Genomic DNA, 57,671 nt, shown 5'->3' on the forward strand with positions numbered 1-57,671 from the left:
CCTACAGCTATTGTATCACGGGCACCTCAAAGCCTGCTGATACCTGAAACTATTAACTTTGAAACTTATTATACGAGGAGGAATGACAGTGGCAAAACAAAAGGCGGGTGTCTATGACAAGGTGCTGGAGTGTGCCAAGGAGGAGTTTTTGTCCAAGGGGTTTCTGGACGCTTCTCTGCGCACCATAGCTCAGGCGGCGGAAACCAGCACCGGCTCTATCTATACCCGCTTCGGGGATAAGGAGGGGCTGTTCCGGGCCATTGCGGAGCCGGTGGTGGATCAGTTCAAGGCTATGTTCCGCAGGGTGCAGGAGGATTTTCACCAGCTCAGTGAGGAGGAACAGCGTGCGGATATGGGACAGTACACCGCCCGCCACCAGGAGGAGATGCTGGACTACATCTACGACCACTTTGATGTGTTCCGCCTGTTGCTGGACGGGGCCCACGGCACCCGGTTTTCCTGCTTCCTGGACGAGCTGGTGGACATCGAGGTCGAGTACACCTACAAGTACATGGAGGTCATCGGCTGTGAGAGCGTCAAGTCCGGTCTGGTGACGGAGGAGTTCATCCATATCATCGTCACCGCCTACTTCAACGGCATGTTTGAGGTGGTGCGGCACAACATGGACCGTGCCGCCGCCCACCGCTATGTCAAGATGCTCAACCGCTACCACATGGCGGGATTCTCCACCGTGTTTGACCCTCAGCCCTGACAAGAGGCTGTGCCTTTGGGTGCAGCCCTCCCATTTGCGCAAAAGTTAGCGATCACTAACTAAAAAGGAGGAATTTATCATGAAACAACAAAGTCCCATGCTCCGTCTGTGGGAGCTGGGAGAGGGACAACAGGGCGGCCTGAAGCGGGCGGTCCTGTCCGCTGTGGTGGGGGTACTGTTTGGGATGCTCCCCTACTTTGCCGTGGCTCAGATCATTCTCGGCCTATTGTCTGGAAACCAGGAATCCTCGTTCTACCTGACCTGGTGCGCAGTGGCGCTCGTGGGCTTTTTGCTCCGGGCCACCCTGTATTCCCTGGCTCTATCCCAATCCCACAAGGCCACCTTTGCTATCCTGAAATCTATCCGGGAGAAAGTGCTGGAGAAACTGCCAAAGATGCCTCTGGGTACGATTCTGGACACCTCCAGCGGCCAGATGAAGCAGGTCATCGTAGATCAGGTGGAGAGCATGGAGCGGCCTCTGGCCCATCTTCTGCCGGAGATGACCGCCAATGTGCTGGGACCGGTGTGCATCTTGATCTATCTGTTCGTGCTGGACTGGCGGATGGCCCTTTTGAGTCTGGTGTCCATCCCGGTGGGCATGGCTTTCATGATGGCGGTCATGGCCGGCTACGGCAAGCAGTACGAGGGCTCGGTCAAAACCACCCAAGCCATGAACAGCGCCATTGTGGAGTACATCGGCGGCATTGAGGTCATCAAGGCGTTTAACCAGGGCAAGCAGTCCTATGCCCGCTTCTCCGACAGCGTAAAGGCCAACGCCTCCTACTTCTACCACTGGATGAAGAGCTGCCAGATGCCGGTCTCTTTGGCCCGTGCCATCTCGCCCACCACCATGATCACCATTCTGCCGGTGGGCTGGCTCCTCTATACCGGAGGGAGTTTGCCCATCGAGACCTTTATCACCACCATCGTCCTGCCCCTGGGCATTGCCGGGCCCCTGCTGGCCGCCATGGACTTTGTGGACAGTCTCGCCAAGGTGGGCACCATTGTGGGCTCGGTGGACGCCATTTTGAACGGAGCGGAGCAGGACCACGGGGAAACGCCAGCGGAGTTCCAGGGGCGGGGCATCCAGCTCTCCCATGTGTCCTTCGGCTACCACGCGGACAAGGAAGTGCTCCACGATGTATCTCTCACCATCCCCGCCGGGACCATGACCGCCTTTGTGGGGCCCTCCGGATCGGGCAAGTCCACCATCGCCAAGCTGATCGCCGGCTTTTGGGATGTGACCTCCGGCGCCATCACCCTGGGCGGGCAGGACTTGAATCGGGTCCCGCTGAAGCAACTCTACGACCAGGTGGCCTTTGTCTCCCAGGACAACTACCTCTTTGACGAGAGCATCCGGGAGAACATCCGCATGGGCCGCCCGGCGGCCACCGACGCAGAGGTGGAGGCCGTGGCAAAAGCCGCCGGGTGTGACGCCTTTATCCGCAGTCTGGAACACGGCTATGACACGGTGGTGGGCGGAGGCGGCGCCCATCTGTCCGGCGGCGAGCGCCAGCGTATCGCCATCGCCCGGGCCATGCTCAAGGACGCGCCCATTGTGGTGCTGGACGAGGCGACTGCCTACATAGACCCCGAGAACGAGGCCGTGGTCCAGCAGGCCGTGGGCAAGCTGGTGGCGGGAAAGACCGTACTGGTCATCGCCCACCGCCTCAGCACCATCACCGGCGCGGATCAGATCGTGGTAGTCAATGGCGGCCGCAGCCAGGATGTGGGCACCCACGGGGAACTTTTGAAGAACTGCCCGCTGTATCAGGAGATGTGGCGGGCGCATATGGGCGCAAAGGAGGGAGAGCAGGCATGATCGGTGTTTTGAAAAAAATCTGGGACTTTGCCGGAGAGGAGCAGGACAATATCCGGAAGTCCATGATTTTAGGTTTCTTTTACGCGGTGTTCCATATGTTCCAGATCGCGGCCATCTATGTGGTGGTGCTGGCCCTGGTGGGCGGCTCCACAGACTCCGCCCCGGCCTGGCAGGCGCTGGGGCTTCTGCTGGCCAGCATTCTGGGCCGGGCGGTCCTCAACCGCTTCAGCCAGCTCCAGCAGACCCACGCCGGCTACTTCATGGTGGCGAACAAGCGCATTTCCATTGGCGACAAGCTCAAGCGGGTCCCCATGGGCTATTTCAACGACCAGAGCTTGGGAGAACTCACCGGCATCACCACCACCGTTCTGGACGAGGTGGAGAGTACCGGCCCCATGGTGCTGGTCGGTATCCTGGGCGGCCTGATCAATTCCGCCGTCATGCTGCTGTGCGTCCTGTTCTGGGACTGGCGGATCGGCCTGCTGGCCCTGGCGGGGATGCTGGTGTATCTGGCCCTCCTCTCCGGAATGGAGAAGCAGTCCGCCAAGATTGCCCCCAAGCGCCAGCGGGACGAGGCCCGGCTGGTGGAGGCAGTGCTGGAGCAGCTCCAGGGCATGAGCGTCATCAAGTCCTTTAACCTGACCGGAAAGGGCGACAAGCGGGTGCGGCAGGCGCTGGAGGACAGCCGGGCGAACAATCTGGCGGTGGAGAAGCTGTTTACTCCCTATATCTGGGGCCAGGAGATGGTCCTCCACCTGTTCAGCGTTCTAATTCTGGCGGCGTCGGTGGGGCTGTGCCTGACGGGAGCTATGTCCCTCGCCAATGCGCTGATGGCGGTCATCGTCTCTTTCCTGATCTTCTCCCAGATCCAGTCCGCGGGCAGCGGCGTGTCCGCCCTGCGTCTGGTGGGCAGTTCCATCGACCACGCCAACCAGGTAGACGACATCCCGGAGATGGACCAGCGTGGCACGGCCATCCGTCCGGAGAGCCACGAGATTGTATTCGACCATGTGAACTTCTCCTATGGAAGCCGCCCCATCCTCAAGGATGTGTCACTGATCATCCCGGACCGGACCACCACCGCCATTGTGGGGCCCTCCGGCTCCGGCAAGACCACCCTCTGCAACCTGATCGCCCGGTTTTGGGATGTGGACGGCGGCCGTGTGACCATCGGCGGCCGGGATGTGCGGGAGTACACGCTGGAGTCCCTCATGGAGCAGGTGAGCATGGTGTTCCAGCGGGTGTACCTCTTTGCCGACACGGTGGAGAACAACATCAAGTTCGGCTGCCCGGGCGCTACCCATAAGCAGGTGGTGGAGGCCGCTAAAAAGGCGTGCTGCCACGACTTTATCTCCGCCCTGCCGGATGGATATAATACGGTAATTGGCGAGGGAGGAGCCACGCTCTCCGGCGGAGAGAAGCAGCGCATCTCCATCGCCCGGTGTCTCTTGAAGGACGCGCCCATCGTCATCTTCGATGAGGCCACGGCCAATGTGGACCCCGAGAATGAGGACCAGCTCCAAAAGGCTATGGAGGCCCTGACGCGGGAGAAGACCGTGCTGATGATCGCCCACCGGCTCAAGACGGTGCGGGGCGCGGACCAGATCCTGGTGGTGGACCAGGGCCGCGTCGTCCAAAAGGGTACCCACGACGAACTGATCCGGCAGGCGGGCATCTACCGGGATTTCGTCTCCGAGCGGACGGAGTCCAGCCGCTGGACACTCTGAGCGTATAGCAAAATTGAAAACGCGGTGCAGGATCAGAATGTCCGCACCGCGTTTTTGATTGCTGAATGCTCTCTTATTGGGTACACGGGGCGGGCGTTTCTAAAATGACCTGTGCATCTGTAATTTTATACACCTAAAAAGATTGATAGCAGCCACTATATTGACTATGATGTTCTATGCTGCTGCCTAATCAAATCAGATTGAGAAGGTTTGAATTTCCTATTGACATATGTCCGAAAACGGATATAATATATATGAAATCGGATATTAAGGAGGCCGTGATGAACTGCGAAAGTGCAAGAAAATATGCCTATCTGTCTGCGGAGATCACTTCCCTATATCATGAAGCAGCTGTAAAAATAGGCGTTTCTGATACTGTCTTGGATATTCTGTATGTCCTTTGCGAGCAGGAAGGACAATGCCTTCAAAGCGACATATTCAGACTGACAGGGATCAGCCGGCAAACGATCAACTCGGCGATCCGCAAATTGGAGCGGGATGGGCTTGCCTATCTGAAGCAGGGGGAAGGCCGGAATACATTGGTCTGTTTGACCGAAAAGGGGCGGGATTTTTCTGCTCAAAAAGTCCGCCCACTATTCCAGATTGAAAATAAGATATGGAGCGAATGGACAGTCGATGAGCAAGAGCGGTATCTTCTATTCACACAAAAGTACCGGGACTCGTTCAAAAAATACCTGCATGAAGATCTGTAATCGTATCTGTCCTCGCCCATCAAGGAGCAGTTATGAACAGAGAAAATAAGCGCAAGCAGTATGAAAAAGGGTACTATAAAACACATGGGTGCAGCGACAGCTTCACCTGTAAGGTATGCGGCAGATTAGTCGTGCCCACCGGAGCGGGAAGCGACCACCGCAATCATTGCCCAAACTGTCTCAGCAGTCTGCATTTGGACATTGAGCCTGGAGATCGGGAAGCAGACTGCGGAGGGATCATGGACCCGGTGGGCGTTTGGGTCAGAAAAAATGGCGAGTGGGCGATCATCCACCGATGCAGGAGATGCGGGCATTTAAGTTCAAACCGGGTGGCGGCCGACGATAATCCCATGAAGCTGATGTCGATTGCGATGAAACCACTCTCCCAACCACCGTTCCCATTGGAAAAAATCGAGGAAATGACCGCTCTCATGGGCGGAGATGGACAGTTATCTTACGGATAAAAGCGGACACCATAAATCCGAACATATTGCTTGACAATGATTTTGAATATGGTATAATGGGCCACCGTCGGAGGACTTATCATCGTAGGGATAAGGCCGGATAAGATACCGAACAGGCGGTTTGCCGGAGGGTTACTCTTGCGTATGAGAGTGCCGGATAAGAAAACCGTTATGTGCGGCTTTCTTATCCGGCCTTTTTATTTTGCAGGGAGGGAAAGAAATGGACTTATTAACCGGGAAAATCCGACCAATCTACTTCAAGTATCTGTCCGCCGCCTTTGGCAGCGCCATGATCACATCGGTCTACTCTATCGTGGACATGGCGATGGTGGGGCAATATCAGGGACCGGATGGTACGGCCGCTTTAGCTGTTGTCGCTCCGATTTGGAACATCATTTACAGCCTGGGCCTGTTAATGGGGATTGGCGGCTCCGTTATCTTTAGTACCCTTCGGGGGCAAACGGAGCGCAAAGGTAAAGTTGAAAATGAATATTTTACAACGGCGGTGATCGGCGCCGCCGTATTGTCGGTGATAGCGTGGCTGGCAATTTTGTTCTTTGAAAAGCCGATCCTGCTGTTTTTCGGTGCGGACATCAATCTGCTTTCTCTGGCGCAGACCTATCTGGAACCGATTAAAGTCGTTGTGCCGTTTTTCCTGTTCAACCAGATGCTGGCTGCATTTTTGAGAAATGACGGCAATCCCGGGCTGGCAACAGCAGGTGTCTTGGCCGGCGGCCTGTTCAATGTTTTTGGCGACTATATCTTTGTATTTACCTTTGACATGGGGATTTACGGCGCGGGGCTTGCCACGGCGATAGGCTCCGGCATCTCGTTCTTCGTCATGCTGTCCCACTTCTGGTCAAAGAAAAATACACTGGCCTTTCAAAAGCCAGCCAGAATTTTTTCTAAGTTGAAGGAAATATCCGTGACAGGCTTCTCTACCTTCTTCATTGATGTTGCGATGGGAATTTTGACCGTCCTGTTTAACCGGCAGATCATGAAGTATTTAGGCACAAGCGCGCTGGCGATCTATGGCCCGATTGTGAATGTGAGTACCTTTGTCCAGTGCTGCGCGTACAGCGTTGGGCAGGCGTCACAGCCAATTATCTCCATCAATTTTGGCGCAAGGTATGGGCAGAGGATCAAGGATGTCCTGCGGTATGCGCTCTATACGGTCGCGGTATTCAGCGTTTTCTGGACGGCCCTTAGCTTGATTTGTCCGAACCTGTATATTTATATTTTCATGAAGCCGACAACGGAAATATTGGAGATGGCCCCCGCAATCATCCGCTGCTATGGACTTTCCTTTATTTTACTGCCGCTCAACATTTTTTCTACTTATTACTTTCAGGCGCTGATGAAGCCGAAAGCGGCATTTATCGTGTCTGTTGCCAGAGGCTTTATCATCAGCGGTATTCTGATCATGGTCCTCCCCGCCGTAGCGGGAGCCGATTCTATTTGGCTTGCCATGCCGGTTACAGAGCTGGCAGTCGCTGTGTATGCGGCGCATACCATTGTAAAATACACAAAAAAATTATCTTTTGAAAAGGGGCAAAGGTTATGAACACGCTTATTACCATCAGCAGGGAATTTGGAAGCGGCGGGCGGGAGCTTGGACGCAGACTGTCGGAGCTGCTGAATATCGCCTATTATGACCAGGAGATTATTACTGAGATCTCCAGGCGCACCGATCTGGCTGAGCGATATATCGAGCAGGTCATCGAGCAAAAGCCCATTCCCGCCTTCCCCCTCCATATTGGCCGCAGTCTTTATCCATTGTCGAATCCGATTTATGAGCAGAGACAGGCTGTTATGCTGGAGCAGAACAGGATCATCCGTGAAATGGCAAAAAGGTCAAGCTGTGTGATTGTCGGCCGCTGCGGTGACCACATTTTAGAGGATGTTCGACCGTTTCGCATATTTGTCTATGCCGAATTGGAACATAGGATCGCCCGGTGCATGGAGCGGCGCACGGCAGAAGAAGTGTATTCGTTGGAAGAAATGAAGCAAAAGGTGATTTCCGTTGATAAAAACCGGCGGAAATACTACGAATATTATACAGGGAAGAAATGGGGAGACCGGTTAAATTACGATCTCTGCGTCAATACCAGCAGACAAGAGATAAAGGAAATTGCGCTGGCCCTCAGCTCTTTTATTTCGTTGGGATAAATGATACCTCCAAAGAGAGAAGTAAAATGATCCGTGCAGTTGCATTTTCCATGACTTCCCTGCTATAATACCAGCAGGAAAGCGATTGGAGCGCGGCGTGGTTTGGCTCGGAATATCAAATTGGGAGGTATTTCAATGCGTACAGAAGGCTCTCCGGAGCAATCGCTCCGCCGTGTGCTGAAGGCGGCTGGCTACAGGATGCGGAAGTCCCGTGCGCCCATCAGCTCGGACAACCTTGGCGGCTATATGATCGTGGATATGTCCGGGAATGCGGTTGCGGCAGGCGGCCGCTTCGAGCTGACTTTGGAAGAGGTCCGGGAGTGGGTGCGAGACATGTGCTGACCGCGGCTGCGGCTGGGGGGCGTTCCTCCCTCAGCTGCTTTGCCTTGAGCATTCACCGCTGTGGTAAGCTGCCGATGCGGTTATCATGTAAAGAGTGCTTATCCAAATCAATAGAAAGAGAAAGGAATTTGCTTTATGAACAAGGGAGAACTGATTGCTGGTATGGCCGAGGAGAGCGGAGTCTCCAAAGCGGATACGGAGAAAGTCTTGAACGCATTTCTCTCCCAGGTTGAGAAAGCGTTGTGCGCGGGAGATAAGGTCCAGCTCACTGGCTTCGGCAGCTTTGAAGTGAAAGAGCGCGCCGAGCGTACCGGCCGGAATCCCAAGACCAACGAGCCCATTGTGATCCCAGCCGGGAAGATGCCAGTCTTTAAGGCTGGCAAGGTATTGAAGGACGCAATTAAATAAAGAAGCAGACGCCACAATGCAGCACCAACCTGAATATAAGTGTGAAGCACAAAACCGCCCCTCCGAGCATTTGCTCAGAGGGGCGGTTTTCATTCGCTGGCGCTTGTATTTCGTAGAAAACTTTCAAAGTATGGTAGAGTAGACCGGCCATAGCGTCGCTGCCACTCCCTTGGGTGAAGTTTGCGGACCTCATTCAGATCATCCCTGTAATCCGAAATATACGAAAAAACCTCCTGTACGATACGCGGCAAGTTGACCATCGTTTCTTTATATTCGTCCTGATCGACGGGTGCCGGTACAGTGGCATCTATGTACGCATTATCCTTGATTAAAATGGACTTTGTGTAGTCAAGGCCGGACTGGCTGCGCTGAGATCTGGCGGAGCTTTTGAAATGATAAGCATGGGGGTGGCGGATATGGGAACGAAAAGGAATGCAGATGAACAGGTCGTCCATGTATTCGATCAATAGACAGGAGTATGGCCTGTTTTTCTTTACGGCAATCTCCGGATACTGACTGTGGGGGTAATCTGTAAAAAATTTTGCTGATAGGCTGTGGATCTCCGCAATATACTCCATTTTTCGCCCCCATAACAAAAGAAAAGCGGGGAGGGCGATCCCTCCCCGCCGGATGGCTTCTTTCGGTCAATTTTTATTTTACCGTTGAGTCAGTACCGTCACTCAACATCTTCGCTCGGTCAATTTTTATTTTACCGACGAGTCAGAACCGTCACTCGTCTCATGCAGAAACCATCCCTGCTACTATTATTATAATGGCCGTCTGGAAATATGTCAACATGAAGTTTGGAGTGAAAATTTATAGTTCCAAACGACTGTCCCTATTATTTGCTGTTTGTATTTGCCCTCTACACAAAAAGTCCGCATTCATTGATTATCAGAAGGCGGGCCACCGTCATACAGCGCCGATGGCCCGCCTTCGACCCATTCTGGGCAGTTACTTCCTGCCCGCCACATAGCACAAAGGCAGTACACGCCCCCCGAGCAGAGTGTGTTCCGTCACCCAGAAATCGTGAGACGAAAGATAAGCAATGAATTCCCCGGCGTTCCATAAGTGGTAGACGCGAAAGCCGGTCCGCTCCATACCCCAGGTCCGCAGGCTGGCAAGTTTCCCCCCAGCGTGGATAAAAGTAGGAGCGAATAGCCACCCACCCGGCTTTAGGACTCTCCGAGCTTCCCGCAAAACCTTTTCCGGCTCCGGTAAGATATGCAGGGCATTGGCGATTACCACCGCGTCAAAGGTTTCCGAGGCATACGGCAACCGGGAAGCATCCTGTACCGAGAAATGAAGCCGGGAAGATCCGGTCTGTTTCTTCGCCTCCGCAATCATTTTGGAAGAGGCATCGGTGGCCTCCCACAACCGGACATACGGAGACAAGGGAAAGGACAGCTGGCCTGTGCCACAGGCCAGTTCCAATACATTCATATCCCGGGTGAGATGCGGACGAATGTGATTGCAGATTTCCGCATATATCGGTGCGGAGCGCCGCATGAATTTGCTGTAATGTGCGGCCATTCCCTGCCAGAAGTCCAGATCTGATTTCCTCATAGCAATATGCCTCTTTTGGAGTTAGTTCTTGATAACTAAAGAATACTCCAAAAGGCTCCGCGCTACAAGCATTTTTTGCAGAGGAAAGCCGCGTTGTAGACCAAACGGCCCGCAACGCGGCTTCCTTGCTATGTTAAGAGTTCTAACAACTGCCGGATGTTTTTCTTTCCGAAGGATACCTGCGCCCCATCATTGATGACCAGGCAGGGGACGCTCATCACCTGATACCTCTCCCGCAGGTCTGGGAAGTGGTTCAGGTCATAGACCTGGGCGGTGATGTGCGGATTTTCCGCGGCGATCCGCTGGGCCGCCGTCACCAGTTCCGGGCACATGGTACAGGAGAGGGAGACCAGAATCTCTAATTTGATAGGCTTCTGGACCGACTGAATCGCTGCTCTTGTATCTTCGTCCAGAGCCTGCCCCGGCCCGGCGGCATTGTAGAGGCCCAGGACGAAGGAGGTGAACTCGTGGCCGCCGGGGACCCCATGGAAAGCGAGGCCTGTCCAGCTCCCATCCGGCCGGCAGACCCGGACACAGGGCAGGTGCTCCATCTCTTCGGCTGTTCCTATCTCTGCTGTGAGCTTACTGCTCTGCGCCGCCAGTTCCTCCATATACTGCTTCAACTCAGCCGAAAGAGGCGTTTCGTCCAGATACAGCCGCAGGACCAGTGGAGCGGCCATCCGGGCAAATACCGTATGGAGCTGGGCCGGCATGCCCCCCGTAAAAAGTGTGCTGTTTGTTTCGGTGGATACCGCTGTTTCTTCTGCCCGGCTCACCGGAGCTTTGGGATGGATGCCGGTCTTTTCCTGCATGGCGGCGCACAGGTGTTCCAGCTCCGTGGCGGCAAGGGCGCCGTCTCCCACGGCGGTAACCACCTGGCGCAGAGGCTTGACACATACATCACCTGCGGCGTACAGGCCGTCCGCAGTTGTCTTTTGGCTCCGGTCTGTGAGGATATAGCCCTGGTCATTCAATTCAGCCAGGCCGCGCACCAGCTCCGTGGCCGGCTCATAACCGGCAAAAACGAACACGCCGAAGGTCTCTCCGTCCGCCGCATGGTGCTTGGTCACTTGACCGGTTTTGGTATTCCGGTACCGGAGATAGCGGAGAGAAGTGTCGCCGGACACCTCCTCCACCTCTGTGTTGGTGAGAACGGTGATCTTCTCGTGGTTTCTGGCTGCATCCGCTGTTGCCTGGGCGCAGGTGAAGTCGTCTCCCCGGATGAGAATGGTCACCTGGCGGGCGTACTTGGTCAGGAACACGCTCTCCTCCGCCGCAGCAAAGCCGCCGCCCACCACAAAGACATCTTTCCCGGTGAAGAACTCTCCGTCGCAGGTGGCGCAGTAGGCCACGCCCCGCCCACGGAACTGCTCCTCCCCCTGGAAGCCCACCATGCGGGGATGGGCGCCGGTGGCCAGGAGGACACCGAAGCACCTCAAATCGCCCCGGCCGGTGCGTACGGTCTTTATGTCACCGGAGAGCTCCAGCCCGGTGACCTCGGCCAGCAGAAATTCAGCGCCGAAGCCCTCCGCCTGCTTCCGCATGGTCTCGGTAAGCTCCGTCCCACTGGTCCTGCCCACGCCGGGATAGTTCACCACTTCCGAGGTAATGGTGATCTGCCCGCCGAAGTGGTCCTTCTCCACGACCACTACCCGGTAGCGGGCACGGGCCAGGTAGAGGGCGGCAGTGAGTCCCGCTGGACCGCCGCCGATGACCACGACATCGTAGAAATTTGCCGTCTGCTCCATGGCTTAAAGCTGCCCCACCAGATCCAGACTGGGCTTCAGAGTCTCGGCGCCAGGCTGCCACTTCGCAGGGCATACCTCGTCTCCGTGCTCCGCCACGAACTGGCACGCCTGTACCTTCCGCAGCAGTTCGTCGGCGTTCCGGCCCACATTGCCGGCGTTGACCTCATAGGCCACGATTTTCCCCTCGGGGTTGACAATGAAGCTGCCCCGCTCCGCCACGCCGTCGGCTTCGATGTAGACCTCAAAATCCTTTGCCAGACAATGTGTGGGATCAGCCAGCATGGGATACTGGATCTTCTGGATGCGCTCGGAGGCGTCATGCCACGCCTTATGGACAAAGTGGGTATCGCAGGAAACGGAGTAAACTTCGCAGCCGATGGCCTGGAATTTATCGTAGAGGTTTGCCAGGTCCTCCAGCTCCGTGGGGCACACAAAGGTGAAGTCGGCGGGATAGAAGAAAAACACGCTCCACTTTCCCAGTACATCCGCCTTGGTAGCGGTGCGGAAGGCGTTATTCTGATAGCACTGGACGGAGAAATCGGCAATTTCTTTTTGAATCAGGGACATAGGAATACCTCCATTCATAATTTCGCCGGTTAGCGATGACTAACCGCATAAAATTATACAACTTTCAGAGAGATGCGTCAAGCGGCGCTTAAGGTTTTCTGAAACGGATCGTAGCCCCTATGTATTTCAGAGAAGGATAAAGAAACAATCAATACTGGGTGGGCGATGTGGGGCCTGAAACGAAATTTACCATTTTACTTTATCAATATTGCAAGTGGAATGCCCGCAGGACACATCCTAAAGAAGGCCTGCGGGCATTCGCTTTTCTCATATCAGTGTATAAGACGGCAGGGCTTGGCTGCACCTTAGGACATCAGATAATGAGCTGCATCCTGCCACTGGGCCGGGGGATAATCCTCCGCTTTGAGCTGTTTCAGGGCCTGACGAACGCGCTCACGGCTGCACAGCAGTCTCAGATCCGAGAGATAGAGACAGCCTACAAGCTCCTGGAGATCTTCCAGGAGACACTTTTCATCTGCCATTCTACTCACCACTTGGAGAGGATGCGGCCATAGATCAGGCTGCGTTCATAATCAAACTGCTTGATTGCCAGAATGACCGTGTCCCCCACATGGAAATCCAGGTCTGAGTGCAGTGTGGAGTAGTGGCAGAGACATACCGTTTCGTCGGAGAGCGTGCAGAACACGCCGCCGCCGTATTTGCCGGAGATGACCGCCTGCCGGCGGCTTCCGATAGGGTGCCTTCGGAGCGCTCCAAAAAAGGGGTTGTCCACTGTATCCTTTACTGAAACCCAGAACTGCCCCTCTCTGCGGTCGTACTCCTTCAGAACACAGTTCAAAGTCTGCCCGGGATGATACCGCGTCCGGAGATCAGGTGTAGCGATGTAAGTGAGGTCCTTCTGGCTTAGGCTCATATCCCTGCCTCCACACTCCACCAGGCACCGCCTGGGGCCCACAGCCAGAACGCGGCAGGTCAGCTTCTCGCCAATGCTCCGCCCTCCTTTGATGGTATCGAAAAAGTGCCTCTGGGCGGCCAGCGCCATTCGGCGTGAGCCAATGGCCACACCGCCCTCGCGGTCTACATCCAGGATGATATAGTCGGTCTCCGCGCCGCTCATGTTGCGAAGTACATAGGGCGGCCGCTCCTGGCCTGGGTACCACACTTCGGTTTCCGGAATCAGCACCTTGACCCGGTAGTTGATGATAACGGCGCACAGCATCTTGCGCCGCTCGGTTTGCCTTGTCTCCCGGTTGCGGACAGTAAAGGAATGGGTGTCGATGCCCATGATCCGCCCGGTGAGAATGGACTTGGAACGGTAGGATGCATAGATGGCATTCCATTCATTCCGCTCCTCTTCGGACAGGTCCTCGTCCAGCTTGTTCAGATCCAGGGAGAGCAGCGTGGGCTTATCTTTCAACGGCCTGCTGGTAAATTCCTTTTTAGGCCTGTTGGCCGTCTTTGCCGCTGACGCTGTACGCCGCGCCGGCCGTGCCTTGGGAGACGGCGCGGGCTCGGGACCTTCCATTGGGGCGTCTGCCGTATCATCATCACCTGTACCCTCCAATGGGGTGGGCGGCATCTCTTCTCCACCATCACTCAGGACAAAGGCATCCGTCTCCAGATCCTCGTCATCGTCATGCTCCGGCGTATCGCCTCCCTGGGCGCTCAAATCATCCGAGGCGCCGCTGGAGGTATCTTCCTCCTCAGACGCCTGGGCGGCCTCCCCAGCGGCCTCGCCGCCGGATGTATCTTCCGGGGAATCCGCCGCCTTTTTGCGGGAAACCCGCTTGCGTTTTGGCTTTTCTTCGACCGGTGTTTCCGGACCAGCCTCGCCGGTCTGCTCGCTTTCACCGGAAGGCAAGGGAGCTTCAGGCGGGTCCAGCCCGCCTCCCTCCGCCTGGGCTGCGGGGGCGGTCGCCTCCTCCTCGGTGCCAGCCTCCAGGACGGGGGCTATGCCTTCTGTCCTGTCTCCGGCGGGATCTGCCCTCTCCACACCGGGCGCTTCCTGAGAAACGCCCACGGGTGAAGATTCCGCAGCGCCTGAAGCTGTGATACCGTCCAAGCTGCGGCTGTCCATGGTCTCATCATGCTCTGTGTAGCTCATAGTCTGGCTCCTTTCTGATTGGGCTAAGTTGTTCGCTTACTGCGGCTGTCATTGGCTGGCCTCACCTCCCTTAAAGAACCGCAGGCGACCCTCCTTCCGGATGACGAAGTAGTGCCGCTGATTGATATGTAAAAGCCGGTGCTGTTCCAAATCGGACAGGGACAAAAGCACGGTCACATCCTGAGACTGCTGCGCCAAAAGGATGCTGACAAGCTGTTCCCGTCCCGGCTCCACCGGCAGGACCGCGAATGCGTCGATTTTCCCACTCTCCCTTCCCCGCTCCAGCAGGAAGCAGAGCTTATAAGGCGGCCTCCGGCTGGTGAGCTGAAGCGGCGGGCCTACGGCGAGAGACAGCAAAATGTCCAGCGCGCACAGCATCTCGGGGTCTGCCTCCTGCCCCCGGAACTCCGCCAGACATACGAGATCGTCTCCCACGGGGACCAGTTCTCCCGCATAGCGCAGATAGCGCAGTATCGCCTCACAGTGGGACTTGGCTTTGGCTGGATCGCGGAGGCGCATAAGCGGAAGAATCTGATCCAGCCGCATATAGCGGACCTCCCGCAGGATGTCGAGGAGAAACCGCTGGTCATTTGTCAAAAGCATTGATTTTCACCGCCTTTCTCACTCCCTGCCGGGGCTCCGCCTATGCTGTTGAGATAGGGGTCAAGCAGAAGATCGCTTTGCGATTCGCAGATGGCGTTAAAAATGACCGCCATGGTATAGGCGGTCGAGTTCTTGACATTGCGCTGGTTTTGCCGGAGCTTCCCCTCCACGGACTGGAGGATGGTGCTGTCCAGATCCCACAGGCGGGAGCGCACATTGGCCTGGGGCAGGACAGCCTTCCCGATCCGATATTCCTGGGTATAAAACAGCCGCTCAATGGCATTTTCAAACACCTTTGCCGTTTCCGGGTCAAAGACCCACAGGGAACAGTTCTCCAGAATCTGCGCAAGCTGTTCCTGCTCGGACAGGTTTCTCCACCATGGCCCCAGTCCGTCCATCCGGTCTCCGGCGCCGGACGGGCAGGACAGACTGAATTCAGTATGAATCCCATCAGTATGATTTAAGTCAATATAACTGGAGTCCCGCTGGTCAACTTCTGGAAGTTCCGTTTCCGAATCTCTTGAAGTTCCGGATTGAGACTTCAAGAAGTTCGGGCCTGGGACTTCTAAACCGGCCGCAGTGCCTCGCTGCTCCGGCTGAGCGGGGACAAGAAGTTCCGATCCCGCACTTCTTGGGGAGGCGGGAGGGGCCTGTGCCTCGTGCGGCTCCGGTGGAGTACGCCCCTTGCCGGATGGCCCTGTCTCCAAAGCCGACCCACCAGCGGGTACCGGCTGCTCCCCTCCGGCGGCCTCATGTTCCGGAGGTACAAAGGGGGCGCTGCCGCCTGCCGTCTCCCGGTGCTCCACCAGGGCAAGGTAAATCTGATTGGCGTCTCCGCGGCCGCACCGGCGCTCCCAGATCAGGCCGGCGGAGGACAGTTCTTTCATCGCCTCAATGATTTTGTGATAGCTCACCTGCATTTCGCTGGACAGAGAGCGGCGGGTGTAGATGATGAACACCTCTCCGTCGTCATTGAGCCAGCCGTTGAGCCGGGAGAGCTGGAAGCGGTTGAGTAAAAAGGTGTAGGTCACCTTAGCCTCCAGTGAGAGCCCTATGTATCGGGGATCGGTAAACAGCCAGCGGGGCATCTGCAAATGGTAGATATTCTGAATGTCCCCCTGCTTCATCAGTGGGAAAGACGGCTTTTTCGTTATTGGTGCTGCCTTCATTGGGACCATCTCCTTTTTTACACAAGTTTGTTGATTGTCAGCGGCGTAGGGACATGGAACGGCTTATGGCCCGCCCACTTCATCCGGGGATGTTTCGATCAGGTCAAAGGCGCCATAGGGGGCCTCAGTGTCCGGCGACTGGGAGGAGACACGATCCAATTCCGGGTCCAGAAGTCCATAGTCGTATTCCTGCCGGAGGATCTGATCCCGCTCCTTGTGAGGAGCCGTCTCCCCGCCGGCTTCTTTTTGGCCAGGGGTTGCCGGCGCCGTATTTGCCGGCTGAGCGGGCGGAGGACCGGCCTCCGGCGCGGACGGCGCTGGCCGGGACTTGGCCCGGGCCTTCCTTTCGGCCTTGGCCAACTCCTCCTGGCGGCGCCATTCAGGGGTGTAGTCTGATACCTTAACATCGTGCAGACGCTGGAAGCTGGGGTGTTCGTCCGGCGTGATCTTGTAGAGCTTCAGCGGTTTTTGACCTCGGAGAAGTACCAGACTCTCCTGATTGTCCATGCGCATGATTTCATCCGGGAGCATGAGGGCCCGCTGGGTGTTGCTCTTGGTCTGGCTGTATGGACGGGTGGAGCTATAAACCGGAGAAAACAACGGCAAAAGTGGCATTTGGTTGTTCTCCACCTTGATAGTGACCATGCCGCACTTTTTTGAGATGTAGGTCGCCGTGTCCACATCGTTGCATCCAAGGCAGATCTGAATATCCGTACAGCCGATCAGCTCCTCCCACTCCGTTTTGGGGTAGCGGTCCTGGAGCTGGGGAATAGACTGCACAATGAGCTGACAGAAGATCCCGGAGCCGCGGCAGAAGTTGAGCACCCGCTTGAAGTCCGGAAGTTTCCCGATGTTGCAAAACTCCTCCAGGCATACATTGACCGTCATGGGTAGCCGCCCATGCTTGCCGTGACGCCGGCCGTACTCAATGAGACGGGCGAAGAGCTGGGAAAAGAACAGGGAGCTCAAAAACTCCAGAGAGGAGTCCTGCGCGGAGATACAGCAGAAGTAGGCGCAGGGCTTTTGCCCGGGAAGCGTCAGGTCGATCTCGTTGTAGGAGGTGATTTTGTCCACCAAAGGGTTTTGGAACACAGACAGGCGGTTGCCCAATCCAATGGCGATGTTGCCCCAGATCTGCCGGTTGGCCAGCTTGAAAATACCATAGGGCGCCAGCGCCGGGTGACCTTTGGGCAGCGCCTCAAAGCGCCGCTCCAGATCCCCAAAGGACTCGTTGGAGAGCATCCGGTAAATGGCCCCGAGAGACCGCTGCTGAATCGGGAGCAGTTCCGTGGTGCCGGGGATGGTCTGGGTTGCGACATAGTGCATCAGAGCCATGAGCAGATTGAGCTCCGCCTTTTCCCAAAAGTCCTGCCGCTCGTTGGCGTTGGAGGTATTCTTGATGATGACCTCCGCGATGGACTGCACCAGGTCTTTGTCCTTCTCAATCCCGCTCAGGCAGTTCCAGGCATCACTGTTTTCCATGTCCAGAAGGTTGAACATCCGGACCTCATAACCCTGTTCCCGGAGAAAAGAGGACATACTCTCGTAGACCTCTCCCTTCGGATCTACACAGATCAGGCTCTCCTGCGTGCTCCGTTTAGCAGCGCATTGAAGAATAAAGGGCTTCACAAGGCCACGGGTCTTGCCCGCGCCGGTGGCGCCGTACACCATGATGTGCTCCGTCAGGCCGCTATTGGGGCGCAGAGTCACATACTCAGCGTACTTGTCATCATCGTCCGGATCATCCTTCAGCTTGCCGAGAAGCGTCCCGGACAGCTCCGAGATGGGGCCCGTCAGCAAAATCTTCTCCTGTTCTTTCTTGGACATGAAGCCGGAGGTACCGTGTGTGCCATCGGGAAGAATGTCAAAGCCGCGTTTGTCCCGGATAAACTTGTAGCCGGAAAACCAGATGTAGCCCTTTTTGGTGATGAGACAAAAAAGGATAAAGCCGACTGCCGTGACGCCCAGGCCTGTGGGGGTAAAGACGGCCAGCAGATTGCGGAATGGGTTGACGACCCAAATGGAGCCCACCGGATCGCCGGTCGCGTTGAAAGTAGATTTGATCCCCAGGTGGACGGAGTTGATGAGCATTCCGTAAAAGTACCAGCAGAACAGCCCCAGCGGGATATAAAACTTCCACTTTCCCTTGCGGCGGTCGAAAAAACGGTCCAGCTTCTTTCCCCATCGCCCCGAAATGCGGTCCTCCAGGCGGGCCAGTTTATCTGACAGCCTAAACATGGATCAGCCCGCCTTTCCAGCGAAGCGGCTCATTCGGCCAGGGATCGCCTGCGGAAAAGTTTTCTCCGAAAGCCGCCGCAAGCACCTGGGTATTGATACGCAGGGCCCGGACCGGCGCCCTACGCGGAAATTGGTCCAAGAGCAGGCCGGACATCTGGCCCTCCAGGGCGGCCACAAGGATTTCACGCCGTCCCTGTTGGCACGCGTCGCGGCAGACCCGCTCCAAGCGGCGCAGGTCCATGTCCACCGCGATCACCAGGGGATTGCCGTCCACATGGCCGTCCGCTTCCGGGAGGCGGTCGTCCTCCGGCTTCCACCGGGCTCCAAAGGCAGCCTGCGCAATCCGGGTGCGGTAATCCATCTGGCGCATGATCGCCAGCTGCATGGCCCCGGTATCGTCACAGGAAACCAGGGACACCGGAATACCAAGCCGGGGATATGCCTGGCTGTAATCGGTAAAGCCCTTTTTCCCGTTCCGTCCCGATGGGGTCTGGTTGGAGAGCATTTCATAAATGGACCGATAGCTCTCTCCGGCCAAAAGAAGGGCCTGGGGCGTGTCCAGGCGCTCACTGAACACGCTTGCCAGGTTATAGAGATGGGACAGCTCATTGTTCATAAAAAAGCCGGGATTTTGCCGGCTGACATATTGGAGGAGATAAGCGTGGTTTCCCCAGTGGCCGAAGCCGACACAGCTGGCGGCGTTCATCAGATTGCCGTCCCCGCCGCGCAGGGCGAAAGCGGGGAGAAAAACCGGTTGGCGTTTTAAGCGGTCTACTTTGTCATAGGCCGGCTCAATTCCTGCCCCCAGGCAGGTGAGCAGGACGGTCCCCACCTCTAACCGCCGTCGTAGGGCGGAGCTTTGCGCGTAAGGGCGTTTGGTGGGGGCGTGGCAGTCGATTTCCATAGAGGCCAAGAATTGATAACCCTCCGGGGAGGGCATCAGGTATTGATTGCTGCGGGAAAAGCTCAACAGTCCCAGCGTGGACAGAAGCTCCGCCTCACGGTAGAGGTGTTTCAGGGAGGAAAGGGCCCGCAGCGGGGCCAGGGGGAGCCATTGATAGGTCCCGGCCAGACGGAGCAGGCCAAAATCCCTGCGGTCATAGAGCATGGTAGCCCTCCTCTCAGATTTGAGGTCTGTTTGTATCGGTAGGTGGCATAGGACATCTACAAATTTTCAATGTAACGGATGAAGCGCCGTACAAAAAGCCAGAGCAGACGGCAAAAAACTGCCCGGACCATCGGTTACATCCTGCTGTGGGACGCCCCGATGGTCCGGTCTAAAATCGTATGCTGTATGTAACGGGCTAAGGCGGGGATTTGCCCGCCGCTGTAACCGATGTTGTACGCCCGCCGTGCGGTCCGGTGTAGCCGGAGGTCAACGGGAAAAGGGGTATTGGTCGGAGCGCAGGAAGAAAAAGTCTCCCGCGTCCTGAACAGGGAGCACATAGATGTGGCACTCCGCTTCCGACGAGCGTCTGGACAGCAGGCATACCCCCAGGCTGTACTGGTCATCGTCAGCGACGACCCGGCCCTTGAGCGCGTTTGAGATTGCCTTCCACGCTTTATTATCCTGGTCGTAGACCTGCCGGGCGGCGATGTCGCAGTGTTCGTCGATCATCAGCAGGGCCTCCTCCAAAAGAGGCAGCTTGCCGTTTCGCCGCTCCAGTCGGTCCAGGAGCCTGGTTATGGTGTCTGTGATCCACAGGGGGCTTGCAAAGCGGCAGTTGGGAAGCAGCGCGTTCAGTTGGATATGAAGCCAGCCAAATTCGTTACACTCCGCACGGCCGGCGATGTTCAACGGCTCCAGCGCGGGCTTTTGCCCTACCGGAGGAAGCGGCGCCTGATAGCGGGCGCAAAGGTTGCGGAGTTCTATCGCCCCATGCTCTATTTGAGCTGCCACCCGCTCCAGTTCCTCAGACAACTGTTCCGAGGGGCCTGTATTCTGGTCCAGAAGCGCGGCGATCCGGCCGCTGGATTTGTAGGCTTCAAAGGTGATTTCTTGTATCCGCTTTACATGATCTTTTTTCTCAAGCATTGATGCCATCTCCTTTACTTTCTTAGGAAAATGAGTATAATATGAGCAGTAAAATTACATTAGGGAATAAATGCGAACAGGGGATACGATATGAACGAGCCATACACTATCGACATCATAGACGATGAATTCTATTCCACCCATTTTTCACTATCCTCCAAAGCGTTTGAGGAGCGCATTTACTTATACGCCGAGTGTAGTAAAAACCCCGATTTCCGCAAACAGGATGACTATTACTTCCTGGAGTTGTTTTTCTCCGTCGGCAGCTATGGGGCGCGGGAATTTTTGGTCGGGCTCAATTTTGGTCAAGCCAAGATGGATAAAGAAACGCTCGATCATAGAATCCGCTCTTATCTTAAAGCTGAACTTGACAACGACTTTTCCGCCCTTGTTCAGCAGTATTTGAAAAAGGAACAGCTTATGGAGAATTGGCTGAACGAGCAAGGGAGCACTTAAAGCAGTAGAGAAATGCCGGTAAAACGCTATCGTTTTACCGGCATTTTCTTGCCATGAGAGAACTATTCCACCCTTGCTTGTTGCCTTGCTCGCAGGTCAGTGGGCGAGGTGGTAATGGCCTCATATTCCCTGGGGGACACATGGACGGCGATGGGGACATGGTTATGACCAATACAGAGCAGACCTTCCCCCCGGCGGAAGCGGGTAATCATCTTCGTCTCCTCCTCGGTCAGATTGAGGATGTTCTGCACCAGCCTTGCCTCTTGATCTTCCATCTGCATGATGAATTTGATCCGGCAGCTGTCCAAAATACCTTTCCCATACTTGCCTCCGTCCAGCGCCATCATATCGGCCATGCCCTGGGATGTGACGCCCGCAACCCCTCCTTGAGAGCGGATCAACTTTACCATGCGCATGGTGTAGTCGGCGGCCAGAGGATTGGAGTTCGCCCCCAGGAGCTTCCACAGCTCGTCGGAGAGCAGGGCCGTTCCCACATCCCCATTCTGCACGGTGATGTCGGTAGCAAAGCCGGTGGCCGCGTACACAGTCGCCAACTGAAGGTCATCGGGAATATCAGTCAGGTCGATCACAATGTAGGGGTTTTCCGTGTCCACATTGGTATGCCCACCCATGGAGGCGGCCGACCCGGATACATAGCGGGTCAGGATTACTGACAGGTGCTTGGTTTCCTGCTTCTCCCGCAGGATGTCGTACCACTCCTGGATAACGGGCATCTCCTTGATGGTCACGCCGTCCTCCTCAAACAGGCTGGCATTGTCAAAGGTGATCCCCCGGCGGCCGTAGCACTCAATCAGAGAGGCGTCGATGTAGTTCATGTCCTCCTCCGACAAATTGCGCTTCTGGAGAGAATACCATACGGAGAGCCAGGAGACTTTCTCCGCCAGCAGGGACTCCCGGCGCTGGGTACCGCCATTCTGAGCCGCGTAGGGAGAGGCTTTCAGACGGCGAATGTCCATCAGGCCGATACAATCTGGGGAGGACGGCCCCAGCTTGATAAACTGGCCGCCCACCGCCTCGCACAGGGGACGGTACTCATGGCCCTTTTCGGGGACAATGTAGATCACCTTCCGCTGCTGCTCCCGAAGCCGCTTGCCGATGCTCTGAAGCAGGGTGGACTTGCCCGCTCCGCTGTTGCCGAACGCGGCAAAGTTGCCGTTGGTGTATTTGTAGTCATCGTACAAGTCGATGAATACCGGAGAGCGGTTGTAGAGGTTTAGGCCCAGAAAGATACCCTTTTGGTCGCTCAGCTCAAAGGAAGCAAAGGGAAACGAGGCGGCCACACCGGAGGTCAAGGCGTTCCGGCGGCTTTTCCGTTCAATATCCGGGTCTGAGATCAACAGCGGAAGAAACGACAAGAATGCCGCCTCATGCTTGTACTCGCACCGCTTGGCCAGCATATCGGAGGCTACGCACAGGGTCTCTACCGCCGTTACCCGCTGCTCCAGGGTGTCCGGGTCGTCTGCGATGACCTCAATCAAGGTGTGCATATAGTAAAAATCCTGGCCTTCTCTGTTCATTCCCTCCTTCAGGTACAGTCCGGCGCCGATGGCGTCCCCCAGTTCCTCAAAATCCTGACGGGTATCACCCACATCCCTCATCCGGGAGCGGTTGATCATGGTTGTCTGGCCGATGGCGTTGACCGTCTTTTCCCGGGGCTGTTTGACCAAGTAAAAACTCAGGCTGACTCCCTCCCCGGCTTCAATCAGGGGGGTGAGCCAGCCTTTGCCTACAACGGTCGAGTAGCCATAGCCGCTGATGTAGAGATAGGCGTGGCATACCCCGTCGATCAGCAGATAATCGGGATGGTGCGTATCTATGTCGGGCGGCGCGATCAGATCCGGAATGGTGGTGGCTCCGGCCTCCAGACGGGAGAGCGGGGATGCCTCCTTTCGGGAAAACCATTTCCGTTTCTTTTTCCCGGCGCTTTCCGCGGCCGCCGTGTCCAGCGCCTTCAGTGCTTCTTCATCGTAGACGCCATGTACCATCCCCAGCATATCGAATACCCCGTCCGGGAGACGAAGATGCTGGGAGGTGTGTTTATTGATGAGCTTGTAGAACAGTTCCAAAATAAAATTGTCCGCATATTCCGGCTCTAAAACAGCCACTCCGCACCGGTCCAAATATCTCCGGGCTACCTCCGCCTTTTCGTTGAGCACCGCGGCAATGGCCTCCGGTGTGTGATCCGGGGCCTTCATGGACGGGTCATAGGAAAAGGACAGGAAAAAGCGGTGGGTAAGAGCTTCCCGCTCCACCAGCTGAGGAACATAGTCCATGCTCTCCTCCAGCATCAAGCGGCACTGTTCATTGGTCTCCCGCTCCAGATAGCCCCTGAGCAGCTTTAGGTAGCCATCCAGGTCAAAGGGCTGGGTCAGGACATTGATTTGAAGATTGGCTGGCGCGATTTTCAGATAGGCGGCAAAGTCCTCTATGGCGGCGCTCTTATCCATGCTGGACATGGTGTAGAAGTTGACGGGAAGTAGCTCTAATATCTTGACAAAGCGTTTGTCCCGGGTGACGACGACCCCCTGGACAATATCCTTGATGGGGAGCCAGGCCTGGATGCTCCCGTCATAGGCTCCGCTGCGGTCACTGATTCCCGTGACGGAACCACCGAAGATAGCGTTTTTCAAATTCATGGGCATTCACCTCTCCACGATAGGTCAGGACCCGGCGCCGCCGACGCCAGGTCCACCAGGTTTTCAAATAACGGGTCAAGCTGTCGTCCTTCAGGCCAATCAGCGCAAATCCCACGGTCGGCACCAGCAGGCACAGCGTCACAATGATCTTCCATGTGATCGTAAAAGGCAGCAGCGCGGTGCAAAGACCCAGGACCGGCAGGCCCAGGACAACCGACTCGATTGCGTTTCGGATCTCGAAGAGCCCGAACAGCTTTCCCGCATCGGTATAGTTGACTGGGATGTAATAGGTTTCAGAATCCATGCTCGTCGTCCTCCTTGGACATCGAAAATAGCCACGGGGCAGCATCTAACTCGTGCGCCAGCCCGTCAAGCGCCGCCCGCCGGGAAGCGATGACAGCGGAAAAGGCCCGCCGGATCAAGGCCTCATGGCCCTTGCTCTGACTGGCCGTGTCAAGTTCAATCAGGCTGATCAGCTGTCTGGAAACACCGGCCGCATTTGCCAGGTCTGCCTGAGAAATACCGTAACGCAGACGGAGCTGTGTCATTCGGCACATATTTTGTTCTGCCATAAGAGCCACCTAAGCGGACATGACCCAGAAAGGGCCTCCTGAGCCAGCGCGGCGGGACGCCTCATTGAGGATGATTCCAAGCTCCCATTCCTGATTGCTCCGTTTTACGCTGGCCGGATCTGCCACCAGGATCTTTCCACCCTCGGTCACGCCCCGGAGAACGATAAAATGGCCGGAGCTGGTGAAATGACCCTTGGACATAATGGCGATCACGAGCTTTCCATTCTTGAGCGCATCCACCAGTCTTTTACTGTCGTTCCCGACCCCGGTAACGGTCAGCCCATAATGCGCGCCCCCATTTGGAATCAGGCTGTGGTAGCTTCCGTTTCCCTCACAGCGGTACCCATTTTCCACAGACCACTGGGCCACATCGTAGGGCGTCACCTGATTGCTTGTCAGCGAGGCCACGGCAATCGCCAGGGCGGTGGGACCGCAGCCGGCCTCCCCGATGGTGCCGGACTTGCCGTACATCTTATTTCCCCAGCGGGAATCCGTCTGATTATAGTAGACGACCGGTGTTTCCGCGTCAGAAAAGGTGATGTCGCCGTAGTCCGTGTTGTAGTAGCCGTCACCGTCGCTGTCCCCGTAGGACAGGTTTTGATCCTCCGCCAGCATGGAATAGAGCAGCGCCGCCCAGTCCCGCTCCTCCTGGGTAAAATTCAGCTTGTCCATGTACTCCTCGGGCGTCAAATCACGGACAAAGATGTTCAGGATGCGGTCGATCAGAGAGGTAGAGTAGGTCAGGCGGTCATACATCATGTCCTCAATGGCGCTTTCATCCATAGTGTAAAGGTCTTGTTTATACCGGACTGAGCCAATCGCCATCAGCCAGTATTTGTTCATGTACCCCAGGTCCTGATCCACGCCATAATCATCATACAAAGGCTCTCCATCGGACCAGAAGCGCGGGAGAATACTGTTCACCAGGCGCAAAACCGCAGGCTGCTGGTAATTGTCCAGATTTTGATATATCCCGTCAAGCTCCTGAGCAGACGCGGTGAAGTCGATGATTTCCTGGTCGGTAGAGCTGGAGTAGCCGAAAAGAATGTTGGGAAGTGCTGTGAAAACGAGCATAGGAACCAGAAGCACAACGCACAGGAGGATGACGAAAAGCCGGATCAGCTCCGGCAAAAATGATTTGGCGGCCTCCACGGCGGCGCCATAGACGCCGCCTGCGGCCGCTCCCCGTGCAATATTTACAGCGGCGGAAGCCGCCCGGGCCGCTTTCTGGCCCGCCGAAGATTGATTGCTCATGGCTCACTCCTTTTCTTCCTGGTTTTTGGAGACTTTCCCGTTCCGCCCGGTGTCGGCGGCATAGCGCCTTTCATACGCCTGGTGCCGTGGTTTACACCTGGAGGGGCGTCGGCTCTTTGCGGAGCCGTCCCTGCCGTTGCGGCGGGAGGCGTCTGCGCCTTTGCCGGAGTCCTCCCAGTCCCGCCGGGCCTGCGCGTTCCTGCCGTTCCGGACGGAGAAGCGCCGCTTGTAACGGAATGTGCCTCATGCCCGGCAGCGGATACCGTTCCTGCTGTTCCGGGCGGGGGCGCGGCACGGCTACTCCGGGAGCTGCCTGCTGTGGGGCGGGGACTTCCTGCCATATCCGACAAAACACCTTCGCCGCCCGGGGAGGCATGGGGGATGGGGGAGGCGGTATGCCTTCCTGCCATACCGACGAAAGGTGATACCACTCCAGACACGGTACTGCTCCCGGCGGGAGTGCCCGTTCCTGCCATACTGGAGGAAGATACTTCACCACCGTGAGATTGACGACCACCAATAGGCGGCCGTGTTCCTGCCGTTCCGGGGGTGGAAGCGCCGCCCTCACGCGGCCTCTGACTCCCAACCGGGGGACGGGCCGCGGATTTCTCCGTTGTAGCAGATGCGCTACCGCCTACACGAGACACGGTATCTGCACCGTGAGAAGCAGTTCCTGCCGGAGCAACCGGCGGGCGGGGCTCTGATTTTTCACCTCCAGCGACACCAGGAGGCGTCGGGATCTTCGGAGTCCGGTCCTGCTGAAGCGGCGGGCGCTCCCGCATGGTTTCACGAGTGCTGGAGGTGTGCGTCGTGCGTTCAGGACCGGCCACGGCAGCCGTCCCAGGCGTTACGGCCGACCTGCGGGTTACGCCTGCTCTATCGGGCCGCTTACTGTCTCCCTGGTCATACGAGGGAGTGCCGGGCGGCCGGCGCGTCCCATCCTGGGGTCCGGCAGTGCGGCCCAGCGTCCCCTTGGAGGACTCGCCGCTCACCCCGCCTGTCCGGACAGAGGCGGCGGTATAGGGAGTAGAGGCACGGGTCCCCCTTGCCTCCGGGGGAACAGAACTGCGTCGTGCCCCATGTGTATGGATCGTCGGCGTCTTACCGCCCTTGTGTTCAGCGGCCGGTTGTTCAACCCCCGCTGCATGGCTGCCCTCTGGCGGGGCTTCATCCATCTTGGGGGAGACGCCCTGCACAGTCTGTTTGGAAGCATACACTCCGCCTTGAGCAGAAGGAGAACGGGGGTCCGTCTGTGTTCCTGCCTGTTGTCCTGCGCTGGCAGCTCCAGGCGAGGCGCCAGCGCCGCCAGGACTTCCGCCAGACGGAGGCGGCGGGGGTGTGCGCGGATTGGTACGCGGCTCCGAAGAGCTTCCGCCGGAACTGCCGCCTTTCCGACTTTTATTTCCAACGGAATTTCCGGCGGCTTTTGCGATGGAGCTTCCGATCCCCTTGACAACCGCATAAGCCACCATGCCTGGAAGCCCGCGGCCGAGCCCATCGCCGGTGAGGGCGGGGTTAAGCCCCATGCGGGCGATGATGCCGTCTATCTTGCGGGCAACCCTGGCGATACCTACGATCAGAAGCATCCAGGGCAGGACGGCAACCCCGCTTGGTACATACCCCAAAGCCGAAATCAGCAGCTTCAGGAATATGACATTCATAATCATCATCACGCACATGGAGCCGAACATCCGGCACCAGCCCTTGAAAATGTCCTCCGTATTTTTGGACCCGCCCATGCCAAAGGCAAGCGGGGCCATGAGAACGAGAATAGCCGTTACGACATACCGTTCCGCCACCTCGAAGCACAGCTTGACAAACTGCCACATCACGACAATGCCAACAATGATGATCAGGAGCCAAGAAGCTCCAATCGTAAAATTATTTTCATCCGGGATGGTAATGGTGACGCTGGTGGGAACCTGAAGCAACGCAATCACCTGCGATGAGATGCCGAGGCCGATTTCACAAATTTGCTGACTCACCAGAAGCAAAAAGGCAAACACGAAAGTCCGGGTAAACAGCAGTTTGGGGTCCTCACCTTCAAAGCCCAAACCGATGACCATGCTCTTCATCGCTTGAAAGACCAGATTGCCCAGAAGCAGCGCCCACCCAACGGCAATCACGATACTCAAAATATCGTCTGTGACCGGAGCCACCTGACGGAAATAGCTGAGATCCATCTGAAAAACTTCCAGAAGAGAATTTGCGATATACTGGACCATCTCAAGGCACAGGCTGTAAACCCACTGAACAAAGCCCTTAAAAATTCCTTCAAGAATAAAAACCACCTCCCAACCGGCGTATGGCTGAGAGGTTTACTGAATGGTGGCCAGGCCGTCAAAAAGAGGCCGGACATAGGCCAGGAAGGCGCCCATTCCGTTAATGATGGCCCAAGCGATCCAGATACGCTTGAGCCAGTCCCATGCCTGATCGGTTTTATGCTGGTTATTGGAAACTTTGGCTCCAATCACAGCAACGGCAGACATCAGGCCGGCCAGCACGGTGCTGATCCCGGCAATCTTGTTATAGACATCGACGATGATACGGTTTGCGGCCGTCCACATATCCTCTACGGCCAGAGCTGGCGTAATCATATAGGTCACAATCAAAATAAACGCCATTATCTGAACATAATAGCGGGGGGCTTTAGGCCCGAGACGGACCAGAAGATTTTTCATAGGGCATCCCTCCTCGGAGCATAAAAAGGGACTGTGTAAGCGCCCTCGTTCCCGAGGTAATTGCCCACACAGTCCATGATTGACGGTTGTTTTTGATTATTTAGGCGTCCGGCTTAGGGGAGACTCCATTGCGAAGCCCGAGGCCGGGCTGCACTCACTCTCTTGGAACAGCCTTCGATAGAAGCCGGGAATATCTTGCAGGTCCTGTTCATCAATAGGCATCCACCAGAGCGTCAGTAAATTGACTGTGTATTTGTGCATGGTGGCCTGCCGAAGCCGCTTGGTAAAAAGCGGGACCGGATAATCAGCTTTCACCGAAATATATGTGTCTCCTTCGTTCTTCCGATAAAGGAGGACATCTCCTGTATCGGCACATTCAAATTGTCCTCCATACATCTCCGTATAACGATCCGCAGCCGCACGGAGTTCTTTATCATTCAGGTAGGAAGAATAGGTCATCTGTTTACCTCCGTTCAGGGGATAGGGACGGCACACAGAATGCCGCCCCTATCCATCATGTCAATAGCCGGTTTTGGGGAGATTGGGCTGATTGAGCTTGACGATCAGGGTGATCCATGCGGCGCGTCCGGTCTCCCACTGGCTCATATATTGGCCACCCGCGTCGGCCCGGTTGACCACCTGATAGCCATTGGCAAGGTTGGCGCTGGTCTGGATGGTAACGGTAGGCTTTACCACAGAAGCAAAGCCAGCCGGCACCTTGCCGAACTCCAGACGCACATCCGTGACCACCTCGTCCTGCATCAGCGAGATGGCGGAAAGGTCAAAGGCATAATTGTTGGTGCTGAGCAGGTTGGTAGCAAGCACCCGGTAGTCATTGTAATTGGTCTTATAGGTGATCTGGTAGTTGAGACGGGTGTTATAGGTGCCGGTTGTGATGGTCTTGGCTGTGGCGCAGTCGGTGGGGAAGCGGTCGTGGAGGTAGAAGTTCTCCAGCGGCACATTGGAATTGTTCGCCACGGTAAGGTCATAGCGCATGGAATCTCCGGCCAGAAGTTGCTTGTTGCCGGTCTTGGTGACAGTGACCTTCAGATTGGCCGGCTTGTCATAGGCCGCGATTTTGATGATCTGCCCCGCATACTCCAGTGTGACATCGTGGACGGTAGGATCAAGCTGGAAATAGGCAGGCGCGGTGACTTCCCGGATTTTATAGCGTGTCAAAGGCAGGGGTTTGGAGGCCGCAACACCCCGGGCATCGGTAGTGATATAGTCCACCACCCGGCCGCTGCGCTCATTGATGATTTCATAGACTGCTCCCTGGAGGGGAGTCCCGGCCGGAACGCCTGTGACGGAGTTTGCTTCGGCGGCGTATTTGTAGATCTGAATTTGACCTGTGATGGCTTCGTTGACCCACTCAATTTCCGCCGTGCGGCCCGGACGCACATAGACGGTCTTATATTCCTTATCCAAGATGTAGCCCTCGGCCGCCTCCAGCTCTCTCAGATAAAAGCGTCCGCTGGTATTGGCACCATCCGGGAGATCATCAGCGGTGATATAAACATAGCCGTCATCGTCGCTGGTGAACTCACCGATGGGATTGCGGTCCTCGTCGTAGAGTAAGAACTTGACGCCATAGATACCTTCTCCGCTGGTATCCACCTTGTGGATCAGGATTCCAGATGCGGCGGCGTTGGTGACCCGCAGAGTGGTCACTTTCCCGTCTTTAACTTCAAAATAGTGCGGGGTGTCGTCCAGCACGAAATCCGGGTTGGCCTCGATCTCAATCGCGTAATAAGAGCCGTCCTCCAGGGCAAGGTAGGCCCTGCCGTTTTTATCGGTAGTGATGGTATCTACCAAGGCATCATCCATGCGGCGGATCTCAAAAGTGGTATCGGGAATTCTTTCGGAGGTCTTGCTCGCGTTGACCTTGATAATTTCAATTCCGCCTATGGGATTGTTGTAAAAATACAGCTCCTGCGTGTCATTGGGATTGATCACCACGGTTTGGGACTGCGTATTGGGGTCAATCGTATAGCCCGGGATGCTTTCCACCTCCGTTACCACCACTGTGCCTGTGAGGCCGGAAAGAATAATCTGACCTTCCGAGTTGGTCCAGTACAGGCCATTGCTGGAGAGCTGCCCGCTGTCGGCATCCACAAAACTTCCGTCAGAGTATGTGATTTTGAATTGTACCCCTTCAAGCGGCGTTTTCTTGTCATTGCCAGAGAGTTTGTGGATAATGAGTTGTCCTGTGGGTTGATTGCGAAATTCGAGGGTAACCGTTTGCCCGGCTTGGATTTGGGCCGTCTGGGGTGTGTCATCCAGGATGAAACCATCTTTCGCCCGGGTTTCTTTGACCACGAGTGTGGTGCCAGGGTCGATGCCCTCAATGAGGATGGTCCCCGCGGAATCGGTCACGAAGTAGCCGTTGCTGTCGCCCACCACGGTCCCGTCGCTCTCAGTCACAAAGAACTGAACATCAGAAATCGGGGAATTGTCGGCACTGGACACCTTTTTGATAAGCAGCGAGCCCTTGGGGCTGTTGTTAAAATAGACCTGAACAACCTCCTGATCTTTGCCGGAGAGGTACACTGTTTGGGGCGGGGTGTCGATCACATGAGAGCCGTCACTGGAGAGCTCTTCGATAATGTAAGTGCCGGCCTTGCAGCCCGTGACGGTGAAAGAGCCGTTCACCGAAGTTCGGTAAGTGCCGATGACCGTGCCGCCGGTGCCGGAGGTGTTGCCGGAGAGATACCGGACCTGGAACACAGCCCCCTCAATAGCGGCCCCGGTCTCACTGTCATATTTCCATACGGAAATAGCTGAGAGCGGTCTGTTGAGGAAGCGGAATGTATGGCCCTCACCAGCGGCGATAAAGGCCTCCTGTGTGTCCGGGTCCGCCAGAGCAAAGCCCGGTGCAGGCTCCAGCTCCTTTACCCGAAACCAACCGTCACGAAGAGAGAGGTCCGGGTCGGAGAGCACGATACGGCCCTCTTCATCGGTGTAGAAAACGCCCAGGTCGTTGTACTCTCCGGTAGCGGTGTTGTTGGAGGCATACCAGACCTGGAACGGCACATTTTCGATTCGATCATGTGTGATGGAATTTTCCTTGATGATCTCGATGGTCGGGCGCTTATAATTTTGGAAATAGACATCCCGATCCCGGTTGGGGAGCAGCGTCACCATCTGAGACTCCTCGGCCAGCAGGTAGGGCTCCGGGACCGACTTTTCGATGATCTCCACGACGCCGGGCAGCAAGTTCTCCACCACGGCGACGCCGTTCCCGTCCGTCTCCACTTCCGCGATAGAGTGGCCGTCCGCACCTTTCACCAAATAGACCGTATGCTCAATAGGCTCCCCGGTGTCGGCGTCGGTTTTATGGATATAGAGGTTGGGGCGCTTGTCGTTGGTCAGAGTGATCGTACTGGTCTGGCCCGGGAACAGTTCTACATGGTGCTCGGTATCGTCCGGGATGTGGTCCTGCACAGAGGACAATTCGCGGACGGAATAAACGCCAGGCTCCAGATCGGAAATCAGGATCTCGCCATTGGAATTGGTGGTGCGGTCCAGGTAGTGGCTGCCGTCCTCAATCCTGGCGATGCGGAAAGTCACCCCGGCCAGCCGGGAGCCATCGCTGCTCAGTTTGATAAGCTGGAGGGAGGGCTTGACATGGTTGGTAAAAACGAATTGGGCGTCTTCATTTGGCTTCAGCTCAATGATGCGCTGGGCCTCATCGATGATGTAGCCATCACAGGATTTTTCAGTTACCACATAGGAGCCGGCAGGGAGCATAGACAGGTCGATTTCTCCGCTCTGGTCAGTCCGGAACTCCTGGGGGCCATAGGTCCCCTCCACCGATTTGATCTCGAATACAGCGTTGGGGATTACCTTGGAGGGATCGTCGGAATCCACCTTGATGAGCTTTAATCCCGGCTTCATGTCGTTGAAAAACATCAGCTCTTTAATGCCGTCTCCAGCGTGGAGCTCTACCTCCTGGGGGGTGGTGTCCAGAATGTGCCCCTCATCGCCGGTATCTACCTCAAACGCCCGGTAAGTACCTGGCTCTGCATCGGCAATCAAGATTTCACCAAATTGATCCGTCTTGAAATTGCCTAAAAATTCGCCATCCCGATAAACAGCGAAAGTGACATTGGGCATGGCGACCATATTTTTTCGATCATATTTGATGATCCGCAATCCCGGTAACTCCTCGTTGATGATAGGGATTGTGGTGGTCTCACCGGCCACCACCGTGGCGGTGTAGACGGTATCATCCAACTGCCAGCCCACCGGAGCAGTCTTCTCCTGAATCCGGTATGCGCCCAAGGGAATCGCATCGAAAATAGCAACGCCTGCACTTGATGTCGTAGCGGTAAAGGTCTGTCCCGACTCAATATGCTCGACTGTGATGACTGCCCCCGGCAGGTTCATGCCGGTATTGGATTTTTTCTCAATACGCAGAGTACCGTAGGGGTCATTAAAAAATGTCACCTCGGCTACTTCATCGTAGACGACGGTGACATTCTGGGCAGGCTCCTCGCTGATCATATAATGCTGTGGAGCTTCCCGTTCAACTACGGTATAATTCCCGCTCTTTTTAAGCGGAATTTCGATGCGGCCGTCCCCGTTGGTCACAAAAGTACCTACGGAATCACCGTCGGGGCCGATGACCTCGAACAGTGCCCCACTAATTGGAATCTCGGTGCCGGTCTCATACTTGATGATGCGCAATCCGGTTTCATACTCGATGGTCGTACCGTCCGAGTAGTTGCTGTATGCGGACAACTGCGTTGTTGTAGTGGGGTCAGTATCTACCACATAATTCTGGAGTTCGCCATATTCATCTTTCTCTTGACATATCGCAAAAAATACAGCGTACTTATAGACATTTGTGTTGAAAGACAACTGGACGCTGCCGGTCTTGCCCTGCACACTTTCCAGAGGATATAGGATTTTGAATTTGCCGGCATAGCCGTCGCCTGTACCCTCAGTGGTGATCGTGGTAATATCCTGATTATTCATGTCCACGATGCGGGTCCCATCAGGTACATCGTCCGGCACAGAAAACGCGACATTGACGGAGTAATCGCATACCCAGGTTTTAGACCAGAAAGTAAAGACCTGTTGCTTGTACTGCTTTCCGTCAATGGTGACCTCATAGGCGGTATCCCGGTCTGGGGTACAGGTCACTTCAGGGGAGAGCATTTCATTCCAGGCCGTACCACGGGCGTAAATGTCCTTTGCCGCAGCCAAAATCTTCTGTGCTCTTTGAAGTTCTACGCCGGTCAGGTTGGGATTGACCTTGAGGTTGTTGATGTCCCAGTTGCTGAGAAGATAACACCACAGGGCCATTTTAGTTGCGTAGTAGCCCTGATATTTGTTTTCCAGTCCCAGCTCGGCCAGGCTTCGCGTGGGATAGCCGTTGGCCACGATACCGACAACCTTGGGATCGCTGGCTTTTTCATCGGCGAGATATTCAATACTCTCACCGACTCCCACGGTCTGAGGGACCCCCAGCGTGTTCGGGTTGACACAGTAAGCGGGAATCTCCCGAGTGCTCCCGCTCCCGTTATCATAATTGTAATAGGTGTAAATTTGGGATCTGATCCGCCCATTGATGGACAGATAAGACATTTCAACCCCGCCATTGTAAATCTGAACTTCCCCCAAGGCTTCCTCTGGGGTGGACGCAGCAAAAGCGGCGGTTGGCAGGAGCCCCATGACCGCAAGGAGAGCCAGGAGCATCGAAATCAGTCTTTTTTTCATGAGCGACCTCCATAAAAATCGGGAGGACGCCCCTACCCATAGGTGCATCCCCCCTTGATTGGGCTTGATTGAATTGTAGGGAATGCAAAATGGGCAAAAAGAAAGACAGTGTGCCGAGTGGCACGCTGCCTTTCTTTCCAAATCAGTTTATACGAATCTGGTATTCGGTGTGTAGGAATTGACCGTCCTTGTAGACATCCCAGGCCTGCATAGAATAGGTACCAGGTATTCCATTAAACACCTTTATAATCTCACTTTCTCGCCAGGGCCAGAACATTTGGTACGCGAGATCTTCTGAAAAGCCAAGGTTGATGTGAACGAGTTGGTTTCCTTTTGAGGTGAGTTTGGGCGCTCCATTTTCCCAGGTGGTTGAGCTATCCCCAATAGCATTGTAAAGTGTGTAAAGCATCCGCCTGGTTTCATAGAGATTGAGGATACGGAGATGATCGCCAGTCTGGTTTTGGAAATGTCTCACCTCCACTTTCGGTAATTCTGGCTGTTCGAGCAAGCTCCAGTCACAGGTTGGCTCCGGCAAGGGACCGATTGGGCCGGAGGCAAACATGTTCTTGTCCCACCGGCTTACATCAGTGATGGTATAGTTGGTGCCGTCATCGCAGCGGATCACATCGCCCACTTGAGGGATATACTGAGAGCCGTCGGCGGGCGGGTTGATGGAGCCGTCTGCATTCCTGCTCAGGGTTTCCCCCTGATGCTCGCTGGAGGCATCAGTATTACCCAGTGCCCGGTAGAGCATGACCGCCAAATCACCGCGGGTGACTTCAGCTTTAACAGCAACTTCCACCGAAGTCAGCCCAAAGTCCAATGCCGTCTGGCAGGCGGTAGAGTAGTCCCATTCGGTGTCCGGCAGGTCCATATATCTCAGAACAACAGTGCAGGCGGCCGCAGGTGTCACTCCATCGTCGGCGCCAAAGGCCCCGGTATCATAGCCGACCATCAGGCCGTTGGCATAGCAGTAACCAACATAGAGCCTGGCCCACTCCGGCACATCCGGGAATTTACATTGTCCGGTATAGAATGCCTGATCGACCTGCACATGCTCTGGGTTTCCATGCAGGCGGGTCAGGACTGTGGCCAGCTGGGCCCGGGTCAGTCCAGAGTCCAGGTTCATCTCGCCATTGCCGTCACCGACCATGATCCCCTGCTCACGGAGATAGGCTGCGGAGGTTTCCTGCTCGCTGTTGTCTGCGGCGCTTACCTTAACCGGCAGTACAAACAGCAGGCACAGACAAAGGAACAACGGTAAAAGGCGTTTTTGTTTCATTCCATTATGCCCCCTTTCGATATAGCGTCGTGCTGGCGCTCATTTTTAGCCGCCGGCATGTGGGATCATATTCGCAAGTTTCAAAGATATTAAGACCCCACAATTCTAACTGCTCCGCAATCTCTTCAGGGACATCAAAGGTCATGTCCAGACTGACCCGGAGCGCGGAATTGTCCAGCAGCCACTCTTTTCCTTTCGGAAACTCCTTAACCATGACAATCCCCCTTTTCTCGTTGGAGCGTCCTTACAAGACCAAAATAAGGCGAAAATCGGGACTTGTCAAAGGTTTTTTTGAAACGCCTTTACCGATAAAACGAAAGTCAATAAATATGTTCTGCGATTTTGCTATTTTCACATAATTCCCAATGAAAGCGCCAAGGAAATATTCGATAAAAATTTTATGAACTTATTTCGATCCCCTGAACACAAACCCGTTTGGTAGGCTGATTGGCCAAGCAGGTGATAATCGTGATCCGGTTGTCTGAGGTGCTGTTCAAATAGCTCCAGTCAGTCCAGTCTATGATCTTGACCGAACTCACCGCATAGGTCCTTGTCCCCAGGCTGGTCTGATACCGAATGGTATCGCCAATTTCCAGATCCTTGATTGCGCCGATGTTGTGGCTGGAGCCCCGGTTGTGTCCGCACAGACCGATGTTTCCCTCCCAGGCGCTTGTGCTGGGGAAGTGGCCCACACCTTTGCGCATGGAAGCAGAATCAGTACCGTCATAAGCCTTATAGCGAATTCCCAGGCTGGGGATTACCAGAGTACCAATGCTGCCATCGTTCCGCTCTACTTCGCTCACCGCTGTGAACTGGGTCGCTGGAAGCGTGGGAACATCTCCCCACTGGATGGGGTAGCTGCTTCCGGAACTATCGGGGTAAATGCTCCCACTTCCTGAATTGATCCCGTATTCCAGTGAAGAGCCGCTGTTGATGGAGATCCCGGGGGCGCTGTCGGCCAGGGGATCAAGAAAGTCCACCGCGTTTGTGCCACCGTAGTTATACTGAGCCCCGTAGACCTCTTCGTAGGAAGTGCTCCCATAGAAGTCCTTGGGCGCCGGTGTTTCAAAGTTGTAGTCCGCAGCAAGGGCCGGCGTAGTCATCAGCATGAGCCCCGCCAGGGACAGGCAAAGTCCCCTGAGCCTTTTCACGATTCACTTTCCTCCTTTTCCTCCGCATCCTCCTTGATGGCAAACCAGTAACTGTCCTGCCCGTCGTAGGCCTCCACCAGATGGGTGCGGCTCCCGCCATACATCTGGATAGTGATGATCCTGCCGGCGAGCTTATGGGCCAGCTTGCTGGGAAGCTCCACGCTTGCGTCTCCAGCCGGGTATTCCCGGAGCTTCGTCAGATCCAGCTTAGGGGTGCGGGTGGAAATCTTCTGCTTGCCCAATTTCTTATAGGCGACGCCTCGGGCGTTCATAGCATAAATTACTGCGCGGGGCCGTTTCATGATATAAATAATGCCCCCGGTACCTGCAAGCAGCAAAAGCCCTCCCCCGGCGAGGAGCCACATGGGATTGAGGCCAGCCAGGAATCCCACCGGACTTCCAAGGTAGGTCACGGTGTACTTGACTGCTTCAACACCCTCGGCCTTTATTTCGCCGGTATAGCTGGCCGTTGTCACATATCCGGTAGCTACACTTCTGCTCCCCGTAGCGGTATAAGTTGCCGTAGCCGTGTATGAAGTGGGAACCAGCGTATCATCGGCCAGGCCGGTCCCTGTCACGGTCCAGGAAATGTCACTCAGCTTCAAGGTGCTTCCGTTTTTGACAGTAGTAGTAGGGACATAGGAGGGATCGTTTCGGTCCAGGCCTGTAAACTGCTTGGTATCGGTAATCGTATAGTATTTAGTGGTATAGCCTGCGGCTTCGGTTTGGATTGTAGTGTGGTCCAGAGTCAGCACTCCGGAATAGCCATCCTTGTTGTACTCCATGCTGGCATCCAGCTGTTCCAGAATAGCCGCAAGATCATCTACATCTGTTTCCAGCGTGACGACCTCCGTTTGGATTTTAGAATCCTCGAATGTCTGTTCCTCTTTGACCGTTTCAAGATGGTGGTAGGAATAGCCCTCCACCTCGAAAGGCTCCTCTACCAGACCGCTGGGGTCTGCATCAGGGGGAAGCATATAGGTTTTGACGATGAGCTGTCGGCCATCCCGATTTTCGGATATTACATCCTCGGGAATATAGGCGGCGGAGGCAGTGACCGTCAGCATACAAAAAAGCGCCAGCAGGATTGCCACTTTTTTCATACCTTACACCACCAGCCTTTCCAGAGCGCCAGGACCAGTGCGGGGACTCCGATGGCAAGCCCAGCCCAAATGAATTTGTGTTTCGTCATACTGTGATACCTCCGTTGAGAAAGAATTTTATGGACAGCTCTTGCGTAGAGCATGATCCATCTCTGATGTGCGTCAAACAGTCCAGGGAGCGGTCCAGCGCCTGCATGGTGTTCCGCTTATGACGCTTGATAAACGGCGTGAGAAACAGGATGTCCCCGTCATCAGTGAGTGTGAAAATGATGCGGACCAGGTTTTTGCTCTTGGCTCGCAGTTCATAGAGCGCCTGGTAACGCTCGATGCAGAAGTGCTTGACATAGGGCTCGCGCATGACTGCCGCTGGAGATTGTAGGAGAAGGGCAAAAAGCGAAAGCAGCTTTTGCCGTTGCTTTTCATCCAGCAACCCAAAGAACTCCAAAAGGGGAACGCTCCCCTCAGCCGGTACAGCAATCAGCAGTTTCATTGGCAACCATCTCCTTCCCGTTGCTGGCCTGATTTTCCGACAGTTCCAGAAGCCGTTCTACAAAACCCAGACAAAACAGCGACAGGGCTGGTGCGCAGCCGGCCAGCCACCAGATGGGATCAGGGAGCGGTTTCCGAATGGTATCATACTGAAGGGAGATCAGCAGATAAATGTTCTGACAATCTTTGCGGGCGGCCAACTCTGAAAAAGCTGCCGTCACAGCAGACACCTCTCCTTGATCGGAGTAGAAATCGCACAGATCATCAAAAAATAAGCCGCCGAAGATCTGCACAAAAGCCCGCATTACTTCAACATTTACCTCGCCATCCGGGCGCAGAATTCCCATACGCTCCAGCCGCGCACCGGTCGAACTATCAAATGGGTCGGGGACACAGAGATAAAGATTCTTTGACATTGGCAACCGCCTCCTGTAAAAAGTAAAAAGAAAGACCCGGCACTCCCGGTCGATAGGGGTGCCGAGCCTATTTGCTTTACTGGACTATGAAGCATTTCCCATGGTCTTGAAATACAGAGCCAGGGCTTTTTGTATGGTTTCTTCGATTTGCTTTGTGGTGGCCTTGGGCGGGAAGTACGGTGCAAAGGCCGGAGGGAGCGTGACAGAAACGCGCCGCCCCGGTTGCTTTGAGGTAGACAAGCCGCCTCCGCTCAATATGGATTTGATCTGGGAGGCATCCAGTTTGCCGTCTTCAAAAGCGGCGCGGAGCTTTTTCCCTTTTGCCGTGGAAATAGAGGCACTCCCTTCCGAAATAAACTGATAGATGCACTCCTGAAGGCTATGGTCCTCCACGAAGCTGATTTCATACGCAGCCAGTTGTCCCAGTCGTTTTCCGCTATTCATCAGCAGAAGCAGCGGACGGTATAATGTAGCATAGCGGCAATACTTGGATACCTTATCCCTGGTCAGTTCATACTCCTGTGCGATTTTTACATCCGTATGGGACTTTTCCTGAGTGTCAGGAGAAGTTGTTTCAAAAGTCTGGAGATCCGTGCGGCGCCCCTGGCGCTTGAGCATATTGTAGTGGGCCGCAATGCAAAGGACTCTCTGAGAAAACAGCATATCCGCGAGGGACCGCTGCCGGAAGTTCATCTCATAGAACAGGTCTTCCGCGGTTTCCTGAGTTAAGTCTGTCCGGATAACGGCTGGGATTGTAGTCAATCCAGCAATCTTTGAGGCATTGACCCGATTGTGGCCGCTAATTATAATATAGGTGCCCTCAGCAGTTTTCCAGACCAGAATGGGAGACTGAACTCCATGCCGCCTGATGCTCTCCACCATGTCCTCCAGCCGCGCTCCGGTATAGAGAGGGAAATGCTCCTCGTGGTCGGGAAAACCACTCAACTGGGCCAGCGGAAAATCACAAAGCGTTCCACCCTCCATAGGAGAGGGGAGATCATCGCGATTGAAAAAGCATTGGTAGGCTCCCTCCTCCGGCGGGCCATTTGCCATCGCCGCCTCCGCTTCACTTCGTTTCCGTTGCCGGAGTGCGTCCTGCACTTTATTTCTGGCCATAGGATAGCACCTCTTGTGCGACGGCGGAGTAAGCCTTTGCAGCGGGGTTGTTCGGCTCGTATGCAAAGATACTGGCCGCTCCAATGGGATGTTCTGCAACACGGATTGAGAAATCAATGGGGGAGGAAAATACGGTAAATGCGTTGCCGTAGTCGGCTTGGATCTCGTCCTGTATGCCCCGGCACAGATTGGTACGCCCTTGGTACATCGTCAGCAAAATACCACCGACAGCTAATTTGGGGTTAATCCCTTGGCGGATTGTCTGAATGACCTCCAAGGTATCAGCCATGTCTTCCATAGCCAAGTAGTGGGCCTGCACGGGGACAATGGCTTGATGGGCCGCAGCCAGCGCATTGATGGTCAGCAGATCCATACTGTGACCACAGTCAATTAAGATGTAGTCATACTGCGACTGGAAAAGCTCCAGGACACGAGCCATAACCAGCTCACAGGGAGTACCGCCGGTCTCTCCGCCGCGGTAACGGCTGCTCATTTGCAGAGCGACCAGCCGGCTGGACACACCAGCCAGTTTGGAATTTGCCGGGATGTAGTGAATGCCAGCCCCCTCAATGACCGCCCTATTTACAAAGAGTTCAGGCTCGGTATCATCCAGCACTGCATTCATCAGATTTGCAAGCGTGTATTTCAATGATTTAGGGTCAGAGCGCATTACTTTTGTCAGATCGCCTTGGGGATCATTGTCTACCAGAAGAACGGCCTTTCCTGCTGCGGACAAGGCGGCCCCGAGGTTAGCGCAAGTTGTGGTTTTACCGACACCACCTTTGGAGTTTGTGATCGCCAAAATAATCGCCATTCTATGTACCCTCTTTCTTTCGTGAGAATTAAACCCGGAATAGGAAACGCCCACCCTCGGCGTTATGCCTGGAGTGAGCGTTTCCAGCTCGCTCCGACATGACTGCCCCCCTTTTTTATGGAGTATCGAAATGTCGGAGCCAACAAATATGGCGAATATGTTCTGGAATTTGGACAAAATCAGCGAAACAACAGCCATTCATAGTGGTTTCCGACTTTGCCCTATTATATCTCATTCGTCGATGCGCCTGACAATGCCTGTGGCTTTCATATATAAAATTCCTCCTGCACTTCTTTTTCTAACAGTCCTTAGTATCCACAGGATTCTTTTCCCTATGCGGCAGGAAGGGATGGTTTCATTTGGAAGTAAAATATTTAAAATGCGAAAGGGAAAGCTCTGACGGAGGACTTGCCGAGGGGGCCTGTTTGTGCTATCCTGTAGCTCAAAGAAAAGACGGAGAGGCATGAGAACAATGATTCATGAGCTGCGCGCGGCCCTGCTGGGCATTTCTAGCTATCGGGCCCTGATGGAGGAACCCCTGATGGGCTCAGTGCGGAGATTGCTGGATGCGCTGGTAAAAAACCGGGGTGAGGAGGCACTGGAGGCATACACAGATGTGTTCTACCGACTGCGCCGGGAGGGAAATATGGGACTCGGGGAGTGGATTTGGGACAAACTGCGGTATCTGGAGTCCCCTTATCCCACGGCGCTGGGCACGGGTGTGTGCGATCCTGCGCTGGAGTCCGCCGCCCGCCGGGATATCGAGACGCTTGCTCTGCTGGCCGGTCTGGACTGCGACCGGCTGATCTCCTCCATGGCTAAGCGGCTGGCGGAGGAGTTTGCCCCTGTGCTGGCGGGATTGCCCCGGTGGAGGGCGGGAGCGCCCTTCACCTTCCAATCCCTCACCGAGTTTTACCGGGTGCATGGGGCGGGACGCTTCGCCCGTTACCGGGCCTTCCTCTGGTCGGACGGGGCACTGATTCCGGTGGCCGACCCGGACTGTCCCGCCGAGGAGGAGATGCTGGGCTATACCCTTCAGCGGGAGCAGGTGATCGCCAACACCAGGGCCTTTCTGGAAGGGCGAAGAGTCAATGACGTGCTCCTCTACGGCGACAGCGGCACCGGAAAGTCTGCCACGGTAAAAGCGCTGCTGTCCGTACCGGGATTTGACCGCCTACGGCTCATTGAGGTCCAGAAGGATGGACTGCGGGATATGGCGGGGCTGATCCGCAGTCTGGCGGGACGGCAGCAGCGGTTTATTCTCTTCATCGACGACCTGGCCTTCGACCAGGATGACCGCACCTATTCTGTGGTAAAAACCATTTTGGAGGGCGGGCTGGAAAAGCGGCCGGACAATGTGGCCATTTATGCTACCTCCAATCGCCGCCTGCTGGTGCGGCAGACCTTCAGCGACCGGGCCGGGGATGAGGTGGACGCTCAGGAGACCATTCAGGAAAAGACTGCTCTTTCGGACCGCTTCGGACTGAGGATTCCCTATCTGGGCCTTTCCAAGGGGGAGTTTTTGGACTTGGTGGAAAAGCTGGCCCGCCGAAAGGGAATGGATGTGGATGCGGCGGACCTGCGCCGGGAGGCGGTCAAATGGGATATGAAATTCCCGGGTCGCACCCCTCGGGGGGCGCGGCAGTTCCTAGCCAGCCTGAGCGCGAAATAGGCGGCGGAAAATCAAGGAGCGGCGCGGACCCAAAAGGCCGCGCCGCTCCTTGATTTTCCACTGACAAAGAGGACCGCCGGCTATGTCGGAACGGACTTTGCTGCCACTAAACACATAGATAAGTCCTGTATAGGTGCTGACTATGCTGTGCGCCGGCGAGTGAGGGCTATGATGCATCTCAGCTATGCCTTCCGACAGGTCCAGCGGCAGAAGTCCAAGACAAAGGTGCGTTGAGCGTCCCTTTTGAACGCTGTGCAAGGTTAGCCTGCGTCTTTGTTTATGGAGACTATTTCCACATAAAACAGCCCTTTTCCAGCACGATCTGCTTTTTTTCGGGTGCGAGCATACGGAAATATGCCAGACCGTCCTGCACCTTCCAGATGTGTAGCTCAACTTTAGTGTCCGGGAACAGCGGGCTGCGGAACTGCGCCTCCATGGAGGTCATGCGCTCTGGCGCATGGGGAATCAATTCCCTCACCGCCAGTCTGCATGCGTAGCCAAATGAGCACAGACCCTGCATGATAGGCCTGTCAAAGCCCTGCTTATGGGCCTCCTTCTGATCGACATGGAGCCGATTCGTGTCGCCGGACATCCGGTAGAGCAGATTCTGGTTGGGGGCGATATAATCGGGACACACATAATCAGGGGTACGCTCAGGAATCACGGTACTGCTCTTGGGGAAGGGAGGGGAGTCGGGGGCCTGATAGACGGCAAACAGGGTATCTCCGATATTGCTGAATACCTTCTCGCCCTTCTCATCATAAGCGGATAAATCTGTGCGCATGACGCAGCCCTTCCCGGGGCCGCGGTCGTAAAGCTCCACCACGGAATCTTCAAAGGTGAGCTTGCCGCCCATCGGATCGATGGGTTTATGGAGAACGAGCTTGTGGGCCATGTGAAGGCTGCCCTGACGGTCCAGCCCCATAGTGCAGTTAATTGGCGTCGGGATCGCCCGCGGCGGGTTGATGCCAAAGGTTCCCCAATAGGGAACTACGCCAAATGACGGGATGACCTTGAGGCCGTCCTCGTCGAGATATTCCATCTCATCCGGGCCGGCGCCGACCCCAAGGGCATAGATGGCGCAGTCGCGCCATGTATATTCAAAGGTCTGCGGGCCGGTAGTGGTTCCAATTACGCTGCGGTTGAGTTCCTTCATACAAGCCTCCTTGCATACAGCGGCAGGGCGGCTATGCGCGCCTGCCGGAATGGGTGGATCTATCGTCTGGGTGTCGTGTGGGAGTATAGCGATGCGTCGGTATGGCGTTGTGTCAGGCGGAGCCAGCCCTGTGCGCCATGGGGCCGGACAACCCGCCAAAGTGTGCAGCGCCGGAACTGCACACCTTATTGCCGCCGTCTTTTAAAACAGCACAGCTCCGTCGGGGGCGCCCCACCCCAAGCGGCGTGATATAAATTGGATCATCCGGGGGCGCCGGCTTCACGTTCCGGGAAACAGGGAGGATCGATGAGGGGCCTGACACTGCGGCGTATAACGGGAATCAGAGGGCCACCAGCGCAGCGGAAAGGAGCGTCCCCTCCCGGGCCCCTTTCAGGTGACCAAATGCGCAAAAGGACAGACCAAGTGTGTAGATAACGATGCGCTGGGGGAGCTTGGCCGGAAAGTGGAAATGGATCATGGTGAGGACTCTTGGCTGGAGCCGGGAATGGGGCCGCCTCGGCGGATGGGGAGCGGCTCATTCTGATATAGAGCTTGCAGAAGCTGCTTCTCAATTTTTCCGGTGGGGTTTCGGGGGACCGGTCCGAAAAAGACGCGCAGGGGCCGCTCAAAGCGGGGCAGACCCTGGCAGTAGTCCAATACTTCCTCCTCTGTGTAGGAGGCGCCGGGGGCCAGCTCGATCTGTGCCGCCACGGCCTCGCCCAGGCGGCAGTGCCGCAGACCGAAAACCCCCGTGTCCTTCACGCCTGGAAGCTGACGCAGGAAATTTTCAATCCTCTGCGGGTAAATATTTTCCCCGCCGCTTATGATGATCTCCTTCCTGCGGCCTACGATGTAGTAGTACCCGTCTATGTCCCGGCACGCGATGTCGCCGGTGTGGAGCCAGCCTCCGGCCAGAACTTCCTCCGTTGCCGCTTCGCTCTTATAGTAGCGGCTCATCATGTGAGGTCCCTTAAGAAGCAGTTCGCCCGGTGCCTGCGGGGGCGTCTCATTACCTGCGTCATCCACAACCCGGGCCTGCCAACCGGGGGGCGGCAGCCCTACAGAGCCGCTTCGTTCGATGTCCTCCATACGCAGATTCAGCACGCCTGGGCCGCCCGCCTCCGTCAGGCCATAGCTGATGCCCAGCGCAATCTGTGGGAAGTGCTGCCGGAGCTGCTCCACCACGCTGGGAGGGATGGGCTGGGCCCCCGTGTGGATCAGGCGGAGGGAGCACAGCGCATCGGCAACATCGCTGATGCGGCCCGCATCCAGCGCAACCAGGATATCCTGAAGCCATGGGAGCAGCAGGAAAGCGATGGTAACGCGCTCCTGATGGACGACGCGGAAAAAGGCGGGAACAGTAAAGCCCTTGAGCAGCACTGCCCTAGCTCCTACCAGCAGGTTGGCCATCCAATGAAGCTTGGCGCCCACATGGTACAGCGGGGGGATACACAGAAAGCAGTCGCCGTGCACCTGCCCATGGTGGTACCGCTCCCGTTCACAGGCGGAAGCGAGGGTGGCGTGACTGTAGACCACCGCCTTGGGAACGCCGGTAGTACCCGAAGAAAAGTAGATGGCGGCGTCTTCCATCGGCTCCAGGGGCGGGAGGTCCGGCTCGTTTTCAGGCTGGGTCTCCCATACGTCCTGGATCGGAAAGGCAAAGGCAGGACAGTCCTCCCGACTCCCCGTATACAGAAAAGAGCGCAGACCCAAAGTCCGCGTTAAAATCTGCTGGATCACGGAAGAGGCGTCCGCATCAAAAATCAGCGCATCCAGGTCGGCAAATCGGATGCTGTATACTGCGGAATCCGCATCATAGCGAAAATTAAGGGGCACGACGACTGCGCCGGATTTTAGTATGCCGAAGTATATGGGCAGCCATTCGATGCTGTTTTTCATCATAAGGCCCACATGGCTGCCCCGGTGGATGCCGATGGAGAGATAGAAGTGTGCGATCTGATTGGCCTGTCGGTTCATTTCTTCCCAAGTCAGCGACTCCCGGCGCAGCAAATACGACTCAGGACCCGGATCGGTCAAGTCGGCGGCCTCCACGGCTACCAGGGCGGTCTCCCGTGCCCACAGGTGTGCATTTCTGCGCAGCAGATCCGTGACTAACATACATTGCCTCCTGATCATGCAAATCCGAAGCGCCCCAGGCGGCGGCCCGTGCGCCGCCTGGGGCCGGGGGGTATGGAGCGGGCTTACTTGCTGAGCATCGCCCCGAGGACGACCTGCTGGATCTGGTTGGTGCCCTCGAAGATCTCAAAAATTTTCGCGTCGCGCATCAGCTTTTCCACAGGATACTCCCGCATATAACCGTATCCGCCCAGAACCTCCACCGCTTTGGAAGCGACCCAGGAGGCGGTCTGGGAGGCATAGATCTTTGTCGCAGAGCCCATGCCGTTGAGAGGCATGCCGTGATCCAGGAGATGGGCGATATTCATCAGTGCGCCGTGGGACACCATTGTCCGCTCCAGCATCTCGGCCAGCAGGAAGTTCAGCCCCTGCAGGCGGATGATGGGCTGGCCGAACTGGGTGCGCACCTTGGCGTAATTGACAGCCTCATCTACAGCGCGCATGGCGATCCCGGTAGCAAAGTTCATGGACGTGGGGCGGACGACCTCCATATTGCGCATCACGATGCCCCAGCCCCTGCCCTCCGCGCCGATCATGTGGTCGGCAGGTACACGGATGTCGTCAAAGACCACCTCGTTGGTGGGGGAAAGCCGGATACCCATTTTCTCCTCATGCTTGGCAATCTGTACGCCACGCTCTTTCTCTACCAGAAACAGCGTGATCCCCTTGTACTTCAGGCTGCGATCAATCGTGGTCGCAACAACGAAGTAGTCTGCGAGCTCGGCGCCGCTGATGAAGCATTTGTTGCCCTTGATAACGTACGCATCCCCCTCGCGGGTGGCAGTGGTGGCGATGGAGGCGGCGTCAGAGCCGCAGGCCGGCTCGGTCAGACAGAAGGCAAACGTCTTGCCATTGAGCAGCTCGTTGGCCGCGAATTGCTTTTGTGCCTCTGTTCCGCCCATGAAAATACATTCGGCGCCCATACTGCCGGCATGGAAAGTGAAGCCGAACCCGGCATCATAATAACCCAGGGTCTCCGCCAGAAGGAAATTGGTCTCATGGCTGACGCCCATGCCGCCGTATTGTTCCGGAACCTCAAGGGCGTACAGGCCGGCATCAAAGAGCTTCTTTGCCACATCTCGGGGGTAGGTGCCGGTGCGGTCCAGTTCCGGTACCTGCGGAAGCAACTCCTTCTCACAGATTTGACGCGCAATATCCAGAATGTCCTTTTGCTCCTCTGTCGTCTGGATGTAATCGAAAATCATGTTTTCACCTCATCATTTAAAATCTGTAGTAATCTGACTGGAGTACATAAAGATTACTTGCAATCCGGATGCCAAGTTGGCGGGAGGTGAAAAGAAAAAGTGATGGCCGAGCCGCAGAGGAAAGCGGCTCGGCCATCACTTCGGCAGACGATATGTTTTTAGAGATGGTATCGCTCCATCCATCTGTACAGGGTTCTTCTGGATACGCCCAAATACCGGGCGGTATCGGTCCTGTTGAACCGGTTTATCAACAGAGCATGTTCCAGGGCTTCCCTCGTCAGAGACTGCTGCGGAGGCGCTGTCCCAATGGTAGAGGCAGGAGCGTCTGGCGGAGGCGGCAGAACAGAGTCTTCTTCTCCGGCGGGGGACATCCCCAGATACTCCTGAAAATGCCTGGCCTCAATGTAGAAATCGGAGTTGAGCTGGATGACCCCTTCAATCAGATTCTGAAGTTCACGGACATTGCCCTTCAGGGGGAGCTGGAGCAGCAGCTGTTCGGCATCGGGCGCAAGTTCCGCGGGAACCGACCGCTGTATCCTGTGGCAGACTACGCGGGCGAAGTGCCGGGCCAGCAGGATCACATCATTTCCCCGGTCTCGGAGGGGCGGTATGTTTAAACGAAGGGTGCTCAGACGGTAGTACAGATCTGCCCGGAACTTTTTCTGCTCCACCAGATGTATCAGATCCGCGTTGGTGGCGGCAATGATCTTTACATCTACATGGATAACTGTGCTGCCGCCCAAGCGCATGAATGCCTTCTGCTCAATGACACGCAGCAGCGTGGCCTGGAGGTCCAAAGGCATCTCGCCGATTTCATCCAGAAAGATGGTGCCGGTGTTTGCCAATTCAAACTTCCCGATATTTCCGTTCCGCTTTGCACCAGTAAACGCCCCCTGCTCATAGCCAAAGAGCTCGCTGGCGATCAGGTCCCGGGGGAAGGCCGCGCAGTTGAGAACGATAAAAGGCTTGTCCCGGCGGGCGCTGGCATTATGGATGGCTTGGGCGAAGATGTCCTTGCCCACACCGGATTCACCCAGCAAAAGGGTATTGCTATCGCTGCGGGCAATGCCACGGGCCAGCCGGAGCGCGGAGATTATTTGAGGACTGTCTCCGACGATATCGTCAAATGTTTTCATCGCATTGTTGCCGATGCGGCGGGATACGTTGGAAGAAATTTGGCTGGGCGCAGCAATGAAGAAGCGAATACCCTTGAACCCTAAATAGCTCTGATGGTACGGCTCTGTTGTGACAAGATAGGTGCTCTCCCTCCCATGAACACTGAGTGTGAGCTGCTTTTCAAAAACGGTCTTCCCCTCTTTGAGAATACTCCAAAAATCCTGATTGCTGGGCAGAGGATCCAGCAGCTGTTCGACCTTTTGGTAATATAGGTTTTCATAAGGGATCTTAAACGTGTCAAAGATATTGGCGTTGTGGTAGAGAATATGACACTTCCCATTGGTCACATTAATATTGACGGAAAACATGCCGCGGTTATCCGGTAGATACATACTATGTAAGTTATCCCCCATGTACATATGCAGGGACACGTCATAGGCTGCTGCGGCGGCCAGGAGCAGATAGTCCGGAGAACTCTGCTCTGCCGGCAGCAGGAGGGCCATGCCGCCGTGGCACAGGTACTCGCCCGGTCTCTGCTCGTTGTCGGTGACAAAGGGAGAAAAATGGACGGCCACATCCAGCAGCGGCTTGCAGTAGTGCTCCTCTCCAACCGTGGACATAGTTTTGTACTGCTGTAGGCCCAGCGCTACCGCATTGGCGCCGATGGTCTCCATTCGCCAGACGGTATTGCGGGCAATGCCATGGGCGCGGCACCAGGACTGGATGTTTTCTGCGCCATACAGCTTGAGGAGGACACCTTTAGGGTTGAACAGCGCAAACCCCATGTTCGGATTGGAGACAAGCGGAAGCATCTTAAAAAGGAAGCGATTGGCATAGCCATATGCCCTGATGGCATTCCATTTTGCCTCTTCAAACTGCTCTGGAGGCAAACACGGCAGTGCGTCCAGATCAGGCTTCACTCCCATCGAAGCGCACTGGGCCCAAGCGGCGGCCAGGAAAGGCGACAGCCGGTCCTGTGCCCCTCCGGCGTGCAGTTGGTCCCAAAGCTGCCTCCTGTCGTCCTGTGTCAGCATGGCTATCACTCCCTGTAAAATACGAATGAGGCAGGCCGCATGCAATCGTTCCATCCCACCTTGAAGTAAAATTATAGCATACAATATTTGAGAATAAAATAACAAAATTTTAACTGGGGAGGGGGCGGAATGGAATGGGAGCGGGCACGAGGGTGTCACAAAATGGGACGTTATTCCGCGCAAATTGGGACAGTCAGTGACACAGCTCGGGCACAGAGGCCGGCAGATGCGATTTATGTACTGCGTAGAGCTTTGGGCGGTTGGGCGAGTCAAGGGGCCTGGACTTCCAATGAAACCGGAAGGACTCCGGCAGATGCCCCAGACTTGGCATGGCGCTTGCATATATTCTTTGCAGAATCTGGAGTACATCCGCAAGCAGAACGACAAAAAAGAAAGCAGAGGGGGATTGAGTATGGATTACCAAGATATCATTTGTGAAGTGCGAGACGGTGTGGAATACCTGACAATCAACCGGCCCGAAGTGTTGAATGCGCTTCGGATGCAGACAAAGGAGGAGCTAGAGGCTGCCATCGACAGGATTGCCGCCGATGACAGCGTCCTGGGTGTCATCATCACCGGCGTAGGCCGTGCCTTTATCGCGGGGAACGACATCTCTGAAATACGCATTGACGCCAAGGGAGAAGAGACGATCGCCATGTCCACGCAGGCTCACCGCCTGTTCGACAAGTTCGAGGCCATGGATAAGCCCATCATCGCCGCTGTAAACGGCTATGCCCTGGGCGGCGGGACAGAGCTGGCCCTGGCCTGTGACATTCGGATCGCAAGCGACAAGGCGGTCTTTGGCCTTCCGGAGGTGACACTGGGCGTCGCACCCTGTTACGGCGGCACTCAGCGCCTGCCCCGGCTGGTGGGCAGCGGGATAGCCAAGGAAATACTGTTCACCGGGCGCAAGGTGAAGGCGGCGGAGGCGCTCTCCATCGGCCTGGTAAACAAGGTGGTGCCTGGGGAGGAGCTGGCACAGCAGGCCGACGCCATGATGCGGGACATCCTGAAAAACGCGCCCATCGCCGTGCGCACTTGTAAGCGCCTGGTCACGCAGGGGCAGGCCATGGCTCTGGCCGACGGCTTGAAGCTGGAGGCTGAGCTCAACGGGATGCTGGCGGAGACACAGGACGCGAAGGAAGGCGTAAAGGCGTTCTTCGAAAAGCGGGCGCCGGTATTCCGGAACCGGTAAACGAAGCGGCTCTGACCGAAGCGCAGCACCTTTTAGAATACTTCAATCAGAAGAGGAGAATGATGGCCTTATGACTGCTGTCAGCATTATTGGTATCTTTCTTGGGCTGGCCGTACTGATTTTCTGCTCCATGAAAGGACTTTCCGTATTCATTTCCGCCCTGCTCGCCTCCGTAGTCATCGCCCTGACCGGCGGGATCTCTCTGGAGTCGGCGCTCCTGACGGACTTCATGACCGGGTTTGTCAACTTTATCACGGGTAACTTTATGGTCTTTGCCGCCGGCGCCCTGATGGGCAAGGCATATGAGATCACCGGCGGGGCCAAGGCGGTGGCCCGGCTGTTCATCAAGCTGTTCACGGTGAGATTTGCCCCATATGCAATTTTTCTGGCCATTGTGGTGATGACTTGGGGGGGAATTGCGGGCTTTGTGCTGGCATTCTCCGTATTCCCTATCGCGGTTGAGATATTCCGGGAGGCGGACCTGCCCCGCAGCATGATCCCCGGCATCGTAATCGCCGGGTGCTGCACGATCTCCAGTTGGGGTCCGGGAAGCGCCCAGCCCGTGAACAACATCTATGCGACCAACTTCCAGACCTCCCTGATGGGCGCTCCGGTTCCAAGCATCATCATGGCGGTGGCCAGCCTGCTCGTCACGTGCCTGCTTCTGGCAGTCTTTATTGGGCGGGCCCGCGCCAGGGGGGAGGGCTTTGTGGCCACCAAATGGGATGTGCCCGAATCCGATGCGGCCCTCCCTAACGGCATCCTGGCGCTTATCCCGCTGGTCGTGGCTCTGGTCACCATCAATGTAAAGGTTAACGGCAAGGCGATCCTGCCCACCGCGTTTGGTATTTTCGTAGGTGCTGTGGTGGCCATCCTGCTGATGTTCCGGCATAAAAGCGACGACAAAGCGCTCGTCGCCCATATCGGCGATGCCTTTCAGAACGCCCTGACCTCCATCGGCAATACGGCGGCAATGGCCGCCGTGGGCACCGTGGCCCAGTCGGTCGTGGGCTTCAGCTTCCTGCTGAACGCACTGGTGGGCATGGGCGGCAACCCGTTGATCTCTGCGGCCGTGTGTGCCGGGCTGATTTGTGGCGTGACCGGCGGCGCCACCGGCGGAACGAGCCTGATCGGGCCCACGCTGGCCGGAATTTACGGGGATATGGGGCTGAATCTGTCGATGGTGGGCCGCATTGTCAACGCGACCGGCCATGTCACCGGGACACTGCCCAACTGCGGCTTCATCAATACCACCATCACCGGCATCGCCCACGACACATACAGTGCCTGCTACAAGTATTCCTTTGCCTTCTGTACGCTGGCAAACCTGTGCGCGGTCATCGTCGGCATCATTGTAATGTCAATCATGGGCTTCTACATCTAAGCAGGCATGTTCCACGTCCCAAAGGGTTCCGTTGCCGCTCATCTACTTATCATTTATAGAAAAGGAGTTGTTGAATCATGAGTTTCCATCAACCGCTGAAAGGTATCCGCGTGATCGATTTCTGCACCCACGGCGCCGGACCGGCTGCCTGTAAGATGCTTGCAGACTGGGGCGCCGAGGTAATCAAGGTCGAGCCCCTGGAGGGCGAGGCAGGGCGCTATACCAGCAAAGTGCTGGGCATGCGGGCGGATGAGCTGGATAACCCTCACGCCGAACTCATCAACGCCAACAAAAAGTCTCTGCCCTTGAACCTGAAGCACCCGGAGGGCAAGGCGGTCATGGACAAGCTGCTGGCAAGCGCAAACGTCTTTGTTTCCAACTATCGCATCCGTGCGCTGGATAAGCTGGGGATCGGCTGGGAGGAGATGCACGCCAAGCACCCCCACATCATCTGGGCCGTGCTGACCGGCTTCGGCCTGTATGGGCCCGCCGCCAACAACGCCGGGTTTGACACGGTGGCCTTCTGGGCTCGCTCTGGCGCTATGATTGATTTCTCGGAGAACGGAGAACTGCCGCTCACGCCCCCGTTCGCCCTCGGAGACTTTACGACGGCCTGCTCTCTGGCGGCTGGCATCGCGGCGGCCTGCTACCAGCAGGCCAAGACCGGTCAGGGCGAGCGGGTAGTGACCTCCCTGTATGGACAGGGACTGTGGGCAAATTCCGCTGTGTTCCAGGCTGTGAATCACGGCAATCCCTGGCCCAAGTCCCGCAAACTCCCCGACAGCCCGCTACGCAATACCTACCGCTGTAAGGACGGCACCTGGGTCATGATGGGCACGGTCATTTATGACCGCTATTTCCCGGTGGTATGCAAAATGATCGGGCGGGAGGATCTGATTTCCGACGAGCGGTTCAACACTGAGGCCGCCGCCAAGATCAACTCCAGGGCCTTTGTGGATATCCTGGATGAGGTCTTTGCCACCAAGGACTACGACGAGTGGGCTAAGCTGCTGACCGAAAATGATATTGCCTATGACAGAGTAAACCACATTAAGGACACCATTGACGATCCCCAGGCCTGGGAAAACGGGTTTATCTACAAGTATATTACCCGCGAGGGCAAGGAGGATCTGGTGGTTGGGACCCCGGTCAAATTCGGCGACTGCGTCCCCGCGCCCCACCTTAACGCCCCTCTGCTCGGCGAGCATTCTGCCGAGATCCTGAAAGCATTGGGTTATAGCGAGGACCAGATCAAGGCGCTGAACGACGCACAGACGACCATCGTCCGGTAATCGCGCCGCCATAACGGAAAAGCAGAGAAATCCCGGCCGGCCCTGAGCCGACTTTTGCGGACAGGGCCGGCTGGGAGTTGGAAAGGAGAACGCTTATGTTATGGCAAGCTGTCAGCATTATTGGCATTATAGCCGCGCTTGTGCTTCTCTCCTATCTGGTTATGCGCGGAGTCAACTTGCTGGTTGTGGCAGTTGCCTGCTCTTTGCTCGTCGCCATTACCGGCCACATCGACTTATACGACGCACTGGCAATAAACTACATGTCCGGGTTCGCCTCGTTTGTCCAAAACAACTTCTTGATTTTCCTAGCGGGCGCGCTGATGGGGACCGTATACGAGATAACCCAAGGGGCAAAGTCCATCGCCCGGTTGATCATCCGCACGCTGGGTAAAAAGCAGGCGACCCTGGCTGTTATCCTATCTGTGGGAATCCTGACCTATGGCGGTATCGCGGGCTTTGTGGTCTGCTTCGCGGTGTTCCCCATCGCGCTGGAAGTCTACCGCGCCGCCGACATTCCCCGACGTTTTATTCCGGGTACCATCATCTTTGGCTGCTGCACTTTCTCCAGTATTGGCCCAGGCAATCCGCAGGTTGGCCAAGTAGTACTGATGAAGGCCCTGGGCACCACACTGATGGACGGTGCGGTAATCGGCTTTATTGCCACCGGCCTGGTGCTGGTCATCGGAACGGTATGGCTCAATTCCATGATCGGTTCGGCCCAAAAGAACGGCGAGCACTTTGTGGCCAAGGATATCGACAAATTTGAGGACAATGTGGAGGTGCCCGAGGCGTGGAGGGCATTGCTGCCCCTTGTTTTGACTCTGATTGCCATTAATATCCCTGTGGGAGACGGCAGCCTGATCGAGGTGGAGTACGGCGTATTCCTGGGAGCGGTTCTGGCCTATCTGCTGATGCGCAAGTACAGGACCGAGCATCGCCCGATCATGCAGTATGCAGGTGACGCAGTAAAGAACGCCATCACCTCGGTGTGCAATACCTCCAGCGTAGTCGCTTTCGGCTCTGTTGTAAAAGCCGCCATAGGCTTTGACGCGATCATTTCCGCCATGACCAATATACCCGGGCCGCCCCTGCTGGCGGTCGCCATCGCTACCACAGTACTGGCCGGGGTGTGCGGTTCCGGTTCCGGCGGCTTGGGCATCGCGGCCCCCATCCTGCTGGAGCTCTATGGCGGAGTGGTCCCTCTGCCGGCCCTTCACCGCACGATGCTGGTGGCCTCGTCCGGACTGGATACGCTGCCCCACAATGGTTTTGTAGTCACTGTACTCAACGGCGTGTCGCATGAGACACACAAGGACGGCTACATGCCCATACTCGCGCTTACGGTTGTAACCCCGATCGCTGCAACGGTGGTCACCATTGTTTTGTTTACACTTTTCCCCAATCTGCCCTGAGTATAAACGAAGTATCAGCCCGGCTGGAGCACTGCCTCAGCCGGGCTGATACTTCGTTTGGATATTGGATAGCTTAAGCGAACAGAACCAGCTCTGCTGGTGGGGGTAACAGAGCTCTGGCTTCAAGCAACGAGCGAAGCGAGTTGACAAATAGCCAAGCTGCGAATCAAAGGAGGCAACGATAGAAGAAAAATAGCTATTTGAATAGTGGCAGGGTACGTGATGCGGATGAAAGGGAAAGCTCAATGCGTCTCGAAATGCCCGCCGGGGGCCTACTCAGGCCTCCGGCTCAGCCGGCGGGTGAAACTGGGATGGAGATCAGAGCATGCAGTAGAGCATCTTTGCCACTTCGCCCCGCTTGACGGGATCGTTGGGGCGGAGCTGGTTGTCGTAGCCGGAGATGATCCCCTGCCCCACCAGGGACTGAACATAGGGGAGCGCCCAAGAGGCCACATCGCCGGCATCGGAGAAGGTGAGCTCGGACCGGACGTACCCCTTATCCTGGATACGGCCCAGGATGGTCATGGCCTCTGCGCGGCTGATGGAGTCGTTGGCCCGGACCACCAGGGTACCCGAATCCAGACTGCCCTTGATGATCCCTTCGGCATACATGGCCTTCATACCATCCAGGGCCCAGGAGGCGATGGAAGAGGCGTCGGCGAAGGGGAGCTCCACGTTGGAGTAGGAGGCGAGGTCCAGGCCCATCCAGCGGGCCACCATCAGGGCGAATTCGCCCCGGGTGATGTTCTTGTCGGGCTGGAACACGGTGCCCGCCACCGACTCCAGGCCCTGCACCACGCCCATGTTATAGAGGTACGTGGTATAGAGGCCGGCCCAGTGAGAGATCATATCCACGAAGGGGCCCTGGTCGGCGGGGATGGCCGCGTCGTCGGGATCGCCGGTCAGAGCATCGGGCAGAATGTCGGCGGAGCCTCGGCCGATGTTGCCGCTCTGGTCCACTGCGGTGACGGTGACCCGATGGAGCCGCCCGTCGTCTGCGGGCAGTGTGGCGGTGAGCGTGCCGCTTTCCGCCTTCCAGTTGAAGGACACGGGCTCGCCGTCCCGGGTGAGGGAGATGGCGGCGGCGGCAAAGCTCTTATCCACGTTGTCGGAAACATAGGCGGTGAGCTTGGTGCCGTCCACCTGCACTGTCACGGCGGGAGGCGTGGTATCGGTCAGGTCCTCATTGGCGGTGGTAAACTGATCCAGGTAGAGGGTACCGATGGACTTCTCGCCGCCGCTGTAGATGATGTTCAGGGAGCGGATGGAGGCCGCATTTTCAGGCAGGGCGGCGGTGACCTGCTTCCAGCCGGTGAAGTCCAGGCCGGTGAGCACAATGTCGCTGGCGGCGCCGCTGGTATCCGTCACAGTAGCGGTAAGGGCGTTGCCGGAGCCGTCGCCGTAGACCCAAAGGCCCAGATACCGCTCGCCGGAGGGGATGGCCAGGTTAGACTCTACCGTGGCAGTGCCGCCCTCGGAGGCGTTGTAGTCCACCCGGACGCTGCGCTGGCCGTACCGCACCAGATCGGAAGAGGTCTCGACGTTGACGGCGGCGGTGGCGGTACTGGCGAGGGCGGAGAGGCCCGCGTCGGTCTCAAAGGAGTCCAGCTCCTGGATGTGGCCGGACACCGTGACGGGAATGGTGACCGAGCGGCCGCCGGCGCTGACGGTCAGATTGCCGGAGCCGCTCTGGGCCGCGGCAGTGAAAACGCCGTTTTCATCCACCGTGCCGGCGGAGGGATCGGCAGTCCAGACATAGCAGGTGTCCTGGGAGGTGAGGGCGATTTTTTTATAGACGGCGCTGGCCTTCAGGTCCACGCTCTGGAGCGGGGAGAGGGCCAGGGAGGTGATGGGGGCGCCGGTGGACTCGTTGGAGAGAGAGATGGAATCCGGTGTCTTGACCACGGTGACGGAGGCCGACCCCTCCGCGTTGCCGGAAGAGGCGGTGACCAGGGTGGTGCCGCTCTCGCTGCCCGCGGTAAAGATGCCGCTTACATCCACCAGTCCGTCTCCGTTGCGGATGGACCATGCGACGGAGCCGCTGTCGGAGAGCGTGAAGCCGTTTTGATCCATGGCGGTGGCCCGCAGGGACACCTGCGCGCCGGAGAGGACGATAGAGTCATAGGGGGTGACGTAGAAGTGGTCCAGTGTGCCAGTCGGCTTCAGGTCGGAGACCAGGAAAATGCCGTTGGTGACGGCTCGCTGGGAGCCGCCGGAGGGCACATTCAGGATCTCCATGCTGGAATTGCCCGGCATGGTGGCGCCGATGGTGGTAGAACCGCCTCCGTCCAACCCTACTGCGTCCACACAGCCCAACTCGATGAGCCTCTGGGCCACCTGGGTGAGCGTGGCGCCGACGCTGTAGCCGCTCTGGTGGCCGTCGATGGCGTAAAAGATCACGCTTCCGTCTGCTTTGATGCCGATGGCGGTGCGGGGATTGGCGGTGTTGTCGGTCTGGGGACCCACCGCTCCATTGGTGACGATGCGGTAATAGCCGCCGATGGCGGTGACTGCGTCGTTCCAGCGGGTATCCGTGCTGGTCACGTCGATGTCCACCTGGTCGCCGGGCTGGAGGCCCTTCACCATGCCCAGCAGCCACTCGTTGTTCTGCTTGTTGACGGTGAGGACCATCTTCCCGGCGGGGATATCGATGGAAGCGGAGGATTCCAGCACCTGGTCCACGGTGCAGGATACCCGGCCGCCCACTTTCAGCGTGTCTGAGAGGACCAGAGAACCGGTGACCTGGCTCACCTCGCGGGTGCCCTCGGCGAGGGCCTCCTCTTCATTCAGACTTTGGGAGTCAGCGGCGGACTCGCCGTCCGCAGCGGCGGGTTCATCCGGACTGCCGTCGGTGCCGTCGGCCTCGGAGCCATCGGGGTCGGTGACCTCCAGATCCACGTCCACCGTGTCCCCCTCCTGCCCGGTGATGGGGGTGAGGATGATGTCATAGCCCGCGCTGGTGTGCTGGGTGGTCGTGCTGTAGTCCTCCGTGTAGAGATAGAGCCCGCCCTCATGTTTGCCGTCGTCTGCGGTACGGGTCTTGTTCACGTCGGTGACCCGCATGGTGGAGCCGGAGAAGGTGGCGGTGACGGAGAGGCTGGGCCAGCCGATGAAGGCGGTCCCATCCTCCCGGAAGCCCACGGCGTAGTGAGCGCCGTCGGTGGTGCGCAGCGTACCGTCGCTGATGAGCACGCCCAGGGCATTGCCGGTGGACATGTCGAAAAAGTCGCCGTTTACGCCGCCCACCACGCGGTGGCCCTGGGCCTCCAGCGTCTGGGCCATGGTGGAAAGGGTCTGCTTGCTCAGAAGCTTGTCCCCATAAACCACCACGGGGTAGACGCCCTGACCGGGCGTATAGGTGATATAGCGCTCTGTGCGCAGATCGGATTTGGAATTGCTCCAAAAGACCTGGCGGATGAGCTCGGAACCGGGAGCCAGCTCCACGGTCCCGCTATGTAGTTCGTCGCCCAGGGCCACAGAGGCCGATGCCATGGGGGAGAGCCACACCAAGGCGGCCAGGGTCAGGGCGGTGGCGCGGATGCCGAATCGCTTCATAATGTGCCTCCAAAAATAGTCGCAGGGTGGAAGGAATGTCATCGTCCATCCTACCACAAACGCGCCGCCTTGTAAACGGCAGGCCCTGCCAAAACCTGTCGTTTCAGGGTATGCGGACACGATGTTAGAAAGAAGTTAGAAAAGTCGGGCGGGCTCTCCGCCCCGGCCCGGAGGCAAGTCTTGGGATAGACAAGGACGGGCCCGGCAAGGCCCGTCCTTGTTCACAGCGTGTCCCCGTCCGGCTGCGGCGGGGGCGTGTCCCGCACCTTGGGCAGGGTCGTCTCTAATGTGGCGCTCTCCTGGAGCTCCAGGAGCTCCCCGATCAACTGGTTGGAGAGCAGGAAACCAATGGGGGTGAGCCGCCAGCGGTGGCCGTCCCGGGCGGCCCAGCCGTTGTGCTCATATGCAAAGAGCTTTTGCTCCACGGGATCGAAATTCATAAAGTATTCCC

49 protein-coding genes (1 of these 49 running past the window's edge) are annotated in these 57,671 nt (G+C 56.5%); 15 read left to right on the forward strand and 34 right to left on the reverse strand.

Annotated elements, in window-relative coordinates; genetic code table 11:
• Positions 1–82 precede the first annotated feature (82 nt).
• The 9 genes from ABUA09_RS10145 (at position 83) to ABUA09_RS10185 (ending at position 8,357) form a co-directional block, all read left to right on the forward strand.
• The gene (locus ABUA09_RS10145; protein WP_021631654.1) at positions 83–712 is read left to right on the forward strand and encodes a TetR/AcrR family transcriptional regulator; all 630 of its coding nucleotides are present in this window, start codon (positions 83–85) and stop codon (positions 710–712) included.
• Between the two features lie 79 nt (positions 713–791).
• Complete coding sequence (locus ABUA09_RS10150) at positions 792–2,534, forward strand: ABC transporter ATP-binding protein (protein WP_009259372.1); 1,743 nt, start codon at positions 792–794, stop codon at positions 2,532–2,534.
• Positions 2,531–4,261: an ABC transporter ATP-binding protein gene (locus ABUA09_RS10155; RefSeq protein ID WP_009259371.1), complete on the forward strand. Its 1,731-nt coding sequence runs from the start codon at positions 2,531–2,533 to the stop codon at positions 4,259–4,261. Before ABUA09_RS10150 ends, ABUA09_RS10155 begins: the two co-directional genes overlap by 4 nt.
• A 281-nt stretch (positions 4,262–4,542) precedes the next feature.
• Positions 4,543–4,974, forward strand: coding sequence for a MarR family winged helix-turn-helix transcriptional regulator (locus tag ABUA09_RS10160; protein ID WP_009259370.1), 432 nt, complete (start codon positions 4,543–4,545; stop codon positions 4,972–4,974).
• Positions 4,975–5,006: 32 nt separating this feature from the next.
• Entirely contained in the window at positions 5,007–5,438 is a 432-nt protein-coding gene (locus ABUA09_RS10165) for an RNHCP domain-containing protein (protein WP_009259369.1), read from the forward strand.
• 220 nt (positions 5,439–5,658) lie between these two features.
• On the forward strand, positions 5,659–7,002 hold the full coding sequence (locus ABUA09_RS10170) for an MATE family efflux transporter (RefSeq protein ID WP_009259368.1): 1,344 nt from the start codon (positions 5,659–5,661) through the stop codon (positions 7,000–7,002).
• Positions 6,999–7,607 (forward strand): cytidylate kinase-like family protein, encoded by a 609-nt coding sequence (locus ABUA09_RS10175; RefSeq protein WP_009259367.1) that lies wholly within the window; start codon positions 6,999–7,001, stop codon positions 7,605–7,607. The genes ABUA09_RS10170 and ABUA09_RS10175 overlap by 4 nt, the downstream gene beginning before the upstream one ends.
• Before the next feature lie 135 nt (positions 7,608–7,742).
• Positions 7,743–7,949, forward strand: coding sequence for a hypothetical protein (locus tag ABUA09_RS10180; RefSeq protein WP_009259366.1), 207 nt, complete (start codon positions 7,743–7,745; stop codon positions 7,947–7,949).
• A 135-nt stretch (positions 7,950–8,084) separates the two neighbouring features.
• Positions 8,085–8,357: an HU family DNA-binding protein gene (locus ABUA09_RS10185; protein WP_009259365.1), complete on the forward strand. Its 273-nt coding sequence runs from the start codon at positions 8,085–8,087 to the stop codon at positions 8,355–8,357.
• Positions 8,358–8,446: 89 nt separating this feature from the next.
• Here ABUA09_RS10185 and tenpIN read toward each other — a convergent pair whose 3' ends face one another.
• The 11 genes from tenpIN to ABUA09_RS10240 form a co-directional block, all read right to left on the reverse strand.
• Entirely contained in the window at positions 8,447–8,935 is a 489-nt protein-coding gene (gene tenpIN, locus ABUA09_RS10190) for a type III toxin-antitoxin system TenpIN family toxin (RefSeq protein WP_349949347.1), read from the reverse strand.
• A 376-nt stretch (positions 8,936–9,311) separates the two neighbouring features.
• Positions 9,312–9,923 carry a class I SAM-dependent methyltransferase gene (locus tag ABUA09_RS10195; protein WP_009259363.1) on the reverse strand — a complete coding sequence of 204 codons (612 nt, stop codon included), beginning with the start codon at positions 9,921–9,923 and terminating at the stop codon, positions 9,312–9,314.
• 128 nt (positions 9,924–10,051) lie between these two features.
• A complete protein-coding gene (locus tag ABUA09_RS10200; RefSeq protein ID WP_009259362.1) occupies positions 10,052–11,671 on the reverse strand; it encodes an FAD-dependent oxidoreductase in 1,620 nt (539 codons plus the stop codon).
• A 3-nt stretch (positions 11,672–11,674) separates the two neighbouring features.
• Positions 11,675–12,238 carry an alkyl hydroperoxide reductase subunit C gene (ahpC, locus tag ABUA09_RS10205; protein ID WP_021632862.1) on the reverse strand — a complete coding sequence of 188 codons (564 nt, stop codon included), beginning with the start codon at positions 12,236–12,238 and terminating at the stop codon, positions 11,675–11,677.
• A gap of 305 nt (positions 12,239–12,543) precedes the next feature.
• Entirely contained in the window at positions 12,544–12,720 is a 177-nt protein-coding gene (locus ABUA09_RS10210) for a hypothetical protein (protein ID WP_021632863.1), read from the reverse strand.
• A 5-nt stretch (positions 12,721–12,725) separates the two neighbouring features.
• The gene (locus ABUA09_RS10215; RefSeq protein WP_009259359.1) at positions 12,726–14,303 is read right to left on the reverse strand and encodes a hypothetical protein; all 1,578 of its coding nucleotides are present in this window, start codon (positions 14,301–14,303) and stop codon (positions 12,726–12,728) included.
• A 48-nt stretch (positions 14,304–14,351) separates the two neighbouring features.
• Positions 14,352–14,906: a DUF5697 family protein gene (locus tag ABUA09_RS10220; protein ID WP_009259358.1), complete on the reverse strand. Its 555-nt coding sequence runs from the start codon at positions 14,904–14,906 to the stop codon at positions 14,352–14,354.
• Positions 14,897–16,075: a replication initiator protein A gene (locus tag ABUA09_RS10225; RefSeq protein WP_009259357.1), complete on the reverse strand. Its 1,179-nt coding sequence runs from the start codon at positions 16,073–16,075 to the stop codon at positions 14,897–14,899. Before ABUA09_RS10225 ends, ABUA09_RS10220 begins: the two co-directional genes overlap by 10 nt.
• A 63-nt stretch (positions 16,076–16,138) precedes the next feature.
• Positions 16,139–18,313 (reverse strand): VirD4-like conjugal transfer protein, CD1115 family, encoded by a 2,175-nt coding sequence (locus ABUA09_RS10230; protein ID WP_009259356.1) that lies wholly within the window; start codon positions 18,311–18,313, stop codon positions 16,139–16,141.
• A complete protein-coding gene (locus ABUA09_RS10235; RefSeq protein ID WP_009259355.1) occupies positions 18,306–19,421 on the reverse strand; it encodes a hypothetical protein in 1,116 nt (371 codons plus the stop codon). The genes ABUA09_RS10230 and ABUA09_RS10235 overlap by 8 nt, the downstream gene beginning before the upstream one ends.
• 267 nt (positions 19,422–19,688) lie before the next feature.
• Complete coding sequence (locus tag ABUA09_RS10240; protein ID WP_009259354.1) at positions 19,689–20,348, reverse strand: hypothetical protein; 660 nt, start codon at positions 20,346–20,348, stop codon at positions 19,689–19,691.
• A 90-nt stretch (positions 20,349–20,438) separates the two neighbouring features.
• Between ABUA09_RS10240 and ABUA09_RS10245 the strand changes: the two genes are divergently transcribed.
• Positions 20,439–20,804, forward strand: a complete 366-nt coding sequence (locus tag ABUA09_RS10245; protein WP_009259353.1) for a hypothetical protein — start codon at positions 20,439–20,441, stop codon at positions 20,802–20,804.
• A 62-nt stretch (positions 20,805–20,866) separates the two neighbouring features.
• Here the strand turns inward: ABUA09_RS10245 and ABUA09_RS10250 are convergent, their stop codons facing one another.
• From ABUA09_RS10250 to ABUA09_RS10325, 16 genes are all read right to left on the reverse strand, one after another.
• On the reverse strand, positions 20,867–23,461 hold the full coding sequence (locus ABUA09_RS10250; protein ID WP_009259352.1) for a VirB4 family type IV secretion system protein: 2,595 nt from the start codon (positions 23,459–23,461) through the stop codon (positions 20,867–20,869).
• Entirely contained in the window at positions 23,412–23,765 is a 354-nt protein-coding gene (locus ABUA09_RS10255) for a hypothetical protein (protein WP_009259351.1), read from the reverse strand. The genes ABUA09_RS10250 and ABUA09_RS10255 overlap by 50 nt, the downstream gene beginning before the upstream one ends.
• Entirely contained in the window at positions 23,755–24,033 is a 279-nt protein-coding gene (locus ABUA09_RS10260; protein ID WP_009259350.1) for a helix-turn-helix transcriptional regulator, read from the reverse strand. The genes ABUA09_RS10255 and ABUA09_RS10260 overlap by 11 nt, the downstream gene beginning before the upstream one ends.
• A 9-nt stretch (positions 24,034–24,042) precedes the next feature.
• Positions 24,043–25,287 (reverse strand): C39 family peptidase, encoded by a 1,245-nt coding sequence (locus ABUA09_RS10265; RefSeq protein WP_009259349.1) that lies wholly within the window; start codon positions 25,285–25,287, stop codon positions 24,043–24,045.
• A complete protein-coding gene (locus tag ABUA09_RS10270; RefSeq protein ID WP_080907296.1) occupies positions 25,284–27,470 on the reverse strand; it encodes a hypothetical protein in 2,187 nt (728 codons plus the stop codon). Before ABUA09_RS10270 ends, ABUA09_RS10265 begins: the two co-directional genes overlap by 4 nt.
• 135 nt (positions 27,471–27,605) lie before the next feature.
• On the reverse strand, positions 27,606–27,968 hold the full coding sequence (locus ABUA09_RS10275; RefSeq protein ID WP_009259347.1) for a hypothetical protein: 363 nt from the start codon (positions 27,966–27,968) through the stop codon (positions 27,606–27,608).
• Positions 27,969–28,064: 96 nt separating this feature from the next.
• A complete protein-coding gene (locus ABUA09_RS10280) occupies positions 28,065–28,427 on the reverse strand; it encodes a hypothetical protein (RefSeq protein WP_009259346.1) in 363 nt (120 codons plus the stop codon).
• Between the two features lie 60 nt (positions 28,428–28,487).
• Positions 28,488–33,692, reverse strand: a complete 5,205-nt coding sequence (locus tag ABUA09_RS10285; RefSeq protein ID WP_154250535.1) for a SpaA isopeptide-forming pilin-related protein — start codon at positions 33,690–33,692, stop codon at positions 28,488–28,490.
• Between the two features lie 142 nt (positions 33,693–33,834).
• Positions 33,835–34,974: an S-layer homology domain-containing protein gene (locus ABUA09_RS10290; protein ID WP_009259344.1), complete on the reverse strand. Its 1,140-nt coding sequence runs from the start codon at positions 34,972–34,974 to the stop codon at positions 33,835–33,837.
• 4 nt (positions 34,975–34,978) lie between these two features.
• Entirely contained in the window at positions 34,979–35,188 is a 210-nt protein-coding gene (locus ABUA09_RS10295) for a hypothetical protein (protein WP_009259343.1), read from the reverse strand.
• A 184-nt stretch (positions 35,189–35,372) separates the two neighbouring features.
• On the reverse strand, positions 35,373–36,125 hold the full coding sequence (locus ABUA09_RS10300; RefSeq protein WP_009259342.1) for a class D sortase: 753 nt from the start codon (positions 36,123–36,125) through the stop codon (positions 35,373–35,375).
• Complete coding sequence (locus tag ABUA09_RS10305) at positions 36,122–37,228, reverse strand: hypothetical protein (protein WP_009259341.1); 1,107 nt, start codon at positions 37,226–37,228, stop codon at positions 36,122–36,124. Before ABUA09_RS10305 ends, ABUA09_RS10300 begins: the two co-directional genes overlap by 4 nt.
• An 85-nt stretch (positions 37,229–37,313) precedes the next feature.
• A complete protein-coding gene (locus tag ABUA09_RS10310) occupies positions 37,314–37,718 on the reverse strand; it encodes a type II toxin-antitoxin system RelE/ParE family toxin (RefSeq protein ID WP_009259340.1) in 405 nt (134 codons plus the stop codon).
• Positions 37,690–38,133: a hypothetical protein gene (locus ABUA09_RS10315; RefSeq protein WP_009259339.1), complete on the reverse strand. Its 444-nt coding sequence runs from the start codon at positions 38,131–38,133 to the stop codon at positions 37,690–37,692. Before ABUA09_RS10315 ends, ABUA09_RS10310 begins: the two co-directional genes overlap by 29 nt.
• 84 nt (positions 38,134–38,217) lie before the next feature.
• Positions 38,218–39,249, reverse strand: coding sequence for a ParB N-terminal domain-containing protein (locus tag ABUA09_RS10320; RefSeq protein ID WP_021632875.1), 1,032 nt, complete (start codon positions 39,247–39,249; stop codon positions 38,218–38,220).
• A complete protein-coding gene (locus ABUA09_RS10325) occupies positions 39,236–40,063 on the reverse strand; it encodes a ParA family protein (RefSeq protein WP_009259337.1) in 828 nt (275 codons plus the stop codon). The genes ABUA09_RS10320 and ABUA09_RS10325 overlap by 14 nt, the downstream gene beginning before the upstream one ends.
• Positions 40,064–40,526: 463 nt before the next feature.
• Between ABUA09_RS10325 and ABUA09_RS10330 the strand changes: the two genes are divergently transcribed.
• Positions 40,527–41,735: an ATP-binding protein gene (locus ABUA09_RS10330; RefSeq protein WP_116721864.1), complete on the forward strand. Its 1,209-nt coding sequence runs from the start codon at positions 40,527–40,529 to the stop codon at positions 41,733–41,735.
• A gap of 286 nt (positions 41,736–42,021) precedes the next feature.
• On the opposite strand, the gene ABUA09_RS10335 is transcribed toward ABUA09_RS10330, so the two are convergent.
• From ABUA09_RS10335 to ABUA09_RS10355, 5 genes are all read right to left on the reverse strand, one after another.
• A complete protein-coding gene (locus ABUA09_RS10335; RefSeq protein ID WP_075703485.1) occupies positions 42,022–42,891 on the reverse strand; it encodes a MaoC/PaaZ C-terminal domain-containing protein in 870 nt (289 codons plus the stop codon).
• Positions 42,892–43,231: 340 nt separating this feature from the next.
• The gene (locus ABUA09_RS10340) at positions 43,232–43,369 is read right to left on the reverse strand and encodes a hypothetical protein (RefSeq protein ID WP_158453366.1); all 138 of its coding nucleotides are present in this window, start codon (positions 43,367–43,369) and stop codon (positions 43,232–43,234) included.
• Positions 43,366–45,009 carry a class I adenylate-forming enzyme family protein gene (locus ABUA09_RS10345; RefSeq protein WP_058117242.1) on the reverse strand — a complete coding sequence of 548 codons (1,644 nt, stop codon included), beginning with the start codon at positions 45,007–45,009 and terminating at the stop codon, positions 43,366–43,368. The genes ABUA09_RS10340 and ABUA09_RS10345 overlap by 4 nt, the downstream gene beginning before the upstream one ends.
• An 83-nt stretch (positions 45,010–45,092) precedes the next feature.
• On the reverse strand, positions 45,093–46,232 hold the full coding sequence (locus ABUA09_RS10350; RefSeq protein ID WP_058117243.1) for an acyl-CoA dehydrogenase family protein: 1,140 nt from the start codon (positions 46,230–46,232) through the stop codon (positions 45,093–45,095).
• A gap of 158 nt (positions 46,233–46,390) precedes the next feature.
• A complete protein-coding gene (locus ABUA09_RS10355; protein WP_195614877.1) occupies positions 46,391–48,382 on the reverse strand; it encodes a sigma-54 interaction domain-containing protein in 1,992 nt (663 codons plus the stop codon).
• Positions 48,383–48,794: 412 nt separating this feature from the next.
• On the opposite strand from ABUA09_RS10355, the gene ABUA09_RS10360 reads away from it, so the two are divergent.
• The 4 genes from ABUA09_RS10360 (at position 48,795) to ABUA09_RS10375 (ending at position 53,665) form a co-directional block, all read left to right on the forward strand.
• Positions 48,795–49,577: an enoyl-CoA hydratase/isomerase family protein gene (locus ABUA09_RS10360; protein WP_349949348.1), complete on the forward strand. Its 783-nt coding sequence runs from the start codon at positions 48,795–48,797 to the stop codon at positions 49,575–49,577.
• 70 nt (positions 49,578–49,647) lie between these two features.
• Complete coding sequence (locus ABUA09_RS10365) at positions 49,648–50,961, forward strand: GntP family permease (RefSeq protein WP_195608694.1); 1,314 nt, start codon at positions 49,648–49,650, stop codon at positions 50,959–50,961.
• 77 nt (positions 50,962–51,038) lie between these two features.
• On the forward strand, positions 51,039–52,253 hold the full coding sequence (locus ABUA09_RS10370; RefSeq protein WP_033116348.1) for a CaiB/BaiF CoA transferase family protein: 1,215 nt from the start codon (positions 51,039–51,041) through the stop codon (positions 52,251–52,253).
• Between the two features lie 95 nt (positions 52,254–52,348).
• The gene (locus ABUA09_RS10375) at positions 52,349–53,665 is read left to right on the forward strand and encodes a GntP family permease (protein WP_052082382.1); all 1,317 of its coding nucleotides are present in this window, start codon (positions 52,349–52,351) and stop codon (positions 53,663–53,665) included.
• 318 nt (positions 53,666–53,983) lie between these two features.
• Here the strand turns inward: ABUA09_RS10375 and ABUA09_RS10380 are convergent, their stop codons facing one another.
• Both ABUA09_RS10380 and hemW read right to left on the reverse strand, forming a co-directional pair.
• Positions 53,984–57,220 (reverse strand): phosphodiester glycosidase family protein, encoded by a 3,237-nt coding sequence (locus ABUA09_RS10380; RefSeq protein WP_279203399.1) that lies wholly within the window; start codon positions 57,218–57,220, stop codon positions 53,984–53,986.
• A gap of 221 nt (positions 57,221–57,441) precedes the next feature.
• Positions 57,442–57,671, reverse strand: the end of a protein-coding gene (gene hemW / locus ABUA09_RS10385) for a radical SAM family heme chaperone HemW (protein ID WP_279203397.1). Its footprint extends 985 nt past the window's final position; 230 of the gene's 1,215 nt are visible here — the last part of the coding sequence; its start codon lies beyond the right edge, outside the window; it ends in the stop codon at positions 57,442–57,444.

This window comes from Intestinimonas sp. RTP31139st1_F5_RTP31139_211217 (assembly GCF_040226735.1).
In the GTDB taxonomy this organism is placed as follows: domain Bacteria; phylum Bacillota; class Clostridia; order Oscillospirales; family Oscillospiraceae; genus Intestinimonas; species Intestinimonas butyriciproducens.

Coding starts and splice junctions, on each gene's coding strand:
- ABUA09_RS10145 (WP_021631654.1), top strand. CDS start 83: ATGACAGTGGCAAAACAAAAGGCGGGTGTCTATGACAAGGTGCTGGAG.
- ABUA09_RS10150 (WP_009259372.1), top strand. CDS start 792: ATGAAACAACAAAGTCCCATGCTCCGTCTGTGGGAGCTGGGAGAGGGA.
- ABUA09_RS10155 (WP_009259371.1), top strand. CDS start 2,531: ATGATCGGTGTTTTGAAAAAAATCTGGGACTTTGCCGGAGAGGAGCAG.
- ABUA09_RS10160 (WP_009259370.1), top strand. CDS start 4,543: ATGAACTGCGAAAGTGCAAGAAAATATGCCTATCTGTCTGCGGAGATC.
- ABUA09_RS10165 (WP_009259369.1), top strand. CDS start 5,007: ATGAACAGAGAAAATAAGCGCAAGCAGTATGAAAAAGGGTACTATAAA.
- ABUA09_RS10170 (WP_009259368.1), top strand. CDS start 5,659: ATGGACTTATTAACCGGGAAAATCCGACCAATCTACTTCAAGTATCTG.
- ABUA09_RS10175 (WP_009259367.1), top strand. CDS start 6,999: ATGAACACGCTTATTACCATCAGCAGGGAATTTGGAAGCGGCGGGCGG.
- ABUA09_RS10180 (WP_009259366.1), top strand. CDS start 7,743: ATGCGTACAGAAGGCTCTCCGGAGCAATCGCTCCGCCGTGTGCTGAAG.
- ABUA09_RS10185 (WP_009259365.1), top strand. CDS start 8,085: ATGAACAAGGGAGAACTGATTGCTGGTATGGCCGAGGAGAGCGGAGTC.
- tenpIN (WP_349949347.1), bottom strand. CDS start 8,935: ATGGAGTATATTGCGGAGATCCACAGCCTATCAGCAAAATTTTTTACA.
- ABUA09_RS10195 (WP_009259363.1), bottom strand. CDS start 9,923: ATGAGGAAATCAGATCTGGACTTCTGGCAGGGAATGGCCGCACATTAC.
- ABUA09_RS10200 (WP_009259362.1), bottom strand. CDS start 11,671: ATGGAGCAGACGGCAAATTTCTACGATGTCGTGGTCATCGGCGGCGGT.
- ahpC (WP_021632862.1), bottom strand. CDS start 12,238: ATGTCCCTGATTCAAAAAGAAATTGCCGATTTCTCCGTCCAGTGCTAT.
- ABUA09_RS10210 (WP_021632863.1), bottom strand. CDS start 12,720: ATGGCAGATGAAAAGTGTCTCCTGGAAGATCTCCAGGAGCTTGTAGGC.
- ABUA09_RS10215 (WP_009259359.1), bottom strand. CDS start 14,303: ATGAGCTACACAGAGCATGATGAGACCATGGACAGCCGCAGCTTGGAC.
- ABUA09_RS10220 (WP_009259358.1), bottom strand. CDS start 14,906: ATGCTTTTGACAAATGACCAGCGGTTTCTCCTCGACATCCTGCGGGAG.
- ABUA09_RS10225 (WP_009259357.1), bottom strand. CDS start 16,075: ATGAAGGCAGCACCAATAACGAAAAAGCCGTCTTTCCCACTGATGAAG.
- ABUA09_RS10230 (WP_009259356.1), bottom strand. CDS start 18,313: ATGTTTAGGCTGTCAGATAAACTGGCCCGCCTGGAGGACCGCATTTCG.
- ABUA09_RS10235 (WP_009259355.1), bottom strand. CDS start 19,421: ATGCTCTATGACCGCAGGGATTTTGGCCTGCTCCGTCTGGCCGGGACC.
- ABUA09_RS10240 (WP_009259354.1), bottom strand. CDS start 20,348: ATGCTTGAGAAAAAAGATCATGTAAAGCGGATACAAGAAATCACCTTT.
- ABUA09_RS10245 (WP_009259353.1), top strand. CDS start 20,439: ATGAACGAGCCATACACTATCGACATCATAGACGATGAATTCTATTCC.
- ABUA09_RS10250 (WP_009259352.1), bottom strand. CDS start 23,461: ATGAATTTGAAAAACGCTATCTTCGGTGGTTCCGTCACGGGAATCAGT.
- ABUA09_RS10255 (WP_009259351.1), bottom strand. CDS start 23,765: ATGGATTCTGAAACCTATTACATCCCAGTCAACTATACCGATGCGGGA.
- ABUA09_RS10260 (WP_009259350.1), bottom strand. CDS start 24,033: ATGGCAGAACAAAATATGTGCCGAATGACACAGCTCCGTCTGCGTTAC.
- ABUA09_RS10265 (WP_009259349.1), bottom strand. CDS start 25,287: ATGAGCAATCAATCTTCGGCGGGCCAGAAAGCGGCCCGGGCGGCTTCC.
- ABUA09_RS10270 (WP_080907296.1), bottom strand. CDS start 27,470: ATGGATCTCAGCTATTTCCGTCAGGTGGCTCCGGTCACAGACGATATT.
- ABUA09_RS10275 (WP_009259347.1), bottom strand. CDS start 27,968: ATGAAAAATCTTCTGGTCCGTCTCGGGCCTAAAGCCCCCCGCTATTAT.
- ABUA09_RS10280 (WP_009259346.1), bottom strand. CDS start 28,427: ATGACCTATTCTTCCTACCTGAATGATAAAGAACTCCGTGCGGCTGCG.
- ABUA09_RS10285 (WP_154250535.1), bottom strand. CDS start 33,692: ATGAAAAAAAGACTGATTTCGATGCTCCTGGCTCTCCTTGCGGTCATG.
- ABUA09_RS10290 (WP_009259344.1), bottom strand. CDS start 34,974: ATGAAACAAAAACGCCTTTTACCGTTGTTCCTTTGTCTGTGCCTGCTG.
- ABUA09_RS10295 (WP_009259343.1), bottom strand. CDS start 35,188: ATGGTTAAGGAGTTTCCGAAAGGAAAAGAGTGGCTGCTGGACAATTCC.
- ABUA09_RS10305 (WP_009259341.1), bottom strand. CDS start 37,228: ATGAAAAAAGTGGCAATCCTGCTGGCGCTTTTTTGTATGCTGACGGTC.
- ABUA09_RS10310 (WP_009259340.1), bottom strand. CDS start 37,718: ATGAAACTGCTGATTGCTGTACCGGCTGAGGGGAGCGTTCCCCTTTTG.
- ABUA09_RS10315 (WP_009259339.1), bottom strand. CDS start 38,133: ATGTCAAAGAATCTTTATCTCTGTGTCCCCGACCCATTTGATAGTTCG.
- ABUA09_RS10320 (WP_021632875.1), bottom strand. CDS start 39,249: ATGGCCAGAAATAAAGTGCAGGACGCACTCCGGCAACGGAAACGAAGT.
- ABUA09_RS10325 (WP_009259337.1), bottom strand. CDS start 40,063: ATGGCGATTATTTTGGCGATCACAAACTCCAAAGGTGGTGTCGGTAAA.
- ABUA09_RS10330 (WP_116721864.1), top strand. CDS start 40,527: ATGAGAACAATGATTCATGAGCTGCGCGCGGCCCTGCTGGGCATTTCT.
- ABUA09_RS10335 (WP_075703485.1), bottom strand. CDS start 42,891: ATGAAGGAACTCAACCGCAGCGTAATTGGAACCACTACCGGCCCGCAG.
- ABUA09_RS10340 (WP_158453366.1), bottom strand. CDS start 43,369: ATGATCCATTTCCACTTTCCGGCCAAGCTCCCCCAGCGCATCGTTATC.
- ABUA09_RS10345 (WP_058117242.1), bottom strand. CDS start 45,009: ATGTTAGTCACGGATCTGCTGCGCAGAAATGCACACCTGTGGGCACGG.
- ABUA09_RS10350 (WP_058117243.1), bottom strand. CDS start 46,232: ATGATTTTCGATTACATCCAGACGACAGAGGAGCAAAAGGACATTCTG.
- ABUA09_RS10355 (WP_195614877.1), bottom strand. CDS start 48,382: ATGCTGACACAGGACGACAGGAGGCAGCTTTGGGACCAACTGCACGCC.
- ABUA09_RS10360 (WP_349949348.1), top strand. CDS start 48,795: ATGGATTACCAAGATATCATTTGTGAAGTGCGAGACGGTGTGGAATAC.
- ABUA09_RS10365 (WP_195608694.1), top strand. CDS start 49,648: ATGACTGCTGTCAGCATTATTGGTATCTTTCTTGGGCTGGCCGTACTG.
- ABUA09_RS10370 (WP_033116348.1), top strand. CDS start 51,039: ATGAGTTTCCATCAACCGCTGAAAGGTATCCGCGTGATCGATTTCTGC.
- ABUA09_RS10375 (WP_052082382.1), top strand. CDS start 52,349: ATGTTATGGCAAGCTGTCAGCATTATTGGCATTATAGCCGCGCTTGTG.
- ABUA09_RS10380 (WP_279203399.1), bottom strand. CDS start 57,220: ATGAAGCGATTCGGCATCCGCGCCACCGCCCTGACCCTGGCCGCCTTG.